49 protein-coding genes (1 of these 49 running past the window's edge) are annotated in these 57671 nt (G+C 53.0%); 23 read left to right on the forward strand and 26 right to left on the reverse strand.

The window, feature by feature from the left end; translation table 11 throughout:
* The first annotated feature begins 58 nt into the window (after positions 1 to 58).
* Positions 59 to 967, forward strand: coding sequence for an L-serine ammonia-lyase, iron-sulfur-dependent, subunit alpha (gene sdaAA, locus TH63_RS18980; RefSeq protein WP_048922341.1), 909 nt, complete (start codon positions 59 to 61; stop codon positions 965 to 967).
* A 170-nt stretch (positions 968 to 1137) separates the two neighbouring features.
* On the opposite strand, the gene TH63_RS18985 is transcribed toward sdaAA, so the two are convergent.
* Complete coding sequence (locus TH63_RS18985) at positions 1138 to 1644, reverse strand: hypothetical protein (RefSeq protein ID WP_048922342.1); 507 nt, start codon at positions 1642 to 1644, stop codon at positions 1138 to 1140.
* Between the two features lie 81 nt (positions 1645 to 1725).
* A complete protein-coding gene (locus TH63_RS18990; RefSeq protein WP_048922343.1) occupies positions 1726 to 2922 on the reverse strand; it encodes a cation:proton antiporter domain-containing protein in 1197 nt (398 codons plus the stop codon).
* A gap of 181 nt (positions 2923 to 3103) precedes the next feature.
* Between TH63_RS18990 and TH63_RS18995 the strand changes: the two genes are divergently transcribed.
* Complete coding sequence (locus TH63_RS18995; RefSeq protein ID WP_048922344.1) at positions 3104 to 3889, forward strand: hypothetical protein; 786 nt, start codon at positions 3104 to 3106, stop codon at positions 3887 to 3889.
* A 12-nt stretch (positions 3890 to 3901) separates the two neighbouring features.
* On the opposite strand, the gene TH63_RS19000 is transcribed toward TH63_RS18995, so the two are convergent.
* On the reverse strand, positions 3902 to 4900 hold the full coding sequence (locus TH63_RS19000) for a hypothetical protein (protein WP_048922345.1): 999 nt from the start codon (positions 4898 to 4900) through the stop codon (positions 3902 to 3904).
* A gap of 150 nt (positions 4901 to 5050) precedes the next feature.
* Between TH63_RS19000 and TH63_RS19005 the strand changes: the two genes are divergently transcribed.
* The 5 genes from TH63_RS19005 (at position 5051) to TH63_RS19025 (ending at position 8640) form a co-directional block, all read left to right on the forward strand.
* The gene (locus TH63_RS19005; protein WP_048922346.1) at positions 5051 to 5758 is read left to right on the forward strand and encodes an SIMPL domain-containing protein; all 708 of its coding nucleotides are present in this window, start codon (positions 5051 to 5053) and stop codon (positions 5756 to 5758) included.
* Between the two features lie 236 nt (positions 5759 to 5994).
* Positions 5995 to 7143: a ribonuclease D gene (locus TH63_RS19010; protein ID WP_048922347.1), complete on the forward strand. Its 1149-nt coding sequence runs from the start codon at positions 5995 to 5997 to the stop codon at positions 7141 to 7143.
* Between the two features lie 37 nt (positions 7144 to 7180).
* Complete coding sequence (locus tag TH63_RS19015) at positions 7181 to 7567, forward strand: DUF6960 family protein (RefSeq protein ID WP_048922348.1); 387 nt, start codon at positions 7181 to 7183, stop codon at positions 7565 to 7567.
* 216 nt (positions 7568 to 7783) lie between these two features.
* Positions 7784 to 8005 (forward strand): hypothetical protein, encoded by a 222-nt coding sequence (locus TH63_RS19020; protein ID WP_048922349.1) that lies wholly within the window; start codon positions 7784 to 7786, stop codon positions 8003 to 8005.
* Between the two features lie 176 nt (positions 8006 to 8181).
* Positions 8182 to 8640 (forward strand): hypothetical protein, encoded by a 459-nt coding sequence (locus TH63_RS19025; protein ID WP_156180732.1) that lies wholly within the window; start codon positions 8182 to 8184, stop codon positions 8638 to 8640.
* 35 nt (positions 8641 to 8675) lie between these two features.
* Here the strand turns inward: TH63_RS19025 and TH63_RS19030 are convergent, their stop codons facing one another.
* A complete protein-coding gene (locus TH63_RS19030) occupies positions 8676 to 9899 on the reverse strand; it encodes an NAD(P)-dependent oxidoreductase (protein ID WP_048922351.1) in 1224 nt (407 codons plus the stop codon).
* 207 nt (positions 9900 to 10106) lie between these two features.
* Between TH63_RS19030 and gcvP the strand changes: the two genes are divergently transcribed.
* The gene (gcvP, locus tag TH63_RS19035; protein ID WP_048922352.1) at positions 10107 to 13022 is read left to right on the forward strand and encodes an aminomethyl-transferring glycine dehydrogenase; all 2916 of its coding nucleotides are present in this window, start codon (positions 10107 to 10109) and stop codon (positions 13020 to 13022) included.
* A gap of 416 nt (positions 13023 to 13438) precedes the next feature.
* Here gcvP and TH63_RS19045 read toward each other — a convergent pair whose 3' ends face one another.
* The 5 genes from TH63_RS19045 to TH63_RS19065 form a co-directional block, all read right to left on the reverse strand.
* The gene (locus TH63_RS19045; protein WP_048922354.1) at positions 13439 to 15424 is read right to left on the reverse strand and encodes an OmpA family protein; all 1986 of its coding nucleotides are present in this window, start codon (positions 15422 to 15424) and stop codon (positions 13439 to 13441) included.
* Between the two features lie 19 nt (positions 15425 to 15443).
* Entirely contained in the window at positions 15444 to 16400 is a 957-nt protein-coding gene (locus tag TH63_RS19050; RefSeq protein ID WP_076606546.1) for a PorP/SprF family type IX secretion system membrane protein, read from the reverse strand.
* 38 nt (positions 16401 to 16438) lie between these two features.
* Entirely contained in the window at positions 16439 to 18619 is a 2181-nt protein-coding gene (locus TH63_RS19055) for an ice-binding family protein (protein ID WP_082161795.1), read from the reverse strand.
* Positions 18620 to 19094: 475 nt separating this feature from the next.
* Entirely contained in the window at positions 19095 to 19979 is an 885-nt protein-coding gene (lipA, locus tag TH63_RS19060; RefSeq protein WP_048922982.1) for a lipoyl synthase, read from the reverse strand.
* A 69-nt stretch (positions 19980 to 20048) separates the two neighbouring features.
* Positions 20049 to 20810 carry a hypothetical protein gene (locus TH63_RS19065; protein WP_048922983.1) on the reverse strand — a complete coding sequence of 254 codons (762 nt, stop codon included), beginning with the start codon at positions 20808 to 20810 and terminating at the stop codon, positions 20049 to 20051.
* Positions 20811 to 20882: 72 nt separating this feature from the next.
* On the opposite strand from TH63_RS19065, the gene TH63_RS19070 reads away from it, so the two are divergent.
* Complete coding sequence (locus tag TH63_RS19070; RefSeq protein ID WP_048922357.1) at positions 20883 to 21290, forward strand: OsmC family protein; 408 nt, start codon at positions 20883 to 20885, stop codon at positions 21288 to 21290.
* A 103-nt stretch (positions 21291 to 21393) separates the two neighbouring features.
* Here TH63_RS19070 and ytxJ read toward each other — a convergent pair whose 3' ends face one another.
* The 5 genes from ytxJ to TH63_RS19095 form a co-directional block, all read right to left on the reverse strand.
* Entirely contained in the window at positions 21394 to 21732 is a 339-nt protein-coding gene (gene ytxJ / locus TH63_RS19075) for a bacillithiol system redox-active protein YtxJ (RefSeq protein ID WP_048922358.1), read from the reverse strand.
* 30 nt (positions 21733 to 21762) lie between these two features.
* The gene (locus TH63_RS19080) at positions 21763 to 22098 is read right to left on the reverse strand and encodes a hypothetical protein (RefSeq protein ID WP_156180734.1); all 336 of its coding nucleotides are present in this window, start codon (positions 22096 to 22098) and stop codon (positions 21763 to 21765) included.
* Complete coding sequence (locus TH63_RS19085) at positions 22095 to 22385, reverse strand: hypothetical protein (protein WP_156180736.1); 291 nt, start codon at positions 22383 to 22385, stop codon at positions 22095 to 22097. Before TH63_RS19085 ends, TH63_RS19080 begins: the two co-directional genes overlap by 4 nt.
* A 112-nt stretch (positions 22386 to 22497) precedes the next feature.
* On the reverse strand, positions 22498 to 24477 hold the full coding sequence (locus TH63_RS19090; RefSeq protein ID WP_048922361.1) for an alpha-ketoacid dehydrogenase subunit alpha/beta: 1980 nt from the start codon (positions 24475 to 24477) through the stop codon (positions 22498 to 22500).
* A 411-nt stretch (positions 24478 to 24888) separates the two neighbouring features.
* Positions 24889 to 25398 carry a nuclear transport factor 2 family protein gene (locus TH63_RS19095; protein WP_197088598.1) on the reverse strand — a complete coding sequence of 170 codons (510 nt, stop codon included), beginning with the start codon at positions 25396 to 25398 and terminating at the stop codon, positions 24889 to 24891.
* A 247-nt stretch (positions 25399 to 25645) separates the two neighbouring features.
* Between TH63_RS19095 and TH63_RS19100 the strand changes: the two genes are divergently transcribed.
* From TH63_RS19100 to TH63_RS19120, 4 genes are all read left to right on the forward strand, one after another.
* Positions 25646 to 26929, forward strand: coding sequence for a M16 family metallopeptidase (locus TH63_RS19100; protein WP_048922363.1), 1284 nt, complete (start codon positions 25646 to 25648; stop codon positions 26927 to 26929).
* Between the two features lie 733 nt (positions 26930 to 27662).
* Positions 27663 to 28148: a 2-C-methyl-D-erythritol 2,4-cyclodiphosphate synthase gene (gene ispF, locus TH63_RS19110; protein ID WP_048922365.1), complete on the forward strand. Its 486-nt coding sequence runs from the start codon at positions 27663 to 27665 to the stop codon at positions 28146 to 28148.
* Between the two features lie 129 nt (positions 28149 to 28277).
* Entirely contained in the window at positions 28278 to 29939 is a 1662-nt protein-coding gene (locus TH63_RS19115) for a M28 family peptidase (protein WP_053093875.1), read from the forward strand.
* Between the two features lie 259 nt (positions 29940 to 30198).
* Entirely contained in the window at positions 30199 to 31584 is a 1386-nt protein-coding gene (locus tag TH63_RS19120; RefSeq protein ID WP_048922366.1) for a LutB/LldF family L-lactate oxidation iron-sulfur protein, read from the forward strand.
* A 118-nt stretch (positions 31585 to 31702) separates the two neighbouring features.
* On the opposite strand, the gene TH63_RS20435 is transcribed toward TH63_RS19120, so the two are convergent.
* The 3 genes from TH63_RS20435 to serA form a co-directional block, all read right to left on the reverse strand.
* Positions 31703 to 31933: a hypothetical protein gene (locus tag TH63_RS20435; RefSeq protein WP_156180738.1), complete on the reverse strand. Its 231-nt coding sequence runs from the start codon at positions 31931 to 31933 to the stop codon at positions 31703 to 31705.
* 125 nt (positions 31934 to 32058) lie between these two features.
* Entirely contained in the window at positions 32059 to 33129 is a 1071-nt protein-coding gene (locus TH63_RS19130) for an aminotransferase class V-fold PLP-dependent enzyme (RefSeq protein WP_048922368.1), read from the reverse strand.
* Positions 33130 to 33285: 156 nt separating this feature from the next.
* Positions 33286 to 35178 carry a phosphoglycerate dehydrogenase gene (serA, locus tag TH63_RS19135; protein WP_048922369.1) on the reverse strand — a complete coding sequence of 631 codons (1893 nt, stop codon included), beginning with the start codon at positions 35176 to 35178 and terminating at the stop codon, positions 33286 to 33288.
* A gap of 649 nt (positions 35179 to 35827) precedes the next feature.
* Between serA and TH63_RS19140 the strand changes: the two genes are divergently transcribed.
* From TH63_RS19140 to TH63_RS19875, 4 genes are all read left to right on the forward strand, one after another.
* Positions 35828 to 36292: an Lrp/AsnC ligand binding domain-containing protein gene (locus TH63_RS19140; protein ID WP_048922370.1), complete on the forward strand. Its 465-nt coding sequence runs from the start codon at positions 35828 to 35830 to the stop codon at positions 36290 to 36292.
* 89 nt (positions 36293 to 36381) lie between these two features.
* Positions 36382 to 37257 carry a glycerophosphodiester phosphodiesterase gene (locus TH63_RS19145; RefSeq protein WP_197088599.1) on the forward strand — a complete coding sequence of 292 codons (876 nt, stop codon included), beginning with the start codon at positions 36382 to 36384 and terminating at the stop codon, positions 37255 to 37257.
* A gap of 823 nt (positions 37258 to 38080) precedes the next feature.
* Positions 38081 to 38272, forward strand: a complete 192-nt coding sequence (locus TH63_RS19150) for a hypothetical protein (RefSeq protein ID WP_048922372.1) — start codon at positions 38081 to 38083, stop codon at positions 38270 to 38272.
* Positions 38273 to 38298: 26 nt separating this feature from the next.
* On the forward strand, positions 38299 to 38982 hold the full coding sequence (locus TH63_RS19875) for a PRC-barrel domain-containing protein (protein ID WP_076606547.1): 684 nt from the start codon (positions 38299 to 38301) through the stop codon (positions 38980 to 38982).
* A gap of 78 nt (positions 38983 to 39060) precedes the next feature.
* Here TH63_RS19875 and TH63_RS19160 read toward each other — a convergent pair whose 3' ends face one another.
* Positions 39061 to 40161: an MBL fold metallo-hydrolase gene (locus tag TH63_RS19160; protein ID WP_231583512.1), complete on the reverse strand. Its 1101-nt coding sequence runs from the start codon at positions 40159 to 40161 to the stop codon at positions 39061 to 39063.
* Between the two features lie 13 nt (positions 40162 to 40174).
* The gene (locus TH63_RS19165) at positions 40175 to 40420 is read right to left on the reverse strand and encodes a hypothetical protein (protein WP_048922373.1); all 246 of its coding nucleotides are present in this window, start codon (positions 40418 to 40420) and stop codon (positions 40175 to 40177) included.
* Positions 40421 to 40678: 258 nt separating this feature from the next.
* On the opposite strand from TH63_RS19165, the gene TH63_RS19170 reads away from it, so the two are divergent.
* Positions 40679 to 40939, forward strand: a complete 261-nt coding sequence (locus TH63_RS19170; RefSeq protein WP_048922374.1) for a hypothetical protein — start codon at positions 40679 to 40681, stop codon at positions 40937 to 40939.
* A 93-nt stretch (positions 40940 to 41032) separates the two neighbouring features.
* Here the strand turns inward: TH63_RS19170 and TH63_RS19175 are convergent, their stop codons facing one another.
* Complete coding sequence (locus TH63_RS19175; RefSeq protein ID WP_082161797.1) at positions 41033 to 44584, reverse strand: BamA/TamA family outer membrane protein; 3552 nt, start codon at positions 44582 to 44584, stop codon at positions 41033 to 41035.
* Positions 44585 to 44856: 272 nt separating this feature from the next.
* Between TH63_RS19175 and TH63_RS19180 the strand changes: the two genes are divergently transcribed.
* Entirely contained in the window at positions 44857 to 45408 is a 552-nt protein-coding gene (locus tag TH63_RS19180; RefSeq protein WP_076606701.1) for a hypothetical protein, read from the forward strand.
* A gap of 126 nt (positions 45409 to 45534) precedes the next feature.
* Here TH63_RS19180 and TH63_RS19185 read toward each other — a convergent pair whose 3' ends face one another.
* The 3 genes from TH63_RS19185 to TH63_RS19195 all read right to left on the reverse strand — a co-directional run bounded on the left by TH63_RS19185 (position 45535) and on the right by TH63_RS19195 (position 46932).
* The gene (locus tag TH63_RS19185) at positions 45535 to 46014 is read right to left on the reverse strand and encodes a very short patch repair endonuclease (protein ID WP_048922377.1); all 480 of its coding nucleotides are present in this window, start codon (positions 46012 to 46014) and stop codon (positions 45535 to 45537) included.
* 256 nt (positions 46015 to 46270) lie between these two features.
* On the reverse strand, positions 46271 to 46537 hold the full coding sequence (locus TH63_RS19190; RefSeq protein WP_048922378.1) for a hypothetical protein: 267 nt from the start codon (positions 46535 to 46537) through the stop codon (positions 46271 to 46273).
* Positions 46538 to 46659: 122 nt separating this feature from the next.
* The gene (locus TH63_RS19195; RefSeq protein ID WP_048922379.1) at positions 46660 to 46932 is read right to left on the reverse strand and encodes a hypothetical protein; all 273 of its coding nucleotides are present in this window, start codon (positions 46930 to 46932) and stop codon (positions 46660 to 46662) included.
* A gap of 198 nt (positions 46933 to 47130) precedes the next feature.
* On the opposite strand from TH63_RS19195, the gene TH63_RS19200 reads away from it, so the two are divergent.
* Positions 47131 to 48744, forward strand: coding sequence for a hypothetical protein (locus tag TH63_RS19200; RefSeq protein WP_053093852.1), 1614 nt, complete (start codon positions 47131 to 47133; stop codon positions 48742 to 48744).
* Positions 48745 to 48795: 51 nt separating this feature from the next.
* Here the strand turns inward: TH63_RS19200 and TH63_RS19205 are convergent, their stop codons facing one another.
* The gene (locus TH63_RS19205; RefSeq protein ID WP_048922380.1) at positions 48796 to 49389 is read right to left on the reverse strand and encodes a DsbA family oxidoreductase; all 594 of its coding nucleotides are present in this window, start codon (positions 49387 to 49389) and stop codon (positions 48796 to 48798) included.
* A 437-nt stretch (positions 49390 to 49826) separates the two neighbouring features.
* Between TH63_RS19205 and TH63_RS19210 the strand changes: the two genes are divergently transcribed.
* The 3 genes from TH63_RS19210 to lpdA all read left to right on the forward strand — a co-directional run bounded on the left by TH63_RS19210 (position 49827) and on the right by lpdA (position 55825).
* Entirely contained in the window at positions 49827 to 52586 is a 2760-nt protein-coding gene (locus TH63_RS19210) for a 2-oxoglutarate dehydrogenase E1 component (protein ID WP_048922381.1), read from the forward strand.
* A gap of 84 nt (positions 52587 to 52670) precedes the next feature.
* Positions 52671 to 54314, forward strand: coding sequence for a 2-oxoglutarate dehydrogenase complex dihydrolipoyllysine-residue succinyltransferase (gene odhB, locus TH63_RS19215; RefSeq protein WP_048922382.1), 1644 nt, complete (start codon positions 52671 to 52673; stop codon positions 54312 to 54314).
* A 104-nt stretch (positions 54315 to 54418) separates the two neighbouring features.
* The gene (lpdA, locus tag TH63_RS19220; protein ID WP_048922383.1) at positions 54419 to 55825 is read left to right on the forward strand and encodes a dihydrolipoyl dehydrogenase; all 1407 of its coding nucleotides are present in this window, start codon (positions 54419 to 54421) and stop codon (positions 55823 to 55825) included.
* A gap of 107 nt (positions 55826 to 55932) precedes the next feature.
* On the opposite strand, the gene TH63_RS19225 is transcribed toward lpdA, so the two are convergent.
* Together TH63_RS19225 and TH63_RS19230 are read right to left on the reverse strand one after the other, a co-directional pair.
* On the reverse strand, positions 55933 to 57417 hold the full coding sequence (locus TH63_RS19225; RefSeq protein WP_156180740.1) for an OmpP1/FadL family transporter: 1485 nt from the start codon (positions 57415 to 57417) through the stop codon (positions 55933 to 55935).
* Positions 57418 to 57438: 21 nt separating this feature from the next.
* Positions 57439 to 57671, reverse strand: the final stretch of a protein-coding gene (locus tag TH63_RS19230) for a hypothetical protein (RefSeq protein ID WP_048922385.1). It continues 844 nt past the right edge of the window; 233 of the gene's 1077 nt are visible here — the last part of the coding sequence; its start codon lies beyond the right edge, outside the window; it ends in the stop codon at positions 57439 to 57441.

The following is a 57671-nucleotide window of genomic DNA, read 5'->3' on the forward strand; positions in this document are numbered from 1 at the left end:
AGAAGAAGCGGGCAAGTACCTGTTTTTCTTTCCACCTTGATCTTTTGCCTTTACCCATATGTCACTACTATTTAACGATTTCGCGAGCTGGGAAAAACATTGCCAGGCTACCGGCGAACCGCTGTACCGGGCGGTGCTTGCCTATGAAATAGAGCAGAAGGGCCGCACCGAAGAGGAAATCTGGGACGGCCTGCAACGCGCCTATGACGTGATGCGTGATGCCGTGCAAACCGGCCTCACCCAGGACATGACCTCCCGCTCGGGCATGGTGAAGAACGGCGCCAAGAAAGTGGCCGCCGCGCCGGTCACGGTGTTGTCGCCGGAGTTCCAGATGCTCATTAGCCGGGCGCTGGGGGCCAAGGAAGTAAACTCCTGCATGGGCCGCGTGGTGGCAGCGCCTACCGCCGGGGCCTCAGGCATTCTGCCGGGCATCTTAACCACCATCCAGGACCTGCATAAATTAGACGACCACAAGATATTGGAAGGTTTGTTGGTGGCCGCGGGCATCGCCCTGATCATTGAAACCAACGCCTCGCTGGCCGGGGCTGTGGGCGGCTGCCAGGCCGAGACCGGCAGTGCCGCCGCCATGGGCGCCGGGGCCATTGTCTACTGCCTGGGCGGTAACGTGGAGCAGACCTTCGCCGCCGTGGCCATTACCATCCAGTGCATGCTGGGGTTGATCTGTGACCCCGTGGCCGGACTGGTAGAGGTGCCCTGTATTGTGCGTAATGCCAGCGCAGCGGCCATCGCGTTTTCCAGCGCCCAGATTGCCATTGCCGGCGTAAACCCGGTCATACCGGTAGACCAGTGCGTGATGGCGCTAGGCGAGGTAGGCCAGAGCATGGAAACCAAATACAAAGAAACCGCCCTGGGCGGACTTGCCAACACCCCCAGAGGCCGCGAGATTGAAAGGCTGGTACTGGTAGAGAACGTAGAAATTCTGCCGGATGAAGACGAGGTGGAGTGAGTGAGTGAGTGAGTGAGTGAGTGAGTGAGTGAGTTTCAGAAGTCCGTTTCGGGCCTGTTTTCAGGAAAACAGGCCCGAAACGGACTTCTGCTGTTAAAAGGGTTGATTAAAGGAGGCGTGCTGTTTTTGGGCCGTTTTCCCGAAAACGTGCTTAAAACAGACATGAGAGTTTACTTCTTGGTCACAATATTCAGGAACTGCGCGTTTTCATCCCAGCTTATCCTAATGGGGTGCGCCTTGTCTATCTGGATCACTTCCACCTTCTCTATTTTATGCAAGTGGGCGAGAAAACGGCTGTGGGTAATGGGCCTTTGGTTGACCAAGACCTGTAGATGGCGGTGTGCGGCGGGCACCTCAAAGTAATCGAAAACGTCTTCCAGTTTTAGCAGGGGCTTTTTGTTTTTGAGTTCAATAACCAGCACGCCGTAGCGGGCCTTTGGGCCCATAGCCGCCAGGATAGCGGAGTCCTGGTACGCTTTCACTACGGTAATGTCTTTAGGGTCTACCACCAATGAGGCGTAATCTGTTTCCTGGGCACCCAGGATCAACAAAGGGTTTCCGCCGGTAGAAACCACACGGGTCTGCTTCCGGAACGGCTTTGTCTCCAGCCCGGGTAAGGACTGGGCTCCCGCACTGGCGGAAAGGAGCAGAAAAACCAGGGCCAGTATTTTTTTCATACCGCTAAAGCTAAAGAATTCTTTACATAGTTATTGGACCGCCGCCATAAGGGATTATCTCAGGGCTTTTTCTGCATCTCCCTAATAGTTAGGGATCTCACTCACGTCATTCTTCGTGAGCAGTAGGCCCATCATCATGAGCAGGCTGGAGAGCAGCACCACAAAAAACAGCACGCTCTCATTCATACCCACAATGGCGTACTCAGCAGGAATGCTGTAGAAAAGCAGGATGGTGATGAGGCCGCGTGGGGCGATGAACAGCTCCGGGATAAGCGGTACCCGGGCAATGAACTGCAGGTAAACGTAGCGCACCAATAAAATAATGGTGAAGATGGTGAAGCCCAAAACCCAGACGTCTAATTCATATAACTCCTGCAGGTTAATGGAAAACCCGAACAGCAGGAAAAAGAACGTCCTGATCACAAAGGCACTCTCGCCGTTGATCTGTTTGAGCTGCACAATCTCAGACTGCAGCGACTGCAGGCTTATGTATTTGGCCAGCTTCCCTTTCAAAAAGAGCACTGCGTTGTTGAGCATCAGGCCAAAGATGAGCACCATGAGCAGCGAGGAAAGATGGAGTTTCTTGCCAATGGAATAGAGCAGCACTAGAATGGCAATGATCAGGAAGAACTTAATGTGGCTTTTGATCTTGTCCACGAAGAAGAGCAGCACCAGGCAGCAAACCACTGAGATCACAAAAATACTCACCAGGTCTACCGTCAGGCCCACAAATGAGCCCAGCCCCACGGTAGGGTTCTGGATAGCAAAGTTAAAGGCGATGATCCCGATGATGTCTGAGAAGGTGGCCTCGTAGACAATGAATTCCCGTTTCTCTGGCGTGAGGTTGGCCACGCTGGGGATGGCAATGGCGCTACTGATCACGGCTAGCGGAATAGCGTTGATGATGGCCGTGTAATAGGGCACGTTCAGCCAGAAGTTCACGAACCAGGCAATAAGCGCGGTGGTGATGAGTAAAGTAAGCGTGGCGGTAAGGAGGGTCTTCCGGATGAGGGGCAGTTTCTCCCGCTTCAGTTCCAGGTCCAGAGCCCCTTCCAGTACAATCAGAATCAACCCTATAATGCCAAACAGTTCCAGAATGTTGCGCAGGCCCGGCAGGGCTACGTTAAAATACCGGGCCGCCAGCTGCAGTAGAATACCCGTGGTGAGCAGGAAAATGACGGACGGTACTTTGGAGCGCTTGGCGGCAATGTCAAACACATAGGAAAAGACAATCAGGCTGCTGAGGATAATGAGGAAAGTGTAGGCGTCTAAAGTCATAGGCAAGCACGTCTGTTTCAGTGTAAGTACGGAAGTTCTGCCCACGGGGCTGGTAGCGGGCTGTTTTCAGATCCCAAAGGCCTGATCCTTAAAGAAAAGGAAATGCTTCCGGTAGGGGTAAAAAGATCCTAAATGGTCTATTTAATGTCCCTAAGTTATACAATCAACCTTTCTGCCCATCATGTTATTGCAAAAGATCCAGTCCATAGCCCTCCTAACTGCCCTTTCAGCCGGTTTATTGACCAGCTGCACCGTAGCTGAAATGTACCAGAGTGACACTCTCCTTCAGACAAACCGGGAGGTGCCCCTGGAAGGCCGCAAATTCATTCGCCTGAAGCAGGATTTTAAAATTGGAAGCTTTGCTGTGGACGGCGTGCACCGGGGTTGGACCAGGGTTTGGGAACAGGGCCTGGGGCCCCTAGCCTTTAAAAGCGCAAGGCAGCGGTTTGAATTCACCTTAGTAGACAGCACCGGCGCTTCTACCTATGTCAGTTGCCAGGCAGGGATCAATTCCAGTGAGGTGCAGCTAGGGAAAGTGGTTTCAGTGAGCCTGGGCGGCGATGACCGCGAAGTGTTTGTAAGCACCCTGCACGTGCCTAACAGCAGCGCCTGGCAGTTGATCACCAAAGACCCGGGCCACCCTTTGTCGTTCCAGAGCTTTCTGGGCGTTTTGCAGAACGGCGACAAGGAGATCATGGTAGAGCCCGTTTACCGGTACAAGAGCAAGCACCGCGTGGAGGCAGGCGAGATTCTAGGCTACGAGTTTAAATCTGGGCAAGAAGTCCTGGGCGCGGTTCAGGTGATTAACAAAGGCAAAGTTTGGGTAAACAAGGACCTTGACTTTCAGGAACAGCGTTTAATCAGCGCCGCCGCCGCGGCCTTACTGCTCTACCAAAAGCTGGAGAATACTATGCCGGCAGAGCCGAACGGCACCAAAATAAAACTGCCTCTCTCCCTGTTAAAGTAACAGTAGTAGCCTCTATTTCAGGGGGATTTCCGGAAACTCAATAAACTCTCCCTCGGGCGTGAAAAGCATGCTCATGGGCTCCTGCGGATCGCGCAGAATGTCTTCCTGGGTAATGCCCCACTTGGCCCAGACGGTGGCCAGCAATTTGGCGTAGGAACTGTTCTGCCAAGGGTTGAAGATCACGTTGGTCACGTCATCAATGAGCGTGTCCATGACCAGGTGGTTGTCTTCTGGTTTGGGGTGCCTAATGAGGTAATCTGGGATCACGTTGAGTAGATAGGCCGCATAGAACACCCGCGCACTGAACTCAGCGGCCTGGATGGGCTGCAGTTGCCGGGGCTCTACCTGTTCCCATACGCGGCGCATGGCCTGTTTGATCATGCCATTGTCCAGCAGGCAGCACACCAACAAGGCGTTATCCAGCCGCAGGCTGAACATCATGGTAGACAGCTCATCCCTGAACTCAAACCTGGACGGTTCGGCAGAGACGTCTACGTTTACTATAAACAAAGAGCAAGGTAGGAAATCTGGGAACACCATGGGCACCCGTATGGATTGCAGCACCCTAAAGAAGGCCTGGAACTTCATGAGCATTTTGGGTTGCTCGCTCACGGCGTACTCTGGCTGCACCAGCGGGTTCTGTTCCTTGATCAGTTCGGTGATCAGCGTGCCGTAGAACATTTTCCCCAGCCACTGGAACAGCAGTTTCTCATCTAGCGCCCGTAGTCCGGCCACTCCCCCGGCCAGGGCCTGCTGCACCTTTTCCTCCAGTGGCTGCAAATGGCTGGTCTGGCAACGGCGGCAACACGGGATCTGTAGTTCCTGGTAAGTGGTCACGCTTTGGTCCAGTAGCCGCAGCGGCTCCTGGGTCAGCCCATATTCTTCCATGAGCCAGGCCGGGAACACCGGGGTCTGCTGGTCTTCGGTGATCAGGGTGCCACACAAGAAACAGATTCGGTTGCCAAAGCGCATGCCCTCAAAAGGATCAAAAATGGTCAGGTGCTGCTGCATAGGAGTAAGGGGTAAAGCCTGATGAACGGCAAAGATACATAGCAAATAAGTGAGGCGCACCCCAATCCTGGGGTGGGGCGCGTTATGTAGGTAATTCTTTAAACCCGGCACAGTACTTGTGAGAAGCACTGTAACTATAAACTACCACCTATGAAAAAAACATCTGCCTCCGTTTTCGTCCTTCTAATGTTACTGCTGCCCCTTATGGGCCTGGCCCAGCAAAGTGCTATGCCCCCTTTAGTGAGTACCTCTGGCTTGGGCGAAGTGCGCGTGCAGCCAGACCAGGTGGTCTTCAGAGTGGGCGTGGAGCTCCGGGAGAAGACCCTGGAAGAAACCCGCAAGCAAGCCGACCAACGCACGGCCGCCCTCATCAGCTATCTAAAGAAGAGCGGTATAGAAGATAAGCACGTGCAGACGGCCTACCTGTCTATTCAGCCAGTGTATAGCGGGGAATACGGCCAGACCACGCCGCAGTTTTACCAGGCCACCCGCACTATCTCGGTTACGCTCAAGAAGATAGACAATTTTGATGAGCTCATGACCGGCCTCTACAAAGCGGGCGCCAACCGGGTAGACGGCATCAGTTATGAAACCTCGCAACTACGCAAGTACCAGGACGAAGCCCGTAAGAAAGCAGTGCAGGATGCCCGGCAGAAAGCCGTGTTGCTGGCCTCTGAGTTAGGCGCCAAAGTAGGCCGTCCGTACCAGATCAACGAGGGCGGCAATGGCGGCCCGCAACCCATGTACTATGCCAAAACGGCCATGCGTGAAATGTCCATGGATGCCGGCGGCCCCACCCTCGCCCTGGGCGAAATCATTGTCTCTTCTGTGGTAGAGGTGAGTTTTCTGCTGGAGTAAGCCCTTCTTGGTTACCTGAAATGATTCTTGGCAAGAGGTAAAATTCCAAAAGAGCGCTTGCTTTTGCGGGGTTGCCCCAGTTGGTATCTTCCAGGAAAGGAGGTTTATTTTTGGGCCTGCATTTTTAATATTGCCGTTTTAAGCCTGTTTTTGCTGAAACAGGCCTAAAACGGCAACGCCAAACCTAAATTACCCGTCAAGGAATTATTCTGTTTTTTTGGGTACATTTGAAAATTATGAAGGAACCCGCATTTTTTCTGGAGGGGACACCTGTTTACCTGGTGCAAACCATTGAGGCATTGCAAGCGGCAGCGGCTCACTTAAGCCAGCGGCCAGAACTTGCCCTAGACCTGGAGTTTGACCAGCACCACTATACGTATGGCTTTACGCTCTGCCTGATTCAGATTTCAGACGCAGACGCCTGCTTTATCATAGATCCTTTTCCTCTGGATGACCTGCAGCCCCTGTGGGATGTGTTGGAGAACCCGGCCATTGTCAAGATCTTCCACCATGCCAACAATGACCTCATGCTCCTGAGCATGCTGGGCTGCCAGGTGCGCACGCTGGTAGACACCGCCGTGGCGGCCAAGGTGCTGAACCATTCCAAGGCCGCCCTGGGAACCTTGCTGGAAGAGGAACTGGGGCTGCAGCTGGACAAGTCACAGCAGATGAGTAACTGGAACCAGCGGCCGCTAACCCAGCGCCAGCTGGAGTATGCCGCCCAGGATGTGCTGTACCTGCACCGGCTCAAAAATGCCATGGTGGCCAAGATTGAGGACCTGGGCCGTAAACACTGGCTAGCCGAGGAAGACCAGTTGCTGGAGTCTATCACGTACGTAGAGTTGGAAGACCCGCACCTGAGAATCAAGTTCCCGCAGCGGCTCACGTTTCTGCAGCAATTCATTCTCAAGCCCATCTATGATTTCAGGGACCAGCTGGCCCAGAAATGGAACCTGCCGGCCGGGCAAATCATCAATACCCACGCCTTAATGCAACTGCTCAGCAACCCAGAGCAGGATATCAATGCCTGGCTTTACCACACCAGAGGTATTCATGGGCGGCTGCAACATGACCGCTTTGAGGAGCAGATTCAGCGTATTGTGGCCGGGTCCTTAAAAGAAGCCCAGAAACGCAAGATCCCTAACCGGTTGCCGCCTAACCCGTACCCGGCCCGGCTCAAGACCCCTGAGACCGAAGCCCGCCGCGAGTTGCTGTGCACCGTGCAGCGGGCCCTAGTGGAAAAATACGGCGCCCATACCACGCCCATTCTCCTGGACCAAAGCACCATTACCCACTACAGCCAGACGGGTGAGCTGCTCATCAGTAAGAAATACGCGCGGGAGGTAGTGCAGGAAACGGCCCAGGAACTGAACATCAATTTGTAAGGGCAGCCGCCGCGCTGCCGTTTTTGCTTACCCTTTTATGCCTAAGAAGAGTCTTGAGTTTGGATTGTACTCCTGGTTTCCGGGGTACGGCTATTCCAATATTCACCCGGCCAACCGCCGGGAATTTGAGTTGCTGGAGCCGCACAACAAAGTGTTTGAGAAAGTGGGCGAGATGAACGGATGGCTGCTGCTGCGGTACTCAGATGAGGAATTCAAGGTGCGGCCAGACCATTTCGTACCCATTGACTGGTTGCCCTTTACCTTCGGGGAGTGGGTGCGGCCCGCCAACCAACCTACCGGCCCCGTGGCCGAGATCACCGATATCTATTGGAGCGTGCCCGAAGACGCCCCGTTCTTTGCCCTGCGCATAGGCAAGCAGAAGCTGGACGGTGTCTATCGCCAGGCCCAGCTTCGGCCCGCCTAAGCGCCTCCTCTCCTAGCAGCAACTGGGTTCTCCTTATTACAAGTTTTCAACCGGAGTGATCCAGCAAAGATTTGGAGAAGGTGTTTTCGTTTTATATATTGATCCTTGATTTAATAGCGGTTAAGGGTAAAAACCAGGCGTGAAGAAATTAAATTTACGGCCATGGTTTTCTTTTTTGCGTATACATCTCCCAACTAAAACCAACTTATAAGCACTATGAAAAAAGTAACCAGCGTAATGGCCGCAGCTGCCTTGGCATTAACCTTTGGCTTTGCTTCCTGCGAGTCAAAAACTGCTCAGAATGTAGAAAACACGGCAGAATCTGCTGCGGATGAGGTAGAGGCAGAAGCTGATTCAGCCTTTACTCCTACAGATACTATCACTGTGAAAGAAGAGCCGGTAAAAGACGGCGTAGCCGATAAAGTAGAGAACCAATAAGGCACCCTACGGTTTAAGAAAGCCCTTCTGGTGGAGTCATTTCTGCCAGAAGGGCTTTTTCTTTTTATATAGGTTTTAAGAATTAATTAAATTAATTTTTAGCATAGTTATATTAATTGTCAACAAGTTGTTATATTTGTCTCCCTCGTATGATAATTCTTTGATAGACCCTGCTTGTGAGAATCGCTTGTCAAACCTTGCCGTATGCAAATATCTATGTAGACACCAACCTGCAGGTGATACACGTGGAGTGGAGTGGACTAGTGCCAAGCTATATCTTCAGGCAAACGGTTACTACCGCACTAGAGCACATTCAACTGCGTGAGCTATACGGGTGTATCTATGACCTTACCAACCTAAAAAGCATTCAGCAACAGGACCAGGAGTGGCTGATGCATGATGTCTTGCCGCTTCTCTCCAACTCTACCTTGCGCCGGATTGCGTGCTTGGAGTCTCCTAACCAGATGGGCCAGTTAGACATGATAGACCTGGTGTACTGCGCTGGTCCTACCATCAACTTTAAGTTCCAGTATTTTGAAGACGTGGCCTCGGCCCTGGACTGGTTAGGCAAAGGCCAGAAGGCCGCCTCTAAATACAAAGTGGCCCAGGAACGCAGCATTATGCCTTTCGCCTAAAAGGCTACTACCAAATCTCCCTTTTCTTTTCTGTTTTAATTCTCCTTCGGGAAAGCGTAGTCCTCCAGGTACTGGTACTTGGGGCACAGTTTCCCGTTCTGGGCAATGGTGGCGTTACGCAAAACCCCTTCCTTGTCCTCATTGAACAAGTGAGGCAGCACCTTGTCAATCAACTGCCGGCTAAAATCACGTGACGCGTTTCTGGGCAGTTCGCAGGGCAGGTTGTCTACGGCCATCACGGTGATGTTTTTCTCTGAGCTATAGGCCGGTTCCAGTTCACCCGTCTCGGGGTTGTAGTCATAGGCGGGGTCTGCGATGGTAGACACGCGCTGGGTGCAGGGAATGGAACCGTCCACGTCGCAGGTGATATCGGCTATAGTATTGATCTTGAAATCGGGCTGGCGCATTTCTTCCTTGGTGAACAGAAGCGGGGCGGCCGGGTTCCAGTAGGCGCAGGCCATCAACAAATCGGTTACCTTAGCAAATTTGGAGAAGGTGGACTGGTACAGGTGCGGGTTCTGGTAAAAGTCCCTGGAGTCCCAGACCGCAACGTCGGGGCGGGCGTGGTAATCTGAGGAGCGCAGCTGCGTGAACACCGGCTCTGTGAATTCTTTGTACAGATAGTCAAACACGGGTACCTGCTTAATGCCCATTCTTTGCAGCACCTCTATCGCGCCTTGGGCCACCCGGCCGCCGCCGGTCACGGCAATCTTGATGCTGGGCAGGTTCTTCACCTTGAAAAACTCCTCCAGCATGTCTTCCATGTCCAGGCACTCATGGGCGGGCTTCAGGTGGAAGAGGTTCCATTTGCGGCCGTAGGTGAGCAGCCCGTTATAGGCGCCCACAATGCCGGCCCATCGGCCGAAGGCCACTTCCCGCTCGCCTTCTTTATTGGTGATGGTCTCATAGTCTATGAGCGTGATCTTTTTTTCCAGAATGGCTTGCAGCAGCTTTTGGTTATGCGGCTGCTTTTTGATAGTATGGGAGAAAAAGAAGTACGTCTTGTTGGGGATGAGCTGGGCAATGGGCACTTCCTTCACGCCAAACAGCACGTCACAGGTGCTCAGGTCTTCTTTGAGCGGAATGCCTAGGTCTGTGTATTCCTGGTCACTGAAGCAGCGCACCGGGCTGGGTTGCACCACCAGCTGGGCCTGCGGGAAGGTCTGCAGAATCTCCAGGCATTTCTTGGGCGTGAAGGGTACTCGTTTGTCTACCGGTACCTTGCCTTCACGCAATACGCCAATCTTTAGTCTTTTCATAGGGTGATCAAAAAGAAGCCGTGCGTAGCGTTTTAGGGCTACTTTCTTGAAAACAAGGCAGAAACGCCGCGGCGGGTTGCCTTGTGCGCAATTTAAGGGCTATGGCTGTAATAAGTGAATTTTAACCTGTACTTTTGTTAAATCAAATGGGCCAAACGTTTGTTACCTAACCAAACAGCCTTACATCTACCTAACTTACAGCTATAAATGATATTCAAAACCAAGCCTGCCGATATCTTTAAAGAGCGCCATAACGGCCCTGTGAAAGAACAGGTGCAGGAAATGCTGCAAACCATTGGAGCCTCATCCCTGGACCAACTTATTGACGAGACCGTACCCCCCGCCATTAGGTTAAAGAAGCCGTTGAACCTGCCCGCCCCGCTCACCGAGCGTGACTTCCTGCGCAAGTTCGGGCAGATTGCCAAGCAGAACAAACTCTACAAGTCGTACATCGGGCTGGGCTACCATGACACCATTTTGCCGCCGGTGATCCAGCGCAATATTCTGGAGAACCCGGGTTGGTACACCGCCTACACGCCCTACCAGGCCGAGATTGCCCAAGGCCGTTTGGAGGCCTTGATCAATTACCAGACCGTGATCATTGACCTAACCGGCATGGCCATTGCCAACGCGTCTCTGCTGGATGAGGCTACGGCTGCCGCCGAGGCCATGAACCTGCAGCATGCCCTGCGCAAAGGCAACCGCAAAAACGCCAACCGCTACTTTGTCTCTGACCAGGTATTGCCGCAGACCATTGACGTATTGATCACCCGCGCCACGCCGCTGGGCATTGAACTGGTGCTAGGTGATCACCGCGAAGCCAACCTGCAGGATGAAACCCTGTTTGGCGCGCTGGTACAGTACCCCGGTGCCGACGGCGAGGTATTTGACTACACTGACTTTATCTCCCAGGCCCACGAGCAAAACCTGCTGGTAGCCGTGGCCGCCGACCTTTTGAGCTTAACGCTATTGAAATCCCCGGGTGAAATGGGAGCCGATGTAGTAGTTGGTTCTTCGCAGCGCTTTGGTATTCCTATGGGCTATGGCGGACCGCACGCCGGTTATTTTGCTACCAAAGACGAGTACAAGCGCTCTATCCCGGGCCGTATCATTGGTCTTTCTCAGGACGCGTTCGGGCAGAAAGCCTACCGCATGGCCCTGCAGACCCGTGAGCAGCACATCAGAAGAGAGAAAGCAACCTCTAACATCTGTACCGCGCAGGTATTGCTGGCCGTTATGGCCGGTATGTACGCCGTCTACCACGGCCCGCGCCGCCTGAAATACATTGGCCTCAACATCCATAGTTTGACGCAGATTCTGGAAAAAGAGCTCCAAAACCTGGGCTTTGATCAACTGAATGAAAACTACTTTGATACCCTGCAACTGCAGGTAGAAAGCGCTGAGCTGCAGCAAGCCATCCGCACCGAGGCCGAGGCCGCCCAGATGAACTTCCGCTATTACATTGAGAACAAAATTGGTATCTCCCTGCACCAGAACACCGACCTGGACGAGGTGAAGGATATATTGGCCGTTTTTGCGAAAGTGGCCGGAAAACAATCGTCTGCCCTGAACCTGGACGCTATTCCGGAGGAAACCGATATCACCTGGCCAGAAAGCCTGATCCGTACTTCGCCGTATTTGCAGCATGAGGTGTTCAACAAGTACCACTCTGAGAGCGAAATTCTGCGCTACATGAAGTACCTGGAGAACAAAGATTTCTCCTTAACGCATGGCATGATTCCGTTGGGCTCCTGCACCATGAAACTGAACGCCACCGCCGAGATGATTCCGGTGACCTGGCCAGAGATTGGACAGTTGCACCCCTTCGCCCCGGCAGACCAGACCAAAGGCTACACCCAAATCTTCAACGACCTGGAAGCGTGGTTGTGCGAGGTGACCGGTTTTGCGGCCATGAGCTTGCAGCCTAACTCAGGTGCCCAGGGCGAATACGCTGGTCTGATGGTGATCAGAGCCTACCATGAGGCCCGCGGCGACCATCACCGTACCATCTCTTTAATCCCGTCTTCGGCGCACGGCACCAACCCTGCCTCTGCCGTAATGGCCGGTATGAAAGTGGTGATTGTGAAGTGCGATGAGCGCGGTAACATTGACGTAGCTGATCTTAGAGCGAAAGCCGAAGAGCACAAAGACGACCTTTCTTGCCTGATGGTGACTTATCCGTCTACCCACGGCGTGTACGAAGAAAGCATTATTGAGATCTGCGAGATCATTCACCAGAACGGTGGCCGCGTGTACATGGACGGTGCCAACATGAACGCCCAGGTAGGCTTGACCTCCCCGGCTAACATTGGCGCTGATGTGTGTCACCTGAACCTGCACAAGACCTTCTGCATTCCGCACGGCGGCGGTGGACCAGGTGTAGGCCCTATTGGCGTGGTAGCGGACCTGGCTCCGTACCTGCCAGGCCACGCGGTGGTAGACTTGGGTAGACCAGAGGCCATCCATGCGGTGTCGGCGGCCCCTTGGGGAAGCGCCAGCATCCTGCCTATCTCCTATGCCTACATTGCGATGATGGGCGGCGAAGGGCTGACCGAGGCCACTAAAATGGCTATCCTGAACGCCAACTACATCAAGGCGCGCCTGGAAGAGCATTATCCGGTATTGTACGTTGGTTCCAAAGGCCGTTGCGCCCACGAGATGATCTTAGACTGCCGCGCCTTCAAGAAAGCCGGCGTAGAGGTAGAAGACATTGCCAAGCGTCTGATGGACTACGGTTTCCATGCGCCTACCGTGTCTTTCCCGGTAGCGGGCACGCTCATGGTGGAGCCCACCGAGAGTGAGAGCAAAGACGAGCTGGACCGTTTCTGCGAGGCCATGATTTCTATCAGAGAGGAGATCAGAGAGGTAGAGGAAGGCAAAGCCGACCAGAAAAACAACCTGCTTAAAAACGCGCCGCACCCGGCCCATGTGGTCTTGATTGAGGACTGGACGTTGCCTTACACCCGTGAGCGCGCCGTGTACCCTAACCAGAATACCCGTACCGCCAAGTTCTGGCCAACCGTGAGCCGCATAGACAGCGCCTACGGCGACCGTAACCTAATTTGCAGCTGTGCGCCTATTGAGGCCTACAATGAGCAAGGCGAGGAAATGAAAGCCGTATAATCTGTAACTTAATACTTGTAGCAAAGCGCCTGCGGAAACCCTGCAGGCGCTTTTGTTTTGAGCCTGTTTTCCGGAAAATAGGCCCAAAACAGGCAATGGCGCATGGTTAACTGTTCAGGATTGTCTGCCTAATGGTAGGTCGTTACTATTTACCTAAAGACCTCTATGCCGGCTTCAATATTTATCATATCCAGTGAGTTTGAGGCTGGCGCCTCATTGAAGTTGTAAACTTCAGCCCATTTTAGGTCCAAGTTGAAAACTTGAACCAGAGAAAATTGAGAGGTAACGGACCTGCCTATAAACCGAGAGGTTATGGCCCGCCGGTAACGTTTTAAGCACGTTTTCCAGAAAACGGCCCTAAAACAGAAGCGCCACCCCATTGGGGTGGCGCTTCTGTTTTTACGAATGGAATAAGATTACTTGATCTTAAACTCGGTCCTTCTGTTCTGCTGGTGTTGGTCTTCGGTGCATTCCACGCCATCGGCGCAGCCGTTGACCAGGACCGTCTCCCCATAGCCTTTCCAGGTGAGGCGGTTGCGGGAAATGCCCTGGGTGACCAGGTACTCCACGGCAGATTGCGCGCGGCGCTCAGAAAGCACTTGGTTATAGCCTAAACCTTCGCGGCTGTCTGTGTGGGAGCCCAACTCGATCTTGATGCTGGGGTTGTCTTTGAGCATCTGTACCAGTTTATCCAGCTCCTTGGCGGCGTCTGGCCTGATGTCCCATTTGTCAAGGTCATAGTAGATGTTGTCCATGGCGATGGCCTGGTTTTTCTGGCTCTTGTCAAAGATGAGCGTCACGCGGGTGGTGTCCGCTAGTTTCACGGTGTCAATCTTCACCAGCGCAGACTGCGTCAGGAAACCATATTTATCGCCTACCAGGTTATAGGTGGTACCTTTCTGCACGCCAAACTTATACTCGCCGTTGCGGTCTGAGAAGGCCACGGTAGAGTCCTGGGTGTTCTGCGGCGTCAGTTTCAGGCGTACATCGGTGAGGGGTTGGTTGATGCTGCGTTTGCCTTTCACCTGTACCCGCTCCAGAGTGGTCACGAACAAAACGGCGTTGCTCAGCAGTTTAAAGGAATAGATGTCATCGGTGCCGTTGTTGCTGTCGCGGTTAGAGGAAAGGTAACCGGACTGGGCATTGGTAGCGCCGCGCATGAACACCATGCCAAAATCGTCTTTAGGCGAATTCACTGGCGCGTACAGGTTCTCCGGTTTGCTCCAGGTGGCTCGGCTGCCTCTGGTCTTGAACACATCCAGGCCCCCAAAGCCGGGGTGGGAGTCTGAGGAGAAGTACAGGTTGCCGTTCTGGTCAAAGCCCGGGAACATCTCTTTGCCCACGGTGTTGACCATGTTGCCTGCGTTCATAGGCTTTCCCCAGGAGCCGTCTGGCTGCAGTTCGGCATAATAGATATCAGTGTCGCCGTAGCCGCCGGGTTGGTCTGAGACAAAGTACAGCACCTGTCCGTCAGGGGAAAGGGCCGGGTGTCCCACACTGTATTCCTCTACCTTGTTATAGGCAAAGGGCTTCACGTCTGACCAGGAAGATCCATCGCGGCGCGCTGAGAAGATCTCCAGGCGGTTCACATAGTCACTGGAAAGGGCTTTCTTTACCCAACTGGTAGGGTCTACGTTAATGTCTTTCTGCTTTTTCTCCACCATGTGGGTGCGGGTGAAATACATGGTGGTGTTGGCGCTGTCCAGCACGGCGGGGCCGTCATGGTAGATAGAGTTCAGGGTAGAGCCGGCAATCACCGGCATCTGCCAGGTGCTGTCTGCGTTGCGCTGGGCGTAGAACATCTGCAGATACGGGCGGCCGGTCCAGCCGTAAGTGCCAGCGTCAATGTCTTTGTTGCTGCTCACGTTGCCACCCCGGTCTGAGGTGAACAAGATTCCCTGGTCATACACGGTAGGGCTGAAATCGGCGTTGCCGGAATTGATAGCAGTTTCATTCACCACAATAGCGGAGGCGGGTTCTTCCAGCAGCTTGAGCGCGGCGTCAGAGGCCTGGGCCTTGGCATTGGCTTTGGCGGCCTCGGCGGGCACCTTCATGGCGTAATTCTGGTACTGGGTCTTGGCCTCAAAGTACTTGCCGTTGCTTCTCAGGGCCTCAGCGAAGTAGTACATATTGATAGGGTCTGCCTCGGGCATGGCCACCACTTTGGCGTACCATTCCTCGGCCTCCTTGGTGCGGCCGGTCAGGCGGTAGGCATCTGCCAGTCGCTGGGCGCCTTTCAGGTCCGGGGTCTTCTCAGAAAATACCTCCTGGTATTCTTCAATAGCCAGGGAGTAGTCATAGTTCTCGTACAGTCGGTCCGCTTTGCGGGTGGTCTGGCAGCCGCCTAAGGCTAAGCTACCGGCAAGAAATGTAAGTAAAAGCGATTTGTATATAGTAGACATAAGCTGCGTCAGGTTAAAATTAGAAATACCGCGGGGTAACCATTTTGGTAGGTTCCTTCTTCAGGAAGCTATAGCCAACAGATATTTCATGGGTGCTCAGGTCATTCAGGTTGCCGTGCAGCGTAAAGTCATAGGCATAGCCCAAGCGCATGCGCTTGGTCACAAACAGCTCGGCCATGGCCACTAACGCATCTTTGGAGCTCAGGCCTTTGGCCTCAAAGTCATTCTTGAAGATGTTCATGGCCGTACGGTAGCTGGCGCCCAGCCAGATGCGCTCGCCAAACAGGAAGAAAGCGTTGAAGTCTACGTTGGTAGGGCCGTCAAAATTCTCCTTGAGCATAATGCTGGGTTTCACCTTGATGTTATGGCTGATGTCTGCCACGTACCCAATGTTGAAGAAGTAATGGCGCTCCGGGTCATAGTTGATGTCTTTGTCAATGCCCAATAAATCGGTCACGGAAACGCCCGCGTAGAAACGCTCTGTGTGGTAGAAGATACCGGCCTTCAAGCTGGGGCTCCAGGTGGTTTCCTTCTGGGCAGCTATTACTGCGGGGTCCATTTGGTCATTGCCGGTGATCAGCTTGGAGCCGTCAACGGCAAAGTGGGAAATGCCCGCGGCCAAGCCGAAGGAAAGGATGCCCGTCTCGCTTACCGGTAACTTCACGGCGGCGTCTACCTCAAGGTTCTTGCGGTTCTGCGCGAAAATCTCATCGCGGGTGGCATGGAAGCCAAGGCCTATGCGTTCGTTTTTGGTAAGCCCGTCAATACTGAAGGTCTGGGTGTTGGGAGCGCCTTTAAGGCCGGTCCACTGCGTGCGGTGGAAGGCGTTCAAGGTAAGGGTTTCCTTGCTGCCGGCGTAGGCCGGGTTGATCACCAGTTGGTTGAAAATATACTGGGAAAACTGTGACCGGTGTTGTGCCCAACTGCTGGCCGTGGAGGCCAGCAGGGTGAGCATTACTATTATAATTCGTTTCATTTCTACTGGGAATTAATGTTTTGGAAAATGGCAGACGCTTAGCGTACTACCTGCACCGGACCTCTGAATACCTGGTCTTTGCCGTCACAGCCTCTCACGCGCAACACGTAGAAGTAGGTGGCTTCCTCTAGGCCGGTGGCCATCCAGTTATTCCTGTAATTTTTGGTCTTGAAGATCTCGTTGCCCCAACGGTTGTAGACGGTCAGGTCATTGTCCGGGAAGTTCAACAGGTTCCGGATGACGAAGCTGTCATTGATGCCGTCGCCGTTCGGGCTGAACACCGTAGGGATCACAATTTCAGTACCTGCGTCTGCGGCTCTTACCTCTACAGAGGCGGCTGCGCTTGGGCAGGTAGACCCGGTGGCGTTGCTGGCGGTCACGGTTAAGGTGCCTACCGCATTGGCGTTGGTAGCTTTCAGGGTTACAGACGTACCGGTCATGGTAGTGCTGTTGTCTGTGAAGGTGAAGCCGGCCGGGGCCGTCCAGGTGTAGGTAACACCGGCAGTTGGGTTAGAGATGCTGTAGGTTAAGCCTGTGCATGGCCCGCTGTTGTCTACAATGACCGGAGTAGCTGGTGCCGCGCCCGGAGTCACGTCTGGGGTTGAAGCAGTGGCCGTTCCGCAAGGATTGGAAGCCACTACCGTTACTTTACCTAGGCCAGTGCCTGCTTTCACTTGCACGGTGGTGCCGGTGGCAGCACTGATTCTTTCCCAGCCGGTGCCGGTTACGGTCCAGGTATAGGTAACGCCTGCCTCTGGTTGGGCTATGCTGTACTGGTAGGTAGCTCCGGCACAAAGTGCGGTGGCGGGGCTGGTGATAACCGGGGTGGCCGGGGCCGCTCTCACGATCAACTCAATAGGGAAGGCCTGGCTGTTCTGGCAGTTTCCGGTGGTTACCGCCACCACGGTTAAGGCATAGGTGCCTGGGGCCGTATTGGCACCTGCTCTAATAGTAAAGCCAGTGAGCGACTGTGATTCAATGGTCAAGCCGCTGTTCATCGGTACTACTATGGCCAGGTTGGTAACCCCCGCTGATACATTGCTTACCGTGTAGGTAACGCTACCGCCGGTGCATACTTCCTGGGCACCTACCACGTTTGGACGCGCTGGGCGCACGCAGATGGTAGCCTGGTCAGTGCCGCCGCCGTTGCCAATCACGGCAATGTTGGTGATCTCGCCAATAGCGGTGGTTTTGGCGGTAAGGCGTAAGGTGGCCGTTTGGTTGGCCGGTAAGGTGCCAATGGTCCAGATGCCGGTGTTGGCGTCATAGGTGCCACGGTCGGCGTCTGCCGGTGGAACAAAGGTCAGGCCCGCTGGAAGTTTGTCTTCCACAGTGACATTGGTCGCGTCAGCAGCCCCGGAATTGGTTACTCTAATGGTGTAGATGACATTGTCGCCAATAACGAAGGTAGAGCCGTTGGCGGTTTTGGTGATGCTGAGGTTGGCCGTGCCGGTTCCGCCGCCACCTCCTCCTCCACCACTTGAGCCGATAGGTTCTGGTAAGGAGATGTTATTGTTATTGAGAGTGATATCACCGGAGGTGGAAAGCACGCGGCCTACCAGGGTGGTGCAAAGGCTCAACAGGGCATTGTTCTGAGCGATGATATTGCCACTTAAGGTAGAGGGAGTTCCAATAAGGCCTCCGGTGCCTATGGTCACGTTACCGGTTACTCTAAAGAAGACGTTATTGGGGTTGGCGTTGATCACGTTAATGGCAGAGCCTGCGTCAATGACCAGATCTCCGTTCACCTGAATAATGAAAACGGAGCCGGGGTTGCTCTGGCCGTCAAACTTCAGGCGGCCGCTAATGCGGGCATTGCCGTCAAAACGGTACACGCCTCTGGTAAGGGTGGTGCCGCGTACGGCAGCCTCACTGGGGATAAAGCCGGCGCCTAAGGTTTGGCCGGTAAGGTTCTGGGTGGGGGTGAACTGGGCTAATTCATTGTAGACCCGCACAACATCAGATTTGGCGGTGGCTGCTGCCACAGTGCCGCGCTCAGTGTCTCCTAAGACTATGCCGGTAGGGAAACCGGTCACTAAAAGCCCTGGCGATGTGCCCAGGTCTCCGTAGATAATACTGCTGCCGGTGCTGTTAACCGCATTACTTCCCAGTACCGCAAACTCGCCGGCCATTCCTAAAGAAGGGGCGGTTAATGTCTGCGCATAGGTAGTGGAGGAAATAGCAAACAAAGCTGCTATTACGAGTAAAAGTTTATTCATGTGAGGTGAAAAAGGAGGGTGTGATGACTGTAATCTTAAATATTCCTATATATGAATGAATCCTGTGCATGTACTTGCCTTTCTTATAAAGGTTTTGCCTTGTTAGAAAGATGCAAAATAAGAGGCGGGTGGGAGGGCGTGAATTCTTACGAGGGAAAGAGAATTACAGGGTGGACTTATGGACTTTTGATCATAATAAATGGGTTTGCATGCTAGTGAATCATTGCATGACTGTGCAAGGTAGGTGGAAATGAGAAAGCAAACCAATTTATTATTCGTTTATAAGTATCATAGTGGCTCTGGAGTGCTGTTTGTAATTTTATTCTTTTTGTGCAAAAATTTGGTTCTACGTAAAATCATGAAAAGTTAATATATAGTACAAATACGATGGAAATAGTTCAAAAAAGTAGGCATAGAAAAGCCCCTCTGGTAGGAGGGGCTTTTCTATGCCTACTTTTTTGAAAAGAGCTAAAATCTATACGTGCACGTGGCGCTCAGCGTGGTAAGAGGACCGCACCAAGGGACCAGACTCCACGTACTTGAGGCCGCGGCGCAAACCTTCTTCTTTGTAGTGGGCGAACAGGTCCGGGTGAATGAACTCGGCTACCTCCAGGTGCATTTTGGTGGGTTGCAGGTACTGGCCCAGCGTCAGGATGTCCAGGCCGACGGCTGCTAAGTCATCCATGGCTTCATACACTTGCTCCTGCGTTTCTCCCAGCCCTAGCATGATGCCGGTCTTGGTGCGCTTGCCGTATTCTTTGATGCGTCTGAGTTGCTCCATGCTACGGTCATACTTCGCCTGGGGCCTTACCTGGCGGTACAGGTTTTTTACGGTCTCAATGTTATGCGATACCACTTCCTGGCCCGCGGAGATCATCACCTCCAGGGCTTCCCAGTTCGCTTTCACGTCTGGGATAAGGGTTTCAATGGTGGTCTCCGGCGAAAGCTGCTTGATAAGGGCAATGGTCTCATGCCAAACGGCAGCGCCGCGGTCCTTGAGCTCGTCACGGTTCACCGAGGTGATGACCGCATGTTTCACGCCCATGAGTTGAATGGCTTCCGCTACGCGGCGGGGTTCGTCCAGGTCATATTCAGTGGGGCGGCCCGTGGCCACGGCGCAGAAAGAGCACGATCGGGTACAAACGTTGCCCAGAATCATGAACGTGGCCGTGCCGGCTCCCCAGCACTCCCCCATGTTCGGGCAATTTCCGCTTTCGCAGATGGTGTGTAGTTTATAGGTGTCTACCAGTTGTCTGACTTTGGCGTATTCTTTGCCCACCGGCAGTTTTACGCGCAGCCAATCTGGCTTACGGGGTTTAGTTTGAGCTTCAGCGGGTTGTATAACCGGCAGTGCAATCAATTGATCCATGTCGCAAAGGTACTAAGTGAGGAGCGGATAGACAAAAAACAGCCGGACAGGAGGGATCGTTCAACGGCGGCGACCATAATACAGGGTCAGGTAAACGGAAAGGAAAGTGTTGTTATTAGACGCCTGCGGAATAATGTCCAGCTTGCCAGCGAAGGCCTCATAGAGTAGGCCCACCTCAATACCGGTTACGCTTTCCATGTAGCGGCCGTACTCAAAGCTGACGCCCGCCTTGGCGTTGGCGCCTACCCTGAAATGCGGTTCGGCAAGGCCGGTGAACACCCCAGAACTGCCTAATATGTGCGTGTCTGGCTGGGTATGGACTCTGGGGTCATATTGCTCCGTGCGGATGTCTGAGGGGCCAATGGGCTGCCGGTTCACGTCATAGGGCGTGTAGTCATACTGAATGTAATAGGGCGCCAGAATACCAATGGAAGGGCCCGCGGCCACTACGCCGTTCACCTGCACGCCAGACTCGGCGGCTTTTCTAAAGAAAGTGTATTCACGGCCGTACTGCGGGCGCAGCACAAACAGGTAATTGCTTTTGCCTTTAATGTAGGTGCCGCCGGTATAGGGGTTTTGGTAGCGTATTTCTTTGGGGTGCTTTACCTCTACGCCCTCCAGGGCCCAGAACTGGTACCATTTGCCGCCCATGTGGTACACCTGTTTGATCATAGCCCCACCTAAGAGGCCGCCGTTTGAGTTGAAGTTAAGGCCGTAGGTGAATTCTCTGGAATAGCCTTCCTCTTCTTCTGCGGTCTGCGCCATGGCCAGGCCCACAGGAAGAAAGCTCACCAGCACCAGCACAAGTAGGAATCTGCGCACAGGATAGAAGGCTAAGTTTCGTTTAAAAGTAAGTAACTTTACAGGCACCTGCAAATCTTAAAAAGTACGACAATGAGTTCAATGACGCTAACATATTCTGGCCAGCTCAGAACCCAGGGAACCCACGTGGCCTCTGGTAATACGGTAATCACAGATGCGCCTCTTGACAATAACGGCCGGGGGGAAGCCTACTCGCCAACAGATCTGGTGTGCAGCGCCCTGGGCAGCTGTATGATGACCATTATGGGCATTGTGGCCGAACGCAACGCCATTGACCTGACTGGCATGCATATGGCCATCACCAAAAAAATGGCCGCAGACCCACGGCGCATCGCTGAGATTGTGCTGGAGGTGCAAATGCCCGCCAGAATTTTTTCAGACAAAGAAAAGGCCCTGCTGGAAAATGCCGCCCGTACCTGCCCGGTGGCCCTGAGCCTGCACCCAGACACTACCCAAACCGTTACATTTCTGTACGCGTAACGCTGATATAGAACGTAATAAACAGACTATTAGATATAGTAAAATCCCGTTTTAGGCACGTTTTCAGAAAACAAGGCCTAAAACGGGATTTCTTCTTTCTACCCTAAACAGAGCGCTTCTTTACCTCCTGCAGGTTAATGCTCAAATGGGACCCGTGGTAGTGGCACTGACCGTCTTTGATGAGCAACAGCTGCGGCGACTCATGGCGTACTTCAAATACCTGGGCTATTTCATTGGAGATGGGCCGGTTGGCAATAAGGTCCAGGTAATAGGGTTTCACTTGGCCCAGGTCTGCGTCTGCCCACTGGCGCTCCAGGCGGCTTTTGGCCGTGGCGCTAATGGAACAGTGGGTGCTGTGCTTGAAGATGACCACCGGTTGCTCCTTAGACTCTTCTTTTATCTGGGTGAGTTGATCTATACTGGTTAAATGATGCCACTGCATAGTAATCTGGGTAAAAGTAAGCTGGTAAATTTAGTTTCCTCTGGCCCTGGCCGGCGCGCCTTTTTTGGAGAACCACTTGGTTTTTACCATGGCGGTGCCATCTTCATTGATGGGCATTTCCTCCTTTTTCTTGGTCTTCTTCATCTTGCGGCCCGTCTCACCATTGCGGAAGTTGTACGCATGAACGTTAAGATGTGATTCATCATAATCTGAAGTAACCTTTTTGGCGTCTTTAAGGCTGTTTTTGACTTCCTTTTTCTGCTGGCTGCGGGTAAGGTAGCCTGTTTGGGCGGCAGCGGGGGAAGAGGCCAGGATTAACACAGCCAGAATAACGGTGAGGGAAAGCGATAGTAAAGCGTGTTTCATTTTAGTCCTACTCGTTCTAGTAAACTTCTTTTCCGTTTGGGGACCGGTATAAAGGTTTTCTTTTTGGTAAGCAGTCCCTTTTTATTGAAATCCATGTCACGACCTCCCAGGTCGCGGCCTTCGTTGGCCTGGTCCTCAGGAGTAGGTTCGCTTTTCTTGCCTAACCCTAAGAGGGAGAACTTCTTCTTCCCGGACACATCTGGGCAGGCAATTCTGGAGGAGTTACATCCTTCCAGAGCAAGGCTCACCACCAGAACCCACAACACCAAAGCAAACCTTTTCTTCATGATTGGTAAATCAACTAACTGTATACGAGGACTAAACAATATTGGCTGCTGGTTTCTGTTTTGGGCCTGTTTTGTTGAAAACAGGCCCAAAACAGAAAGGCTGGCCGTTTTACTAAAAGCTTAAAAGCGCTTCTACTTTCTCGCGCAGGCGTTTCACGGGCAGGAACTCCTGCTCCAACGGAGGGGCGAACGGAATGGCGGTGTCCAGGCTGCCTACCCGTATCACCGGGCCATCCAGCTGCGTGAAGCAGTTCTCAGAGATCCAGGCGGCAATCTCGGCGCCAATGCCGCCGGTGAGCGTGTCTTCATGCAGCACAATCACGCGGCCGGTTTTGTGCACGGTCTGGCGCACGGCCTCCTTGTCCCATGGCAGCAGGGTGCGCAGGTCCAGCACATCGGCGCTCACGTCTGGCATGGTCTGCAGGAGCTGCTTGGCCCAGTGCACGCCCATGCCGTAGGTGATGATGGAGAAGTCGGTGCCTTCCTGCACCAGGCGGGCACGCCCGATTTCCAGGGTGTAGTAATCGTCCGGAACAGGCTCGGCAATGGAGCGGTACAGCAGCTTATGCTCAAAGAACATGACTGGGTTAGGGTCTTCAATGGAGGCGTTTAGCAGGCCCTTGGCGTCATAGGGCGTTGACGGGTACACAATCTTGAGGCCGGGCGTGTGGAAAAACCAGGCCTCGTTGCTCTGCGAGTGGAACGGACCTGCCGCGGCGCCTGCGCCGGTAGGCATGCGCACCACCACATCGGCGTTCTGGCCCCAGCGGTAATGGCTCTTGGCCAGGTTATTCACGATCTGGTTAAAGCCGGCGGTCACAAAGTCAGCGAACTGCATCTCTACCACCGCTTTCTTTTTCTTGATGGACATGCCCAGGCCAATGCCCAGGATGGCGCTCTCGCACAGTGGTGTATTACGGATGCGTTCCTTCCCAAACTTCTCCACGAAGCCCTCGGTCACCTTGAACACCCCGCCGTACTCGGCTATGTCCTGGCCCATGATCACCAGCTCTGGGTAGCGCTCCAGGCTCTGGCGCAGGGCGTCTGAGATGGCGTCTACGTAGCGGCGTTCGGTGCGGCTGGTGTCTTTGGGTTTGATCTCCGTCTGGATGAACGGCTGGTACATGTCGGCAATCTCTTCCTTCACGTCTGGGGTAGGCATGGGCGTGTTGTGGGCAATCTCCAGCCCGCGCTCAATCTCCTCCTTGAACTCCTCCCTAATGGCGGCCATGGACTTTGGCGTAAGCACCTTCTCGTCCAGCAGGTATTTCTCAAAGTTCTCTACCGGGTCTTTCTTGCTCCAGCGCTCAAACAGCTCCTGCGGCACGTACTTGGTGCCCGAGGCTTCCTCATGGCCGCGCATCCTGAACGTCATGGCCTCAATGAGCATGGGGCGCGGGTTCTTTCTGATGCTGTAGGCCGCCTGGCGCACGGTGTCATAGACTTCCAGCACGTTGTTGCCGTCTATCTGCAGGGCATCAATGCCGTAGGCGGGGCCTTTGTCTATGAAGTACTGGCACTTGAACTGCTCGTTGCTGGGCGTGGAAAGGCCGTAGCCGTTGTTTTCTATAATGAAGATAACGGGCAGGCCCCACACGGCGGCTACGTTCAACGCCTCATGAAAATCGCCTTCGCTGGCGCCGCCGTCACCGCTGTACACCAGGGTTACTTTCTCGCGCTTATCCAGCATCTCGGCCAGGGCAATACCATCGGCCACAGCTAGCTGCGGGCCCAGGTGGGAAATCATGCCCACAATGTGGTGTTCGTTGGTGCCGAAGTGGAAGGACCGGTCTCTGCCTTTGGTAAAACCGGTGCGCTTGCCCTGGAACTGCGCGAAAAGACGGTCCAGGGGAATCTGGCGGCAGGTGAACACGCCCAGGTTGCGGTGCAGGGGAAGGATGTATTCGTCCTCGTCCAGGGCCAGGGTGGAGCCCACCGAGATGGCTTCCTGGCCGATGCCCGAGAACCACTTGCTTACTTTGCCCTGACGCAGCAGAATGAGCATTTTTTCCTCAATCATGCGGGGCTTGAGAATGCCGCGGTACAGGTGCAGCAGGTCGTCGTCGGTGTATTCTTTGCGGTTAAATTTCATGGTCTTCGCGGTTGGGGCGAGTCGTAAATTTAGCGCAATAGCCCATGTGTAGGAAGGATTGCCCCGGTTATTTTTACTTTTCGCGTTTTAGGCCTGTTTTACCCAAATCAGGTGAAAAACGAACCGAAACCGCCCTTTGGTCTGCCTTGCCCCGTCAGTTACCTTATTTTAAAGCGGGGAAAGCGTGAAAATTACCTTCTTCGGTACAAGCCCCAGGCATAAGCGTGGCGCAAGAAGCTGGTGGAAAGTAGGTATAGAGACGGACTGTAAAAAGGGGAAAGAATAAGAAGTAGAAGATGGGTCAACGTGTAGAAAAAACTGTTCCCAAAGCAAAGACCCTTTTACGTAAATAGCCCCGCTCCCTCTCCATGGAAAGGCAACGGGGCTATTGTTTTAGCAGGTTGGTCTTCTTTATTTCACGGCCTTGACAATGGCTTCGGTCTGTTCATTGGAAGGCGTCATGTTAAAGCTGAGCACGTTTATTTTCCAGGAATCGCCTACTTTGGTTAAGTGGCTCACCAGTCGCCACGGAATGTTGGGGGTGTAGACATTCATCTTGAATTGCTCTACCACGGTGGCCGAGGTGCCATCTCTGTCTATTACTATTTTGCGGATTTCTATTTTATGGTCTTTGAGGTTAATAGTAGAGTCTACGAACATCTGGTTGATCTGCTCTACATACTGCTTCTTGTCAAACAACTCCTTGGGGTCGGTGCCGGCAAACAAACCGTCTTCGGCCAGCAGACTAGTCATCGCTGAGGCATTCTTGCTTACCAATGAGGCATGGAACTTGTCCATCAGTTCTGTGACACTGGCTTCAGAGGTTGTAGCATCCACGGGGGCTTGCTCTGTGGTTTGCTTGTTGCAGCCTGTTGCGGCCAGCGCCATGACCACTATCATACTTAGAAAGAAGTTTTTCATAAAAGCCATTATTTAAGGATTTAAATTATTTTTAATAGGAGTATTTATATTAATGATAACGGTTGATATTCCTGGAAGTTCACTTGTGGGAAGCAGCTTGCTGGGGAGCCTGGGTAAGCTGAAGAATTGGGGAAAGCTGCGGGCGGAGGGAAGCTCTTATTTCTACCGGCAACTTTACTTTTCAAACTGGGTTTGCGTACATTCGTACACTGTCTCTGCCTATCAACAAGAGGTGGTGCCTTAGATTATGATCCAATTCCAAGAATTTACCTTAGAGAATGGCCTGCGCTGTATTGTGCACGAAGACCCTACCACACCGCTGGCGGTGCTCAACGTGCTCTATAATGTAGGCTCCCGCGATGAGGCCGAAACCCACACTGGGTTTGCGCACTTGTTTGAGCACCTTATGTTCAGCGGTTCGGTGAACATTCCTAGCTATGATGAGCCCCTGCAGCAGGCCGGTGGCGAGAACAACGCCTTCACCTCTCCAGATATCACCAACTACTACCTCACTGTGCCGGCCCAAAACATAGAGACCGGCTTCTGGCTGGAGTCTGACCGCATGCTTAACCTGGCATTCAGTGAGAACGGCCTGGAAGTGCAGCGCAAGGTGGTGGTAGAGGAATTCAAGCAGAACTACCTTAACCAGCCGTACGGCGATGTGTGGCTCAAACTTCGGCCGTTGGCCTACCAGAACCACCCGTACAAGTGGGCCACCATTGGCAAAGAAATCAGCCATATTGAGAATGCCGTGATGGATGACGTGCGGGCCTTCTTCAAGAAGCACTACTCCCCGGCCAACGCCATTCTGGTAGTGGCCGGCAACATCACCTTTGCCCGCGCCAAAGAGTTAACCGAAAAGTGGTTCGGTCCGATACCGGGTGGTGTCCGCTATGAGCGCCAGTTGCCCGTAGAGCCGCGCCAGACGCAGGCCCGTCTTTTAGAGGTGGAAGCCGAGGTGCCCCTCACCGCCCTTTACAAAACCTACCACATGCCCGCCCGCACCAGTCCCGACTATTATGCCGCTGACCTGCTGAGCGACGTGCTGGGCCGCGGCGATTCGTCCAGGCTGTACAATGAGCTGGTGAAAGAGCAGAAGCTGTTCAACTCCATCTCGGCGTTTGTGACCGGTTCCATGGAGCCTGGGCTGCTGATCATCCAGGGCAAACTGAACGTGGGCGTAGATCCGCAGGCCGCCAACGCCGCCGTAGAAGCCATTGTGGCCAAGGTACGCCAGGAACATATCTCAGACGAGGAACTGCAAAAGGTGAAAAACCAGGCCGAGACCTCTATTGTCTTCTCAGAGATTGAGCTCCTGAACCGCGCCATGAACCTGGCTGTGGGCAAACTGATGGGCAACCCTAACCACGTGAACGAGGAAGGCGCATTGGTACAGGCCGTCACCTCCTTAGACATCTACAACCAGGCGCAGGAAATCCTCAGGTCAGACAACTGCTCCACGTTGATTTACCGGGCCGTTCCCGGCAAAGAAACCCAGGAGGAACTGGAAGAAGTGCAGGACGAAATCTAAGTTCTGTTTAGGGGTCGTTTTCCGGAAAACGGCCCCTAAACAGAAAGTAACTTTGGGAGAAATACTTAGGTGGTACTTTTTAACTTCCAAAAACCTACCGCCCTTGTTGGTGTTCTAACCAACAAGCGAAGACACAGCTCAATTGGTAAAGACAGAAAAAAGAACACCATAACTATCGCGTAAGGATAGAGAAGGAAAGGTGGCTTAATTGGGGGCTTTCTTGTATAAGAACCCTACATGCTTGTTGGTTAGAACACCAACAAGGGCGGAAATGTGTTGGCGACTTAAAAGTTATGGAAGTAGAGAATCTGTATATTGGGAATTTGCAATTCACTCTGCTGTAATTCTCTGAAAAAACTAGAGCGTGGAATTTTAATTTTGAAGGCATAGCAACACTTCAAGTTGAATGCCTTTGGAGGATATTGAGGGAAGGCAAAATCAGATTTACTTCAAATGACCATGGCCAAAATTATGGTCATGTTGACGCATTAGATTTAACAGTAGAAATCCCAAAACTTATTGGTAGTGCTAGTCTTCTTCAAATAAATAGACACATATTAACAGGTGACTTAAATCTGATTTTTCGGAACAACTTCAAAATTGAGATTATAAATGATTCAAGCGGATTTGAAAATTGGAACCTCATCCTTGAGTCTACCAGGTATTTTGGGATAGTTCCGTTTTAAGGGTTATATCTAAAATCCAACATCTACATACTAACCTCTAACCATACATGAGCTTTCATATAAGAACCGGCTTCGGCTATGATGTGCACCAATTGCAGGAAGGGCTTGATTTCTGGCTGGGCGGTATCAAGGTGCCGCACACGCACGGGGCCCTGGGCCATTCAGACGCTGATGTTCTGACCCACGTGATCTGTGATGCCCTGCTGGGGGCCGCCAACCTGAGAGACATCGGGTTTCATTTCTCAGACAAAGACCCGCAGTACAAGGGCATTGACAGCAAGTTACTGCTGCGCGATGTGATGAAACTGATCCGGGAGAAGGGTTATGAAGTAGGCAACATTGACTCTACCATCTGCCTGCAGGAACCCAAGGTGAACCCGCACATACCGGCCATGAAAAGCTGCCTGGCCCAAGTGATGGAGATTTCGGAGGATGATCTTTCCATCAAGGCCACCACTACGGAGCAACTGGGTTTTGTGGGCAAGAAAGAAGGCGTGGCCGCGTATGCCACCGTGTTAATCTACCGGAAGTAACCCGCTCAAAAAGCAAAAGCCGTTTTGGCGCTGTTTTTGTGAAAATAGCCCCAAAACGGCTTTTGCTTGCGCATTCGCCAAATTTTGGTTAGCATTAAGGTCTTATTCCAGAACAACAAACAACTTTACATGAAAAAGCATTTGTACACGTTGGGCATGGCCGCCGCTTTTCTGTCGGCGTGCTCTTCGTCTCAAACCCCTTCTGCCTCGGGCAGCGCGGGTACTTCCACATCGGCCATGGCCAAAGTCGCGGCCGCTGCTGGGACCATGCTCGCTGATCCAACTAAATATGCCAATACCATTACGGCGGCAGACTTAGAGAAATACCTGCGGGTGTTGGCCTCAGATTCTTTGGAGGGCCGGGAAACCGGTGAGCGCGGGCAGAAAATGGCCGCTGACTACATCTCCAAGCACTTTAAGGCTAATGGCCTGGCAGGTCCGGTGAAAACCGGCGTCAACCCGTATTACCAAACCTTTGACCTTGAGAAAAGCAGTTGGGGTGATGGTCACGTGACCGTGGGCACCAAAAAGTTTACCATGGGCAAAGACTTCTTCGTGTCTGGCGCATCGCCGTACCAGCAAGAGGAAGCCGTGCAGGTGGTATTTGGCGGCTATGGCATTGATGACCCAAAGTACTCAGACTACACCAACTTAGATGTTGCCGGCAAAGCCGTAGTAGTGCTGTCAGGGGAACCCAAAAACGCTGCGGGTCAATACCTCATCAGTGGCACCGATAAAATGAGCACCTGGTCACAGGACATCCGTACCAAAGCGGCGGCGGCCACCAAGAAAGGCGCCAAAAGCGTGTTGGTGATCATGGGGTCTACTGAGGACGAGTTCAAGCAATTGACGTCGCGCTACGCGGGTATGTTAGCCCGTCCGTCTATTGGGTTTGGCGCTACGCCTACCCAGCCACGGGCAGCCAGTTTCTTCATCTCTCCGGCCATGGCGGCCGCTTTGCTGAACACCAAGGCAGATCAATTGCCTAAGTATAGCGCCTCCGTGGCCAAAGCCGGCAAAGCCGTAGCGTCACCGTACAAAGTGGCCACTAACGTGAAAATAATGACGGCGCGTAACAAACAGGCGCTCCCTACTGAGAACGTGCTAGGCTACATTGAAGGCACCGACCTGAAAGACCAATTGCTGGTGGTAAGCTCGCACTATGACCATGAAGGCATCAAGAACGGCGTGGTCTATAACGGCGCCAATGATGACGGTTCTGGTACCATGGCCGTGATGGAACTGGCTCAGGCCTTCGCCGAGGCCAAGAAAAACGGACATGGCCCGCGCCGCAGCATCCTGTTCCTGACCGTTACCGGCGAAGAGAAAGGCCTGCTGGGTTCTGAGTACTACACAGACCATCCTGTGTTCCCGCTGGAAAACACCGTAGCCGACCTTAACATTGACATGATTGGTCGTAATGACAAGCAGCATGAAGGTACCTTTGACTACATCTACGTGATTGGGTCAGACAAGCTTTCCTCTGAACTGCATGCTATTTCTGAGAACGCCAATAAGACCTACACCAACCTGGATCTGGACTACACCTTCAATGACCCCAATGATCCTAACCGGTTCTATTACCGTTCAGACCACTATAACTTCGCGAAGCACAACATTCCTATTGCCTTCTATTTCAATGGCGTGCACGAAGATTACCACCAGCCCACCGATGATGTGGACAAGATCAACTTCCAGGCCGCCGAGAAAGTAGCCCGCCTGGTGTTCTACACTGCCTGGGACCTGGCTAACCGCACTGAGCGCATCAAGGTAGACAGCAACAAAAAATAAGCGAAGCTTATTTTTTAGAGTCCTGAGTCAATAGTTCTGAGTAATTCATCTTTCAACTCAGAACTCTGAACTGCAACAAAAAAGGAGAGGCCCGGCCTCTCCTTTTTTGTTGCGAATGTATTTTCTTGCGTAGAAGGTCGTTAATATTGTAATTGGTTTCTGTTTTAAGGGTGTTTTACAGAAAACAGGCCTAAAACAGAAGATCACCCATGCGGTGTGGGTATAGGCTTACACCATAAAAGAACCAGAAGAGAAGACATTGGGTACTAAACTAAAACAGTTTCTGCAGGACTCAGAGACCAAGGCATTTGACCTGGAGCACCGGCGGAAAATACGCTTCAACATAGGCAAGTACAATGCGGCCGTGCAGAACGGCATGATGGCCTACCAGCACCATGAACTGGCGCGGGAGCGGGCCTCGTTCCTCAAAACCCAGACCATCAATAACCTGGACAAGTACCTGGTGGAGTTTGAGAACAACTTCACCAAGCGGGGCGGCAAGGTCATCTGGGCCCAGAACGCCGAGGAAGCCCTGCGCGAGATTGGCGCCATCATGAAGCGCAAGCGGGCCAAATCGGTGGTGAAGTCAAAGTCCATGAGTACCGAGGAAATTCACCTTAATGATTTTCTGGAGAAGAACGGCATTGAGACCGTAGAGACTGACCTGGGTGAATACATTGTGCAGTTGGCGGGCCAGCGCCCTTACCACATTGTGACCCCGGCCATGCACATGTCCAAGAAAGACATTTCTGAGCTGTTCACCGCCAAACTGGGCATTCCACTCACCGATGACGCCCAGCAACTGGTGCTCACCGCCCGTAACCTGTTGCGCGAGAAATACACCCAGGCTGAGGTTGGCATCAGCGGCGCCAATTTCCTGATAGCCGACATTGGCGGCATAGCCGTGACGGAAAACGAAGGAAACGCGCGGCTGTCCACCACGTTCCCTAAAACGCACATTGCCGTGGTAGGCATTGAGAAGCTTATCCCGTCTATGGTGGACCTGGACCTGTTCTGGCCTTTGCTCAGCACCAGCGGTACCGGGCAGAACGTGACCATTTATAACACCATCTTAACCGGCCCGCGGCAGCCCACTGAGAAAGACGGCCCCGAGGAAATGTATGTGATTCTGCTGGACAACGGCCGCACCAACCTGCTGGCTCAACCCGAGCAACGCGAGGCCCTGAACTGCATCCGCTGCGGCGCTTGCCTGAACGTGTGCCCTGTGTACAAGAACATTGGCGGTCATACCTATGAAACCACCTATAGCGGCCCCATCGGGTCGGTGATCACACCGCACCTGGCCGGGTTTGAGGAGAACAAGCACCTGAGCTTTGCCAGTTCTTTGTGTGGCGCCTGCACCAGCGTGTGCCCGGTAAAGATAAACCTGCATAACCTGCTGCTCTTGAACCGCAAGCAGAGTGTAGACGAAGGCCTGGTAGACAAAAACGAGAAGCTGGCCTTTAAATTCTGGGCGAAGGGCATGCAGAACCGCCGGCTCCTGAACATAGTGCCGGCCTCCCTGAAGAACTATGTGTTCCGCCATGTCCAGAAAGACAGTTGGAGCGTTCGGCGGGAGCCCTTAGAGGCTGCCCCTAAATCTTTTAATGAGATGTGGCGCAAAGAGCGGCCCAAAAAGTCATAGTCAAACAAAAAGGCCTCCTGAAATCAGGAGGCCTTTTTGTTTGACTTACTAGAAAGCCAAGATTTGGGTTGTTTGTCTGTCTGCCCTTATAGGGGAAGTAAGCGGGGAATAAAAGGTCTTATCCTCTGGAAAGAGGTTTCTTGTTTCTGCTGCTCAGCAAGCTCTTCAAGGAGAAGGTCTGCTTGTTTCTCTTGATTTTTCTGTACCTGGCTTTAGAGCTGCTTTTCTTGTTCTTCTTGAAGAAGGGCAGTTCTGAGGTTGATGAGGTTACATCTACTGCAGCCATGGCTACCGGAGAAAAAGAGAAGGCAAAGGCACACAGTAATAAAGAAAGTAATAGTTTTTTCATGAGCGTTACTGCGGTTATGTTATAGTTTGGATTTGTAATACCCAATAGTAAGTATTAAGATTTAACAATTCAAATTTATTTTTGAATTATTAAATCCCGGTAAAAGAGCGAATAGGGGAATAATTCTATAAAATTCCCAGCTCATTAACCAATATGTCAATTTTCTCTTGATATATTGCAGGAAAATTGGCAATCCTAATTTGTTTGTCTTTAAAGGCGCCATAGCCAGATCCTACCACTAACCCCTTCGCCTTCAGGGCGGTAATCACTTCAGAGGCGGGTTTGTCCAGCACGTTGGCCACCACCACCGTGGGCGAACGATGCGCGGGTTCAGACACAAAAGGGGCGAAGTGTTCGCTCTCTTCCAGGAAACTGTAGAGTTGCTGCGCTTTGGCTTCGGTTTCTTTTCTGATGACGTCAATTCCCTTGGCCAGCATGTCTTCCACCACGTGCGTGAGCAGGTAAATGCCCAGCACATTGGGGGTGCAGGGCGTCTGGAACTGCTGGTACTGGTCCTGTAAAGCAGCAATGCTGTAATGGCCGCCGGTGTATTGCCTGCCTTCCAGCGTAGCGGCCTTCTGCCGACACCGCTCATTTACCAGCCACACGCCCAAACCTGCCGGCAAGCCGAAGCCTTTCTGTACCGAAAAGAACGCCATGTCTATTTTAGAGAAGTCAATGGCCGCATACGGGGCCCCGGACACCATATCCACAGAAAGTAAGGGCTCCGGGAACGCCTGCCGCAAGGTGTGGAGGTCAGTTACGGGCATGCACACGCCGGAACTGGTTTCGTTCTGGGTGACGGCCAGCAGCTCGGTGCCCGCGGGTACCTGCAGGTCCTGGGCGTAGAAGCCCTGCCCGAACGGCACCTCGGCTACCTGCGCGTTGCGCCCCAGCCATTTGGCGTGGTCCAGGTACTTTTTGGAGAAGGAGCCGTTGACCAGGTGAAACGTGTTTTGGGCGGTGAGGCTCTGCAGGCTCCGTTCCCAGATCTCCGTGGCCGAGCCCGTAAAGTAAATGGCGTAATCATCGGGTAACCCAAACAGCGCCCGCAACGCCACATCTGCTCGCTGGTACAGATCTTTGAACGCCTGGCTGCGGTGCGATTGCGAAAAGATCTGTTTGTCTAAAGCCGTCTGCAGATGGCCTGCCACGGTAGGGTAAAGCTGAGCCGGGCCGGGGGTAAAGTAAACCATGGTTGTAATGTGCTAATTTTTTAATGTGCTGATTGGTATGACGTAGCGCGTATCAAGTATCATGACTTGGATGGCGTGTTTCTGTTTCAGGGCTCCTTTTCTGAAAGGAGCCCTGAAACAGAAGATCTTGCTACGTGATACGAGTTACTTGATACTTTAATACAGTGCCCGGGACTTAATGGTGTCTGGAATGTGTTTCAGCTTCTTGATCACGGAGCGGTCATACTGGGTGTCTACGTCGGTGATCACGTAGCCAATGGTCTCGTTGGTTTTCAGGTACTGGCCTAGAATGTTGATGTTATTCTCAGCCAGCACGTTGTTGATTTTGGCCAGAATGCCCGGCACGTTCCGGTGAATGTGGATAAGCCGGTGCGCATTACCCAAAGCCGGCAATTGCAGGTTAGGGAAGTTGACGCTGTTGTAAGAGCCGCCGGTGTTCACGTAGTCAATCATCTTGGAGGGCACATACTGGGCAATGTTCTCCTGGGCCTCCTCGGTGCTGCCACCCACGTGCGGAGACAAAAGGGTATTGGGTAATCCTCGGAGCGCCGACTCAAACTTCTCCTGGTTATTCTTGGGCTCATGCGGGAAAACGTCTACCGCGCAGCCCCGTATCTTGCCACTCTTGATATTCTGGGCCAGCGCCTCAATATCCACCACGTGGCCGCGGGCCAGGTTCAGGAACAGGACGCCCGGCTTCATCAGCTCAAATTCCTTAGTGCCGATGATGTTTTTGTTGGAGGCGCGGCCATCTACGTGCAGGGTCACAATATCTGCCAGGGCCAGCAGTTCTGCCAGGGAGTGGCACACTTTGGCGTTGCCCAGAGCCAGCTTGTCCACCACGTCATAGAAATAGACGTCCATGCCCAGGCTCTCTGCCAGCACAGAAAGCTGCGAGCCTATGTTGCCGTAGCCAATGATGCCCAGTTTCTTGCCGCGTATCTCATTAGAGCCTTTGGCAGATTTGTCCCAGTCGCCGGCGTGCATGCGGTTGCTTTTCTCCACCAGCCCCCGGGAAAGCATGATGATCTCGCCAATGGCCATTTCTACCACGCTGCGGGTGTTGCTGTAGGGGGCGTTGAAGACCACAATGCCGCGCTCGGTGCATTTGGCCAGGTCTATCTGGTTGGTGCCAATGCAGAAGGCGCCCACCGCCATTAGCCTGGGTGCATGTTCCAGGGCCTTGGCGGTGACGTGGGTTTTAGACCTGATGCACAGGATGGAAACATCCTGCAGTTTTTCGCAGAGTTCTTCCTCTTCCAGGGCGCCGGCCATAAATTCTACTTGGTAGCCTTCCTCTTTGAACATGTTCACGGCCTGCTCATGAATGCCTTCCAGCACCAGCACCTTAATGCGGTTCTTGGGGTAGGATAGGGAGCTGGGCAGCTTGTTCACGTACAGGAACTCGTCCAGGCTGGGCGTTACGTGGTCGGCTTTGTCTACCACGCTGTCGCGGCTCACGTTCTCGGTGAAGGCGTAGAACTTATCGGCTATGCCGGCTTCCTTTATTTCATAATCAGTGTAGCCGTCGCCAATCACGTAGACCTCGCCGGGCAGGTTCAGGGCTTTGATCTGCTTTGCCTTGCCCTGGTTCTGGGTGAGCGGATTGGTACGGTCAAACCCGGTGATGTTGCCTTCCTCATCATACGTGAAAGTATTGGCGAAGACGTTTTCGGGCTTCACGCCCAGTTCGCGCACAATGGGCACAATGAACTCTTTAAAGCCGTTGGAGATAATGTAGATATCGTCTTTGAAGGCCTCAAAGAAAGCCCGGTTGGTCTTAAAGGATTCTGAGATCTGGCTTTTGAGATGTTCTATTAAAGAAGTGAGATGGCTTTTGTTGGCGTTAAGCAGGGCCAGGCGTTGGTCCAGGGACTCTACCAGCGGAATCTCGCCTTCCATGCCCAGGTCTGTGATGCGCTGAATCTCTGCCAGGGTTTTTTGCCGGCGTACGGGGTCTGGAATGCAGATGGCGCAAAGCTCGTCAAGGGCTTCTACCTTGGTGAACGTACTGTCAAAATCAATGATGAAATGCTTGTGCGTACTCATGGAAGAAAAGGTTAACATGGGGTGGCCGCAAATGCCTGCCACAGAACTGGGTGACCGTAAGTGCTTCTCGTTTACGATTGATGCCCCAATATCGGGTAGTATCTGCGGAAATGAAAAGCGTTTTTGCATTGTTTTTAAGAAAACGGCACAGAAACGCTTTTTCTGTTGAGAAAATGCTCGGTAGATAGGAGGCTATATAGAATAAGAATTACTGGTCTCTTGCCTTGCCGTGGCCAAAGCTGCAAGCCAATACCCTTCTGCTTTTGGCGTTTTCCCTTCTGGCGTGTAAGCGCAACTTCAGAATTTTTTTATTAAACCTTTACGTGGCTTACAGGTCATAGGTAAGATTCATGACCAAACGTACATTAGTATGAATTTTTGCAGGTTCCTGCCGGTCTTTTAATACATTTATGGTAAAAGAGACGCACTTTTTGGCAAAACGAGCCAAAAAAAGAGGTGTTTCGGCCTGAAACCTGTTAAGTTGAAATATAGATTTTGAAAATGTGATAACGAATTGCTTGTTTTTTTATTAACTATATATTTTATATTTAAATAAATTGACAAATTCGTAAAAATATTTTTTGTATCTTTACACATCTTTAATAAGAGGTAATCTTTGTTGTTGAATTGCTAAAAGTTGATCTATAGAATGGCCCAAATTTCAGAAATTGATAATCTTGATAGAAAAATTCTTTCCATGCTCATGCAAGATGCTACCAGAGCCTATACAGACATAGCGAAAGAACTACAAGTTTCTGGGGGTACCGTACACGTGCGTATGAAGAAACTGGAGGATTTAGGCGTGATCAAAGGGTCACACCTGTTCATAAATCCTAATGCAGTGGGGTATGATATCTGCGCCTTTATTGGCATCTACCTGGAGAAAGGCTCCGCCTACCAGACGGCGGTCACTAAAATGCGTCAGGTACCAGAGATAGTGGAGATGCACTACACCACCGGTCAATGGAGCATGTTTGCCAAAATCATCTGCCGTGACACCCTGCACCTGCGCGAAGTCCTGAACGAGAAGATTCAGGCCATTGAAGGGGTGGAACGCACCGAAACCTTTATTTCTCTGGAAGAGAGCATTACCCGCCAGGTTAGTATTCTGTAATTGGCGGGCCGGTGCCTTGCAACCGTTGGGTGAATTCAAAAACTGTAGTATCTTTCATGGCTGAAGCCCCTATTTGGACCAGCCTTGTTATGCGCGAAAGCTTACGTTGGATGCACCCTTGGTGGCGGCAGGCGGCCCTGCCGTTCCTGCTCCTCATTCTATCTGCATGCGGTTCTTCCGGCACCCCAGATAAAGTAATTCTCTATAAAAAGCAGGCCCGCCAGGTAAAGGTCATCGCCCATAGGGGCGCCTCTGGGCTGGCTCCGGAGAACACGCTGGCCGCCGTGAAAAAGGCCCTGGAAACCTCCGCCGATTTTATTGAGATAGACATTCACCTGAGCAAAGACGGGGAGGTGGTGGTGATCCATGACGCCACCGTTGACCGCACCACCACCGGTGCCGGACGCGTCTCTGACCTTACCCTAAAGGAACTGAAAGCCCTGGACGCCGGCATCAAGCACGACTCTTCCTTTGCCGGAGAGCGCATCCCTACCCTGGGGCAGGTGCTGCGGGCCGTAAAAGGCAAAAAGAAACTGCTCATAGAGCTTAAGAAAGGCGAAGAAGATTACTACGAAGGTCTGGAGGAAAAGACCCTCCAGCTCATACGGGACAACCGCGCCGAAGAATGGTGCGTGCTCCAGTCTTTCTATGACCCCATTCTGGAACGCATCTGGAAAGCCGACTTCGTTATCCCCACCCACAAACTCATCATCGGGAAGATCCCGTTCCTGCCCATCTTCATTGACCACGAACTCAAGTTCGGGGGCTTTGACCGTTACTCAGAAGTGGCCGCCATCAACGTGCACCGCTATTTCGCCTCCAAGTCCTTCATCAAGTCCCTCCATAACCAAGGCTTCAAGACCTTCATCTGGACCGAAGACAAGCCCAAGAATATCCAACGGCTCTTCCAGATGGGCGCCGACGGCGTCATGACCAACCACCCAGAACTGATTGAACGGCAATAGTCTGTTTTTGGCCTGTTTTCCTGAAAAGGGGCTGGAAACGGAATTGCTCTGGAGGAGTTTGTCATCCCGGGCCTTCAAAGGGGGACGGAATGCGTGGTTGGCTTTCTAATATGGCGCGGATTTACTTCCGTGCCTTTGGGGCTTTGGAGATTTACCCACCAAACGTGCCCTCCCGTGTAACCCCCCCCCTTCGCCCCCCCTCAAGGGGGGAGTCTGCGTTTAGTAAGCGGTGCTGGAGTTAGTAAGCAGGAATGCGTTTTGAGCCTGTTTTGCTGAAAACGTGCTCAAAACAAAGCCAACCATGCTGTTCGGGATTTGCAATCCCGAATAAGTGTAAAGCGGATTTGCAATCCGCCTGGGACTGAGATCGGGAACGGCGCCTCCGCCGGGGATTGCAAATCCCCCTTTCGGAACTTCCGGATTGCAAATCCGGAAGAGCTAATGGCTTATCGCGTCCATTCCCTCCCTTCCAGTCTTTACTCCGAGCGCCTCGCTTGTGGCCCTGCAACAGCTTTACTCAGAGTGATAATCAATAGTAGGCCGCAAGGGCAGTGCGAGGGGGAAAGACGGGGCCCCGCGGCCGTGAGCGCTCGGAGGGAACAAATGAAACAATACAGCATAAGGACTCAGGCGACAACCGCCACTACGCCAGCAATAGCGGAACGTCTGTGCCCAGATAAAAGGACCATTCCCTAAAGCAACAGCCAATAACCATTTCCTTCCTTCCTTGGCAAGGGTAAAACCCTGACTATAAACCTCTCTTGAAAAGCTTCGTACGCTAGAAGGCAGCTTGGCTGTACCTATGACCTAAACAACTAAAACTATGACTGAAATCAACATTGAACCCAAAAAGCGCTCCGGTTGGGGATGGATTGTGGTACTGCTTATCTTATTAGTGATAGGATGGCTTCTGTATAAATATATGTTTGAAGTGCAAGAGGGTAACCCAGAAACAACCGGGACCCCTACCACCGGTATGGTGCTGCCCGTAGCCCCCGTATTCTTTACTACCTGAATTTTCTAACCTCCTAATCTAAAACTATGGCAAACGATTCAATGGCAAGGCTTACGGCTCTGCATGATCTTAAAGACTTTAAAGTTGCCGATGACAACCTTGATGTAAGAGGTTGGGAAGTAATTGGCTCAGACGGACAGCGCATAGGCAAAGTAGATGACCTGATTGTGGACCGCGAACTCATGAAAGTACGCTACCTGGATATTGACGTAGACAAAAACCGGGTGCTGCCAGACACAGATGCCCGTCATATCTTACTACCTATTGGTGCCGCCCAGTTAGATGATGACAGCGACCAGGTATTTGTGGCCATGGACCAGACGGCACTGTCCCGGTTTCCGTTTTATAGGGGAGGCACGGTAGATCCTGAGTATGAATACCGGGTCATGCATGCCATTACCAGCCCCAATGAAAACTATATCTCGTCATCGGCGGCGCCCATGGCAGCCCCCAGCGCAGATTTCTACAGCCGCGAGCATTTTGATGAAAACCGGTTCTACCGTAACAGAAGCCGGCGCGATGCCCAGTCACGGCCGCATGACACCCAGACCACCCACTACCAGACCACAGGCGCAAGCCAAGGCGTAGGCGGCAGCCCCCCCATACAGGAAGATATTGCCACCATTGAGCGCTTGCGCCAGATGCTGGAGCAAGGCACTATTACGCAGGAAGAATTCTCGGCCCTCAAGCGGAAAGCCATTGGCATTTAACAGAGGTATCTGACTGAAAAAAGAGAGGGGCCTGCTATCAAAAGCAGGCCCCTCTCTTTTTAGGTATATTCTATGGATTTACGGGTAGTTGTTGGTAACCGTGTCACTGTAGTCCTGGCTGGGCAGCGGACGCTCTTTGCCAATCACCACAGAAGCCGAACGGTTAGAAGAACTGCCGGCGTAACCGGGCCAGGTTCTTTTCACGCGGGCATTGGTGCTGGCTTTGCTGCGCTTCTTGGTCAAGGCATAGGTAGCCAGACCCGCTAACGCCACCAGGCCAGCCGTGGCTAGAACCTTAGGAACGGTGTTGTTCATGGTAGGCGGCAAATGCACAATGCCGTTGCGGTCTGTGATAGCGGGCTCAGGCACGTAACGTCCTTTGCTAGGGATAGCCAGCTGGTCAAATAAGCGCGCCAACTCCTCCAGGCCTTGTTTCAGGCCATTGCCTCTCATAGGCAGGCCGTGGCCGGTGGCCGCCACCAAAGGCTCAAGCTCGGCTAGTTTGCGCACCGAGGCGCGGGCGGCGTTCCAGTCTGGGGTGAAATAGGCGGGTGGGCCGCAGACTTCTTGTTTCTGGGTGAGCACGGCCAGCGCAGACTCCGGTTTACGGGTTACAAAGGCATCACCGGCAATCAAGACCCGGTCATGCTCCCTGAAGAAAGACACGTGGCCCGGCGCATGGCCCGGGGTTTCCAGCCACTTCCATTCAGGCAGGAAGGGCACGGTGCCGTCTGAAGGCAACAGTTCCAGCCTGCCTCTAAAGGTGATGGGTTTTTTGGGGTACATAAAAGACAGGTAGGCCATGCCGCCGCCGCCCACGCTAGAATCTGGGGGCGGATAATTGGAGCGGCCCGTGAGGTACGGGAGTTCCAGGGGGTGGGCAAAGACCGGCACCTGCCAGATGTCTGCCAGCGTTTGCAGGGCGCCTACGTGGTCAAAGTGCCCGTGCGTTAAGAGGATAGCCTTAGGAGGATTGTCTTTGCCAAACCGCTCTTCGGCGGCCCTGCGTATTCTATCGGCGGAGCCGTACAGCCCCGCGTCTATCAACACCCAGGACCCGTCTGGGTTCTCCACAAAGTACAGGTTCACAAAGACGATCTCCATGCCCATGACACCTGGTGCCACTGCAAAGCAGGCTTCCTGCTTTTGCTTAAGGACATTGCTTAGTTGCTCTTGCATCTTTGGCCGGTGCTTAGCTGTCTTGACGACCAAAAATACTCATTTCATTATCTATGTCATGGCGGGTGTTCTGATCATGGTCGGTAGACTTGCCGCCTTTGCCGCCCTGACTGTTGCCGGGTTGCTGGCCTCCCTGCTGCGCACTGGCGTTTCCTTTGGCGCCGGCCCCTGGCTCCTGGGAGGTTTGCTTGAGATCTTTGGCAGAGTCTTTGTCTTTGGGCAATTCTTCGTTCTTGTTAAACTTATTATTCTGTTCCATGTTCTATATTAGTTAAGAGATATAAAAACTGGTTAAAATCTGGCAGAGCCGGTTTTTGGTTGTACGAGCAGAGAAGCAAGAGGGTGCCGTTGCCCATATTAATTTGTGAGGCACCATTGGAAAATTCAAATACGTTGCGTAAACTAGTCTTAACTTTCCCCGTGTGGCCTACCTGAACTTGGCGAGGTTTTTGCAAATACAGAAGAGGTGACTGTGGGGCCGCCGGAATTTTTCTCACCTGTTTTTAGTTATGATGACATGGTAAATTTGATCTATCCACCCAGCTATATGAATGTGTATGCCAAGTGCATTGACGCAACCCTGCCTAATTTTGAACCAGAAGAATGGATTAAGGAAGGGCATGTATATACGGTGAAACACTTTACAGAACCGCTTAACCAGGAAGAAGGAATGGCCGTGACCATTATTGATGAGGAGGGCGAAGAGATTCACCCGTCTCCATCGCACTGGAGCTTTTCTTCTAACCGGTTTGAGCTGTTCTCTATCTTTCTCAACTAATCTGTTTTAGGGCTGTTTCCCAGAAAACGGCTTAAAAAGAGAGGGCTGGCCATTTGGCCAGCCCTCTCTTTTTGTTTCTACCACAGGGAGTTTTTAGAACTGGAACCCAGCCCGTATGAGCAGCAGGTTATCTTCCACTGATTTGGCGTAGCCCACCGAGATCACAATCTGGTTCAGCGGCGAGAGCCAAAGGCCGCCGCCGTAGCCTTTGTGCCACTTGTTGGAATCTTCGTCTTCAACCCACACCCGGCCTATGTCATGAAACCCGAACACGCCCAGAGACGCCGGAAACAGATAGGTGGTAAAGCTGAACAGCCGCAGGCGGGCCTCCGTGTTGTTGTAGGCCATGGTCTGCCCGCTGAACCTATTGCGCCGGTACCCGCGCAAAGTGGTGGGGCCGTCCAGGTTCTGGGCTTGGAAAAACTCAAAATCATCTCCAAATGTGTGGCCGGCGCCAAAGCGGGTAGCCAACGTGAGCTTGAAGGGAATTCTTACGGTTTTATACAATGAGAACTCTGAGTTTACCCGCGCCACGTCATTTGACTGTTGATTGGTGCCTTTGAGCATATCTGCGCCTACGCGCCAGAAGACCCCTTTGGCCGGTAAGGCTGGCAGGTCACGGGAATCCAGGATATACTCCAGATGTGCTCCGGCGTAGGCCTTGGGCTCATAATAGCCCGCCAGGCGGTCTGAGGTTTGTACAAGCGTTGGCAGAAGCCTGCCCGGAGTGCGCTCAATGTTCACTGTCTGGTAAACCGGTCCCGCAAAAAAGGAATCATACTCGCCCAGCTTTCTGCCCACCAACACATTGGTGTAGAACTGCGCTGATCGGAAGCGATAATAGTCAATGTCAATGTCTGGGTTATAGGCACTCTCATTGCTCAATCCGAAGAAATTCTCTGAATAGCCGGGGCTCTTCCAGTTCACGTCCAGCTTCAAATCAAGGCCCATGCGCAACTGCGGGAAATGGGCGGCATAGTCTACCAGGAAAGACTGGGTGTTAAAGGCGTAACTGCCTACCAGCCGCTGCTGCATGCCGTACGGGTTTTTGTGGAACCCCTGCGTTCTTAAAAGCACGCCCGCGCCTAGCAGGAAGCCGTCATCTCGGTTATACTCAAAAGACCCCAGGGGCCCCAGGTAATTGTATTTGAAAGCCTTGCGGTCATAGGTGGGCGTAGGGCGCAGGCGCGTAAAATTACGGGCCTCTGGGCCTAGTTGCAGCTGGTTGTCCTCCGGTGTGTCATACACATAGGTAAAGCGGCGTAGGCCTCCCACGGCAGAGCTGTCTGTGATTAAGTCTTTGCCATCGCCGCCAATAATCCGGAGCCGGATGCCGTCAGTGGCTTTGCCTTGTACCGTGAACTCATCTTCGCCGCCCAGGCCGTACAGCCTTATCTCGCGGGTGTCTTCCGGTAAGAAACGGCGGCGGTAGAGTTGCTGCTGCTGGTTGCCGTTTTTCTTGTACATGGTCACCAGGGTGGCGCCGCCCGGTTCACGCTGCACCTCAAATCGTTCGGGCTTATCAGTACCTACCACGTCTACTTTCTGGGCCAGGAACTCATAGTAATCCTCGGCGTCCCGCTTGAGGTAAGCACGGCGGGCTTTGAGGGTATTGGCCAGACGCTCCCCAGAGATAGCCTGTATTTCCGGAGGCAATTGACGTACGGCCTTTTCAATAGCTTCATCGGTTAAACCGGCTCTCACAGAATCTGCCATGGCCATCCATTGGGCGCGGTCCAGAGAGGTAAGGAAGTAACGGTCAAAGTAGCGGTTGTTGAAGTTGAAGCCTTTGATGTCGCGCAGGCTTTCGTCAAACCCCTGCACCTTGGGTAGAATCCAGCGCCGGCTGGCAATGTTGGGGATAACGCCTTGGTTCACGAAGAAGGCCTGGTCACGGTCTCTGGGAATGGCCTTGTAAAGTTTTCCCTTGCCTTCTTTCTCATACTCGCCCCAGCGCCACTGGTCATCATGGCGGTCCCAGTCGGCAATGAAGAAGTCCAGGAGGCGGGACCGCAGCACGCTGAGCTGGTCTACCTGGTCATCCTGGTCTTCCTGCAGGTTCTCCAGTACCTTCTCTGAACTCACCACGTTCTTGGAGTTGCCAAAGCTGGCCAGGTCAGACATATCCTCATCGGCGCGCTCCTCAAAAAGGCCAATGGTATTGGCAAACCCTTTGAGATAGCGGCCAAAACGAGGGTCGTCTGGAATGATAAAGTATTGGGGATTGGTATGGTAAATGCCGGCGGCATCAGAAAGAGTAGGTACCACCAGGGCACCGTAGGGGTGTGACGCGGAGATCTGGTCTTTTACCACATCGGCGGCAATGGTTTCGCGCAGAATGCGGGGCAGGGCATCATCTGGGTATTTCTCCACTGATCGAAGCACGTACTGGCGGCCGGTACTGTCTTCCAGCCGCAGCGACACCGTCTGGAACCCGCCACCGCGCTGTACCACTTTAAGGCCGCCGTTCTGGGTGCCGATATCAAACACCGGCAGTTTTACCGGGGTCTGCCATTCTTGCCGGTAGTTGGCGCCTAGCAACCATTCCCTAAACCCGCTGGCTTTGTAGACCTGGCTGGCGGGCAAAGAGGCGGTTTGGCCGGCAAAGCTCAGGTTCATGTTTTTCACGCGCTCCGTTACCTGGGCCAGTGTGGGCTTGCGCGAAAGCAAGGCGCGGTAGGCTACCTGGCCCTGGGCACTTTGCGCGTCAGGCGCGGTCCAGATTTCCAGCCAGGTTTCGCCGTTAGGGAAGTAGAGGATTTTGGCAAAACCGGCCGTTGCCTGGGAGAAAAGGGCAGGGGCCTCTTTAGGCGGTTTCACCTTAGAAAAGCCCAGGCCTGTGGTTACGTAATGGGTGCTGTCTTTCAGACGGTGGCTGATGGCGGCGCCATTGCCTTCGGCGTGAATGATGCCCGGGTGCTGGGAGTACATATGTGCCAACTGCCGAAGCATGAGGCGGTGCTCCAGGTTCTTCATTTCCGGTGACACGCTCATGACCACCAGCAGGTTTTTCTCTTCATTGCTGCGTAGAATGTCATCCAGCGCGGCCAGAGTGGCGGTACCGCCGGTGGTGGGGCAACCCCGTTGCTCTTCTTCCTCGTCTATGCGGCGGTTCGGGATCAGCCACTGGGTGTCCAGCAAGAGCAGGTGCACGTCATCGGTGAGGGAAACTTCGGCGGGGCCGGGGCAATGGTTTTCCGGGAGAAACAGTTTCTCGTTTTTCAGGTACTGGGAAATGTAGCGCTCCTGGTTTCTGACCTCGGGTACCACGCGGCCCTTGGCGTCATGCTCGCCGGGCATGAGAATGATCTTGCCGGGGTAGCCTTGCAGGTAGTTGAGTTGGGTCTGTAGTTGGGCTTCCAGTTCTTTTCGGTTGGGGGCAGAAACGCCGGGAAGGGCGGCGGGCTGAAACGGATTGCCAATAAAAACCACGGCGCTTTTCTCCCCGGCCTGCCGAAGCTGCGCCTGCAGCAGGGGCAGCGGAGCAGCCGTGTTCTGGCCTGGGGCCCACCGGCCGGCCAATAGTACTGTGTAAGAAGGGGTAGCCGCAGGCAATGCCGGAAGTTGTGCCCGGCCAGAAACCGGGATAAGCGCACAAGAGCAGAAGATAAGCAGGATTACCCAGAGGGGTAAAAATTGTTTCATAGTGTAGGTGGTATGTAATTTCCTTTTCCGTTTTAGGCCTGTTTTTTAGAAAATGGGCTTAAAACAGAAGATTTGGCAGCCAGCGTAAGCGTTAACCCCAATACGTTTGCGGCTGTTTACGCATTTTTAGCTGCTTTGGGTTAGCCAATTGCCCGGCAAGGCCAAAGTATAGACCATTTACCATATTTATTTTTAAGGAAAACAAGAATAACTCCGCCCGCGCGGGAATAGAACCTGGCGTTTGGTTGTTCTGTACCCAGAAAAAAGAACCTATGCCTGCCTTAGATAAAGAGTTGAAAAAAGCCCTTCTGTCCCTGCCCCCGGCCCGCAAAGACAAGCTGCTGCTCCAACTGTTGCTACCTAACCAACTGCTGCAGGAACAGCTCCGGTTTGAGTTGCTGGAAGGCCCCGAGGCCCTGGAATTCAGGCGCGATGAACTGCGGGGACGGGTGCGCGCCAGCGCGAAGGGCTTTTACTACAACGCCTCAGAGTTGCTTGTTTCTCTCCGGCAGCTGTGCCCGCTCTTCAGTGCTCATGCCAAAGTAACCCAAGATGTGTACGGGGAAATCAGTCTGCTGCTTTTGCTGGTGAAAGAGGTGCTACAGCATCAGAAGGAAATGGTGCAGGTTCTTTCCGGGGCCAATGAAGCGCTGAGCCTTTTCCTGGCCAAGCGCACCGAGGAGGTGGTGCAGAAGCTACAGAAATTGCATGAAGACCTGCACGTGGAGTTTGCCGACGAGGTGAACGAGGTGCTGCCCCGGTTGCATGCCTCCTCGGCGGGGTACGCGGCCCGTAAGCTGGGGGTGCCGGTGCGGTGGGAGTAAAGTAAGGAGCTGAGAACTGGCCTACCCCGTTTTGGGTGCATTCTGTTAAAGCCGTTTTAGGGCTGATTTGTCAAAATCGGGCCTAAAACGGTTTTGTGGTTTTAAGGCATAGAAACCAATTGCAATCTACGCCGCCTCCAGCCAATAACTCTCCGGCACCCCCGCGTGCAGCGCCTTAACGGTTAGCAAACACCCTTCCAAATCTTGTTGCAATTGGCAGGCCCAGATCACCAGTACCTGCCAGCCTGCGGCCTTCAACTTCTCGCGGTGCTGGCGGTCTCGTTGCTGGTTGCGCGTGAATTTCTCGGTCCAGAATTCTACGTTGGTTTTAGGCAGGGCCGGTTGGCAATGGGGGCAGCGGTGCCAGAAGCAGCCGTGCACAAAAATAGCCAGGCGCCGGCCGGGGTAACAGACATCGGGCTTGCCCGGCAACTGTTTCCAGTGAAGCCGGTAGCCCCGCAACCCGTTCTGCCAAAGGGCCCGACGGAGCAGTAGTTCTGGTTGGGTATGCTTGCCTTTGTTGCCGCGCATGTAGCGGCTCACCCGCTCCTGGGCAGTGAGCGGGGCAGATGGGGCAACGGCGTATTTCTTCTTGTGTTTTGGCATAGAGCGGGTGTGCCTTACCAACGCAGAGAAGGGCAAGAGAGTGCCGCCAGGCTTTTCCCCTTTTACAAAAAAAAAATAACTGTTTTGAGGCTGTTTTCAGGAAAACGGCCCCAAAACGGAATGTATGGCTAAGGGAGGTAGACAAGGGGAAAGAGATACTTTTCCTGGCAGAAGCAGGAGAGCCGGATGGGTGTAAATAGCAACGCCCCGCTCTCTACTTGAAAGAACGGGGCGTTGCTGTTATTGATAGGTATTGCTACTCTTTCACTTCCTCAGCGTCCGTGAACTGCCCGGCGCTATAGCTTACCAGTACAATGGCGCCAATGGCTACCGCCGCCACAGACAGCACCATTTGGATGGGTGTCATTTTCTCACGGGCCTTCAGCAAGAGCTTGCCGGCATCTGCCAATAGATCTGGCAGCACATCATGGTTGCCCTGGTAAACATTCATGATAGATTCTACCGTTTTAGCGAAATCCTTGGGCTGTACAAGGTGGGCGGACGTGTTTTCTGCTTGTTCCATAGTATTAAGTGTCTCTAGCGTTTCTAATTATTGAAAGAAAAATAAAAGTCCCGGCCCACTTAGAAAGCAGACCGGGACTTTTATACGCAAATGCAGGCGCCAGGATTATTCTTTTTTCCGGCTTAGGCAATCTGGCCGCCGGCGCCGCGCACGGCCTCGTTAATTTTCTGGATGATTTTGTCTGGGCTGAACATCATGCTGGCCGGAAAAGCAACCTGTACGTTGTTGATTTGCAGCGTCTGGGACGCCTCATCATAGGCATAGTCTGCGGTCACGCCTTGTTTTGACACCCGGCCATTGGTACCCTCTAACTCAATACCGGCGGCGCTTAATTTTCCGCGCAGGTTACTGTAAAGATCTGGGGTGATGCCGTTGTAGATAGCACTGTTTGCCATAAGGAAGAAATTAAGGGATTTAATGGAACATGTTTAAACGCAGAGGCCAACGCAAAGTTAACCTGACCACGCGCAGGTTAAAGGTAATTGTTTTGGGCCTGTTTTCCGTAAAAGAGGGAAGAAACAAGCGCGCAAAACATATTTGAACCTTTGGCGCCCTTTTATGGTAAAGCTGAACTCTATTTATAAAACGCTTACATGAAGAGAAGGATATGGCTGGCGCTGGTGGGAGGGGTATTCCTTTATGGGTTGGTGTATTCTTTTTTACCAGACCACCCGGCTCAGGAAAAGGCACTCCCCTCGGTTTTTATGGGCAGTAGCAGTGTCTTGACCCAACTGCCAGACAGCGTGCTGGTACCTGCCGGCGCCCATTACCAGCGTAGCGCCTTTGGCGAGTTTTTCCTGGGGGAGCATTACCGTGACGTGTGGGCCGTGCCCGTCAAGACCAAGGTCTTCCGGATGAAGGAAACCGAAGGCGGGCTTTCCATTGAGAAGCTGGGCGGTGGCATGCAAACCACCAGCCTTACGTTAACAGACTCCTCGGGCCGGCGTTTTGCCCTGCGCTCCCTGGACAAAGACCCCATAACCGTGCTGCCTCCTTTCTGGCGGAAAACCTTTGTAGGTAGTTTCGTGCGGGACCAGATATCGGCTACCAACCCGTATGCGGCCCTGGTGGTGGCCCCGCTGGCCCAGGCGGCTGGTGTTTTCCATCCCACTCCGCGCCTGGTGTACGTGCAGCCCTCAGACAAGAACTTTAAGCAATACTCAGACCTTTTCGGGAACAAGCTTTTTCTCATGGAAGAGAAGTTCACCTCCAAAGCCTCGCTTACCAAGGAGTTTGGCGCGGCCACAGACCTGGTGAGCACCCAGGAGATGCTCACGCGGCACTACCAATCCAGCCGCCACCGCATTGACCAGTGGGCCTACGCCAAAGCCCGCCTGCTAGATTTGCTGCTCAGCGACTGGGACCGCCATGAAGGCCAGTGGGACTGGGCGGTGTACCAACAGGGCAATGAAACCTGGTACAAGCCCGTGCCCAAAGACCGTGACCAGGCCCTCTGCCGCTATGATGACGGGGTCATTCCGTGGGTGGCTACCCGCAAGTTTGCCGCCCGTAAGTTTGAGTCTTTTCATCCTACTTATAAAGATGTGTTCGGGCTTACCATCAACGCCGCCTTTCTGGATGCCCGGGCCTTGCCCGAAGTCTCCCTGGTAGACTTCAAACGCCTGGCCCGCGAAATGCAGACTTCCCTTTCAGATTCTGTTTTGAGAAGGGCCGTGAAGCAGTTCCCTGGGCCGGTGTATCAATTGGTGGGTGAGGAAACCTATGCCCATCTGCGGTCCAGGTTGCGCCGGCTACCCCAGGCTGCCGAGGAATACTATAAGATCCTGGCCAAGGAAGTAGCGGTGGTGGGGTCAGATGAGCCGGAGCGGTTTGTGGTGCAGCGCCTGAGCCAGGGAAGAACCGTGGTAGAGGTGTTCAGGTTGGGCGAAGGAAACCTGAACCGGGCCAAAGTCTATAGCCGCACGCTGTTCGCCAGTGAAACCGAAACCATTAACCTGTACGGCCTCAAAGGCGATGATATCTTTGATCTGAAGGGTGTGGCCGCCAAAGGCAGCTACGTGAATATCTACGGTGGCGGCGGCGCCGATGAGGTGGTAGATAAATCTAAGGTGGAAGGCTGGCGCAAGAAAACCGTGGTCATAGATGAAGAAAGGGGAGTGCTGGTGCAGGAAGGCCCGTCCACTGAAAGTAAACTGGCCACCAAGCCGCCCTCTTCCCCAGAATTCATCCGGATCCGGAACCGGTAAGGATATATGTTTTGGGCCTGTTTTCCGCAAAACAGGCCCAAAACATATTATCTATTCAGTGGTCTGTAACACCCGCACCAGGTCTTCGGCCCGCAACATTCCCCGGGCTATTCGGTTGCCAATGATCATGGTGGGCACTGCCTGTATCTGCATTTCCTGGGTAGCTTCTCTTAAGGCTTTTTCATGCGCCTCTTTGTAGCGCCTGGAGGTTACCGCCTCCTCAAACGCCTTCGTGTCTAAACCAATTTCACCTGCTAGTTTTGTCAAAACCCCTATATCTCCAATGTCCTGGCTTTCCTGGAAGAAGGCGGTAAACATGCGGTGGGTGTACGCGGCGCCTTGGCCTTGTTCCTGGGCATACTGAAACCCCTCAAACGCCAGGTGGGTGTAGGGCTGCGGCGAAACGGTAGGCAGGGTGATGTCAATTCCCAGCTCTTTCGCCATGGGGTACACCGAATCTCGCCAGGTGGTTTTAAGGTAATCATCTTCGGGCTTTAAGGTAGGTGTGGGGTACGCCCGCAACTCAAACGGTTTCCAGTCAATTTCAATTTCCTGCCCCAGGAGTTGCTGCGCCTTCACTATCTCCTGCTCAGCTAGAAAGCAGTAAGGGCAAACGTAATCTGAGTACACGGTTATTTTAGGCACGGCTTCTTCTTTTGGTTTGCTTCTTTTACTGGTTTCCTTTGGGTAAAGATATCTATGGCTAAATAGTCATACCCTGTCTGAAATAGAGAACACAGCTTCACCGTTCCCCTTAGTAATGATTCTTACTGATCAGGCTGCTGAAGAATTTGGCTTAAAAACTGGGATATATTTATGACAAAAAGCAGGTAAAGAAGGAGAAAGAGAGGAATAAGACAGCCTTAGTAAAAAGATTTGCTGCTCCTGGATTTATCTCTAATATTGCCTTTGGCTAAATTTCAACTTAAAAGTAACGTCATGCTTTATAAACCGTTAAACCAAAGGTTATGCAAAAGCAGTTTAAGTTGAAAGATTTATATTTGCTTATGCGGTTTTATGATTAAACCGTTTGGTTGAGATTATTTAACTTACCCCGATTTTAGAAAGTACTATCAATTTTTATGGATAAATACTCATATATAGCCAACGCCCACGGAACGTACATAGACGAGCTGTACAAGCAGTACCAGCAAGATCCGTCGTCTGTAGACTTTGGCTGGCAGAAATTCTTTGAAGGATTTGACTTCTCCCAAACGTACCCCGGTGAAAACGGTGAAACCGGCGTGGCAGCCAAGCCTAGCGCTCCAGCCGGGGCCGGGGCTTCGGTCATAGAAGTAGAAAAAGAGATACAGGTTCGTAATCTTATTTACGCCTACCGCTCCCGCGGCCACCTGCGCTCCAACACCAACCCGGTACGTCCGCGCAAAGACCGGAAGGCATTGTTAGACCTCCCTGACTTCGGGCTTTCTGAGGCAGATCTGGATACCAAATTCCAAAGCGGCGCCGAGCTTGGCTTAGGTAATGCCACCCTGCGTGATATTCTGGCTACCCTTAAAAAGGTGTATGAAAGAACCATTGGGTTTGAGTACCGCTACATCCGGGACCCCAAAGTATTGGATTGGTTCAAAGAGAAGATAGAGAAAGAGTCTGTCAACTTTAAGCCTTCTATTGATACGAAGAAACGCATTCTCTCCAAGCTGAATGAAGCGGTGGTCTTTGAGAACTTCCTGCACACTAAATTCTTAGGGCAGAAACGTTTCTCTCTGGAAGGGGGCGAAACCACTATCCCGGCCCTGGACGCTATCATAGACAAAGGCTCTGAACTAGGCGTGCAGGAAGTTGTGATTGGCATGGCCCACCGCGGCCGCCTGAACGTGCTGGCCAACATCATGGGCAAAACCTATGAGCAGATCTTCTCAGAGTTTGAGGGAACCGCCGTTCCAGACTTAACTATGGGCGACGGGGATGTGAAATACCACATGGGCTTCTCCAGTGAAGTAGACACCCCGTCTGGCCATAAAGTGAACCTGAAACTGGCGCCTAACCCTTCGCATTTAGAGGCGGTGAACCCGGTGGTGGAAGGTTTCGTGCGGGCCAAACTGGACACTATGTATGGTCGTGACACCAACAAGATTCTGCCTATCCTTATCCATGGTGATGCCGCGGTGGCAGGCCAGGGTATTGGCTATGAGGTTACCCAGATGGCCAAGTTGGAAGGCTACGGCACCGGCGGTACCATCCACTTCGTGATCAACAACCAGGTAGGCTTCACCACCGACTTTGAAGACGCTCGCTCCTCTATCTATTGCACAGACCTGGCCAAGATCATTGACGCCCCGGTTATTCACGTGAACGGTGATGACCCAGAGGCGGTGGTTTTTGCCGTGCGCTTGGCAACGGAGTACCGTCAGAAATTCCATAATGATGTGTTCATTGACATGGTGTGCTACCGCCGCCATGGGCACAATGAGGCAGATGAGCCAAAATTCACGCAGCCGCAACTGTACAACCTCATTTCTAAGCACGCTAACCCCCGCGAAATCTACACCCAGATGCTGGTAAGCCGCGGGGAGTTGGAAGCTAAGGTAGCCGAGGAAATGGACAAGGAGTTCCGGCAGATGCTGCAGGACCGCCTGGACATGGTTAAGCAGAAGCCTTTGCCTTACAACTACCAGGTGCTGGAGAAAGAATGGCAGGAACTGCGCCGCTCTACCCCAGAAGACTTCAACCAGTCCCCGGAAACGGGTATTCCGGTAGGAGCTATTGAGGCAGTAGGCAAAGCGCTTACTACCCTTCCAGACAACTTTAAGCCACTCAAGCAGATTGAGAAACTGGTCAAAGAGCGCCAGGATATGTTCTTCACCAATAAGGTCTTGAACTGGGCTGCGGCTGAGTTGCTGGCCTATGGTTCTATCTTACAGGAAGGCAAAATTGTACGCATGAGCGGACAAGATGTGCAGCGCGGAACGTTCTCGCACCGCCACGCCGTCTTGCGGGATGCCAACACCAATGCCCCCTACACCAACCTGGACCACATTCAGGAGAATCAGCATGAGCTGCAGATCTATAACTCCTTGCTGTCTGAGTATGGCGTGTTAGGGTATGAGTTTGGTTACGCCATGGCCAACCCCAATGCCCTGGTGGTGTGGGAAGCCCAGTTCGGTGACTTCGCCAACGGCGCCCAGGTCATGATTGACCAGTTCATCTCTTCCACAGAGTCTAAGTGGCAGCGTATGAACGGCGTGGTGATGTTACTGCCGCACGGCTATGAAGGCCAGGGACCGGAGCACTCCAATGCCCGCCCAGAACGCTTCCTGCAGCTGTCTGCCGAGTATAACATGTACGTGACCCAGTGTACCACACCGGCAAACTTCTTCCACATGCTGCGCCGCCAGTTGGCCACGCCGTTCCGGAAGCCGTGTATCCATATGTCTCCTAAGTCTATGCTGCGCCACCCAAGTGTGATGTCGCCGGTAGAAGACTTCACCAAAGGGTCTTTCCAGGAAGTGATTGGAGACGGCTTCGCCGATGCCAAAGCCGTGACCAAAGTATTACTGTGCTCCGGGAAAGTATACTATGACCTGTTGGAGGAACAGCAGAAAACCAACCGTCATGATGTGGCCATTATCCGTATGGAGCAGCTGCATCCGTTCCCAGAGGTGCAGTTGGTACATGAACTGGACAAATACCCTAACGCGCAGATTTACTGGGTACAGGAAGAGCCTTACAACATGGGCGCCTGGACCTATATCCTGAGCGTGATGCGCCACCGTGTGGTAGATGTGGTTTCCCGTAAGCCAAGCTCCTCACCGGCTACGGGTTACAACAAAATCCACCAGAAAGAGCAGCGCAGCATCATTGAAAGAGCGTTCAGCATTTAAGTAAGATAAAGGGTCTGTTTTAGGGCTGTTTTTCTAAAAACAGCCTTAAAACAGACTTCAATAGCCATCTTAAGAAAAAGAGATATGTCATTAGAAGTAAAAGTGCCGGTAGTAGGCGAATCCATCACAGAGGTTACCATAGCCAAATGGCTGAAGCAAGACGGCGACCAGGTAGCCATGGATGAAGTCATCTGCGAACTGGAGTCTGATAAAGCTACGTTTGAGCTGCCCGCCGAGGCGGCCGGTATCCTTAGAATCAAAGCCCAGGAAGGCGACACTATTCCGGTAGGCGCCGTGATCTGTTCTATTGAAGGCGGAGGAGAAGGCGTTTCTGCCCCTCAGCCTACTTCGGTGGCTACCCAGGAATCTATCACCGAGACTAAAACGGTAACCGATCCGCAGAGCACCGTGGCCGCTGAGAACACCCCAAGCCAGGGCATCCCGAACCAACCCCAAACACAGCCTCAGGGCGGTGCCGGAACAGGCCAAACCCTGGACGTGAAAATCCCGACCGTAGGCGAATCCATCACAGAAGTAACCATTGCCAAGTGGCTGAAAGCCGATGGTGATCAGGTAGCCATGGACGAAGTACTGTGTGAGTTGGAGTCTGACAAGGCCACGTTTGAGTTACCCGCTGAAGCTGCCGGTATCCTGCGTATTGTCGCCCAGGAAGGCGAGACCGTAGAGATTGGCGCCACTATCTGCCGCATTGAGGTAGGTGCCGGTTCCGGTGCTTCTGCTCCTGCACCGCAGGCTGCCGCTCCTTCTGCCCAACCGGCTCAGGCCGCTTCGGCTCCTGCAAGTGGGGCTTCTACCTATGCCAGCGGCACCCCGTCGCCGGCGGCTGGCAAGATCCTATCTGAGAAAGGTATTGCCGCTTCTGACGTTCCTGGTTCTGGCCGTGATGGCCGTATCACCAAAGAAGATGCCCAGAACGCGCAGGCCCGTCCGGCTGCACCAGCCGCGCAACCGGCTTCCGCTGAGCCTGCTACTAAGGAAGCTGCTTCCGCCCCGGCCGCTACCGGTGACCGCAACAGCCGCCGTGAGAAAATGAGCTCCTTGCGTAAAACCGTTGCCCGCAGACTGGTATCTGTGAAAAACGAGACAGCCATGCTGACTACCTTCAATGAGGTAGATATGAAACCGATCATGGACATCAGGGCCAAATACAAAGAGACGTTCAAAGAGAAGCACGAGGTAGGTTTGGGCTTCATGTCGTTCTTCATCAAAGCTTGTACCGTAGCCCTGAAAGAGTGGCCGGCGGTCAACGCCCAGATTGACGGCACCGACATGGTCTTCAACGATTTCTGCGATATTTCCATTGCCGTATCAGCACCTAAAGGCCTGGTGGTACCGGTAATCCGGAATGCTGAGAGCCTGAGCCTGGACGGCATTGAGAAAGAAGTGGTTCGTCTGGCCAAGCGGGCCCGCGAAAATAAACTGGGCATTGACGAGATGACCGGCGGTACGTTCACCATCACCAACGGTGGTGTGTTCGGGTCTATGATGTCCACGCCTATCATCAACGCGCCGCAGTCGGCTATCCTGGGTATGCACAACATTGTGAACCGTCCGGTAGCCATCAACAACCAGGTGGAAATCAGACCCATGATGTACCTGGCCCTGTCGTATGACCACCGTATCATTGACGGTCGTGAGTCGGTGAGCTTCCTGGTAAGAGTGAAAGAATTGCTGGAAGATCCAATGAGATTGCTTCTTGGGGTTTAATTCCGTTTTAAGCACATTTTCCAGAAAATAGGTCAAAAACGAAAGGCTCCGTGCTGCTGATGTAGAGTTAGTACGGAGCCTTTCTTCACATAAAAAGAAAGAACATGAAATACGATGTAACGGTCATTGGTTCAGGTCCCGGGGGCTACGTAGCGGCCATCCGCTGCGCGCAGTTGGGTCTGAAAACAGCCATCATTGAGAAATATTCGGTATTGGGCGGTACCTGTCTGAACGTGGGCTGTATTCCGTCTAAGGCGTTGCTGGACTCTTCGGAGCACTTCCACAATGCAGCGCATACGTTCAAAGAGCACGGCATTGAGCTGGAGAACCTGCAGGTGAACCTGGAGCAGATGATTACCCGCAAAAGTGGCGTGATCAAGTCTAACAATGACGGTATTGCGTACCTCATGAAGAAGAACAAGATAGACGTGTATAACGGTCTGGGTTCTTTCGTGAACAAGAACACCATCAAGATTTCTGGTGGTGAAGGCGGCGCTGAGCAGCAGATTGAGACAGATAAAACCATCATCGCGACGGGCTCTAAGCCCGTGAACCTGCCGTTTTTGCCTGTTGATAAAAACCGCATTATTACCTCTACCGAGGCCTTGACGTTGAAAGAGGTTCCCAAGCACATGATCGTGATTGGCGGCGGCGTGATTGGTCTGGAGCTGGGGTCGGTGTATGCCCGCTTAGGATCTAAAGTATCAGTGGTGGAATATACAGATGCCATCATCCCTACCATGGACCGTGCTTTGGGCAAAGAGTTGCAGCGGGTGCTTAAGAAAACGCTGGGCTTTGAGTTCTTCCTGGGCCACAAGGTAACCGGCGCGCAGGTAGAAGGCGAGGTGGTGAAAGTGACCGCTGAGACCCCTAAAGGCCAGACCATCACGTTTGAGGGCGACTACTGCCTGGTGTCTGTCGGCCGTAAGCCGTACACCGAAGGTCTTGGCCTGGAGAACGCCGGCGTGCAAATGGGCGAGCGCGGCATGATTGCCGTGAATGACCACCTGGAAACCAACGTGCCCGGCATTTTTGCCATTGGCGATGTGGTGCGTGGCGCCATGCTGGCCCACAAAGCCGAGGAGGAAGGAGTGCTGGTAGCCGAATACATGGCCGGCCAGAAACCGCATATCAACTACAACCTGATTCCGGGCGTGGTATACACCTGGCCAGAAGTAGCGGGCGTAGGTTTTACAGAGGAGCAATTGAAGCAGGAAGGCCGCGCCTACAAAACCGGTTCGTTCCCGTTCAAAGCTTCGGGCCGCGCCAAAGCGTCTATGGACACCGATGGGTTTGTGAAAGTCTTAGCCGATGCCAAAACCGATGAGATCCTGGGCGTGCACATGATTGGGCCGCGCGTCGCGGATTTAATTGCTGAGGCCGTAGTGGCCATGGAGTTCCGGGCGTCTGCTGAGGACATTGCCCGCATGAGCCATGCGCACCCTACCTATACCGAAGCCATGAAAGAAGCCTGTCTGGCCGCCACGGAAAACCGGGCGCTGCACATCTAATCTTTTCATACTTTCTAGAAACAAGAAGGCCTCTCCTGATCCAGGAGAGGCCTTCTTGTTAATGGCGTTTTGGGCCTGTTTTTAGAAAAACAGGCCCAAAACAGAAATTAAAAGTTCCAGCCGAAGGTGGCCACGAAGTTGGTGTTCTTGTGTTTGTTTTCCACGGTAGGGGTAAGCACCTGATAGAACTCAGAGTTCTGGTCATTGAATTCTGAGTTGACATAAGGCGTGTAGACGCTTTTATACGTGCTGTACACCAGGGCTGCGTCTATAAAGTAGTTGTTCTGTCTGAGCCCTATCCCGCCGGTCAGGAACGTCTTTTTCTGGTCTACGCCACTGTCTTTGAACGGGTCGCCATACAGCGCATAGCCGGCCCGTACCCTAAATACATCCAAGCGGGCTTCGGCGCCCAGGCGGTAGTTCATGGCTGAGTTGTAAAGGCTCTTGATGTTCTGGTTCGCATCCTGGAAAGATTCATCAGAATTCAGGTTAGCGTTGCTGTAGTCCACATACTCCACATCGGCGGTCAGGAAACCATTCTTGCCAATAAAGAAGGCAGCGCCCCCGCTGGCTTTGAACGGTGTAGTTAAGTTGTACTCAAACTCACCCGGGTCTGTGGCAAAATACTGGTTAAGGGAGGCGTTGGCAACTGGGGCTTGGCTGAAGTTCACGGCCAGGCTGGTGGTAAACCGGTCGGTCATAGTATACCAAGTAGGGGTTTGCACCGCAATACCCAGGCGCAGTACATCACTTGGCCGGTAAATAGCGCCAAAGCGTAAGTTCACCCCGTTGCCTTCGGTCTCCAGCTCATCTCTAAGGGTAAGGTTGTTGATATCAGTGGCCGGGGAGGTTTCTGAATAGGTCCTGGTCTGTTTGAACCTAAAGGTGCTCAGCCCAAGAGAAGCCCCTAGGAAGATCTTGTCCCGGAAACTGGCGCCATAGGCAAAATCCCACTGGTTCTGGGAACCGGTAGACTGAATGTTCTCCTGAAAAGGATTAGTGGCGACCAGGTTAGGCGAAATGTAGTAGCCATCATCTTCCTGGTCAATCAGGTAGGTTTCATAGGCCAGTTCCTGCAGGGAGTTGGCTGGAAGACCGGCGGCATTGGCCCGCTGCGCGGCATACTCGCCAAACTTCATGTTCTCTCTGGGGCCAGTGGCCTGGTAGAGGGAGCGCACGTTAAAGTTATTGGTGCGGGTAAAGCCTACGCCAAAAGAACCAGAGCGCCAGTCGCCTTCCTCGTCATCCGCTTTGCGGTTAGAAAATACCGCTGAGAAGCCCGGAATGTTGAGGTTGTTACGGCTATTCATGGCCTGAGAGCCATACACAGTGCTGTTTACCTCGTTAAAGCTGAGCCCGCCAGAAACAGTCACCTCTGAGCGCCGGAAAAGCCCCAGCCCGGCCGGGTTGGTGGAAAGGTTTCCGGCATCACCGCCTAGGGCTATGTTGGCGCCGGCCAGCCCCAGGGTGCGGGCGGTACCTCCAAAATCTGTGCGGGAATATCTAAGGGCATCTACCTCGTTCTGAGCAAAGCCCTTCCCGGCACTGCCTAGCAAGGCCAGGCAGGCCAAAAGAAAGCTATATCGTTTCATGTAGTCTTGAAAAAATGGGGGTTAATTTCTGCCTCTGCGGCCACTGCCTGAGCTTGAACCGGAACTGGAGCCTGAGCTGCTTTCAGAAGTAGACGACCTGGACGGTTCATAAGACCTGCTGGGGGCTGGCTCATAGGAACGGCTCCGTGATTCTGAGCTCTGCGTAGGCGTATATTCCGTTCTCTGGCGTCTTACCGGCGGTGCCGTCTCAGAATTGCTGCTTCTGGTTCTGGTAGGCGTTGGAGAGGTAGTCT

Origin of the sequence: Rufibacter radiotolerans (assembly GCF_001078055.1) — a bacterium.
In the GTDB taxonomy this organism is placed as follows: Bacteria; Bacteroidota; Bacteroidia; order Cytophagales; family Hymenobacteraceae; genus Nibribacter; species Nibribacter radiotolerans.

What these genes read in the sequence shown, in the direction of transcription:
- sdaAA (WP_048922341.1), top strand. Translation starts at nt 59, where the DNA reads ATGTCACTACTATTTAACGATTTCGCGAGCTGGGAAAAACATTGCCAG.
- TH63_RS18985 (WP_048922342.1), bottom strand. Translation starts at nt 1,644, where the DNA reads ATGAAAAAAATACTGGCCCTGGTTTTTCTGCTCCTTTCCGCCAGTGCG.
- TH63_RS18990 (WP_048922343.1), bottom strand. Translation starts at nt 2,922, where the DNA reads ATGACTTTAGACGCCTACACTTTCCTCATTATCCTCAGCAGCCTGATT.
- TH63_RS18995 (WP_048922344.1), top strand. Translation starts at nt 3,104, where the DNA reads ATGTTATTGCAAAAGATCCAGTCCATAGCCCTCCTAACTGCCCTTTCA.
- TH63_RS19000 (WP_048922345.1), bottom strand. Translation starts at nt 4,900, where the DNA reads ATGCAGCAGCACCTGACCATTTTTGATCCTTTTGAGGGCATGCGCTTT.
- TH63_RS19005 (WP_048922346.1), top strand. Translation starts at nt 5,051, where the DNA reads ATGAAAAAAACATCTGCCTCCGTTTTCGTCCTTCTAATGTTACTGCTG.
- TH63_RS19010 (WP_048922347.1), top strand. Translation starts at nt 5,995, where the DNA reads ATGAAGGAACCCGCATTTTTTCTGGAGGGGACACCTGTTTACCTGGTG.
- TH63_RS19015 (WP_048922348.1), top strand. Translation starts at nt 7,181, where the DNA reads ATGCCTAAGAAGAGTCTTGAGTTTGGATTGTACTCCTGGTTTCCGGGG.
- TH63_RS19020 (WP_048922349.1), top strand. Translation starts at nt 7,784, where the DNA reads ATGAAAAAAGTAACCAGCGTAATGGCCGCAGCTGCCTTGGCATTAACC.
- TH63_RS19030 (WP_048922351.1), bottom strand. Translation starts at nt 9,899, where the DNA reads ATGAAAAGACTAAAGATTGGCGTATTGCGTGAAGGCAAGGTACCGGTA.
- gcvP (WP_048922352.1), top strand. Translation starts at nt 10,107, where the DNA reads ATGATATTCAAAACCAAGCCTGCCGATATCTTTAAAGAGCGCCATAAC.
- TH63_RS19045 (WP_048922354.1), bottom strand. Translation starts at nt 15,424, where the DNA reads ATGTCTACTATATACAAATCGCTTTTACTTACATTTCTTGCCGGTAGC.
- TH63_RS19050 (WP_076606546.1), bottom strand. Translation starts at nt 16,400, where the DNA reads ATGAAACGAATTATAATAGTAATGCTCACCCTGCTGGCCTCCACGGCC.
- TH63_RS19055 (WP_082161795.1), bottom strand. Translation starts at nt 18,619, where the DNA reads ATGAATAAACTTTTACTCGTAATAGCAGCTTTGTTTGCTATTTCCTCC.
- TH63_RS19070 (WP_048922357.1), top strand. Translation starts at nt 20,883, where the DNA reads ATGAGTTCAATGACGCTAACATATTCTGGCCAGCTCAGAACCCAGGGA.
- ytxJ (WP_048922358.1), bottom strand. Translation starts at nt 21,732, where the DNA reads ATGCAGTGGCATCATTTAACCAGTATAGATCAACTCACCCAGATAAAA.
- TH63_RS19080 (WP_156180734.1), bottom strand. Translation starts at nt 22,098, where the DNA reads ATGAAACACGCTTTACTATCGCTTTCCCTCACCGTTATTCTGGCTGTG.
- TH63_RS19085 (WP_156180736.1), bottom strand. Translation starts at nt 22,385, where the DNA reads ATGAAGAAAAGGTTTGCTTTGGTGTTGTGGGTTCTGGTGGTGAGCCTT.
- TH63_RS19090 (WP_048922361.1), bottom strand. Translation starts at nt 24,477, where the DNA reads ATGAAATTTAACCGCAAAGAATACACCGACGACGACCTGCTGCACCTG.
- TH63_RS19095 (WP_197088598.1), bottom strand. Translation starts at nt 25,398, where the DNA reads ATGAAAAACTTCTTTCTAAGTATGATAGTGGTCATGGCGCTGGCCGCA.
- TH63_RS19100 (WP_048922363.1), top strand. Translation starts at nt 25,646, where the DNA reads ATGATCCAATTCCAAGAATTTACCTTAGAGAATGGCCTGCGCTGTATT.
- ispF (WP_048922365.1), top strand. Translation starts at nt 27,663, where the DNA reads ATGAGCTTTCATATAAGAACCGGCTTCGGCTATGATGTGCACCAATTG.
- TH63_RS19115 (WP_053093875.1), top strand. Translation starts at nt 28,278, where the DNA reads ATGAAAAAGCATTTGTACACGTTGGGCATGGCCGCCGCTTTTCTGTCG.
- TH63_RS20435 (WP_156180738.1), bottom strand. Translation starts at nt 31,933, where the DNA reads ATGAAAAAACTATTACTTTCTTTATTACTGTGTGCCTTTGCCTTCTCT.
- TH63_RS19130 (WP_048922368.1), bottom strand. Translation starts at nt 33,129, where the DNA reads ATGGTTTACTTTACCCCCGGCCCGGCTCAGCTTTACCCTACCGTGGCA.
- serA (WP_048922369.1), bottom strand. Translation starts at nt 35,178, where the DNA reads ATGAGTACGCACAAGCATTTCATCATTGATTTTGACAGTACGTTCACC.
- TH63_RS19140 (WP_048922370.1), top strand. Translation starts at nt 35,828, where the DNA reads ATGGCCCAAATTTCAGAAATTGATAATCTTGATAGAAAAATTCTTTCC.
- TH63_RS19145 (WP_197088599.1), top strand. Translation starts at nt 36,382, where the DNA reads ATGCGCGAAAGCTTACGTTGGATGCACCCTTGGTGGCGGCAGGCGGCC.
- TH63_RS19150 (WP_048922372.1), top strand. Translation starts at nt 38,081, where the DNA reads ATGACTGAAATCAACATTGAACCCAAAAAGCGCTCCGGTTGGGGATGG.
- TH63_RS19875 (WP_076606547.1), top strand. Translation starts at nt 38,299, where the DNA reads ATGGCAAACGATTCAATGGCAAGGCTTACGGCTCTGCATGATCTTAAA.
- TH63_RS19160 (WP_231583512.1), bottom strand. Translation starts at nt 40,161, where the DNA reads ATGCAAGAGCAACTAAGCAATGTCCTTAAGCAAAAGCAGGAAGCCTGC.
- TH63_RS19165 (WP_048922373.1), bottom strand. Translation starts at nt 40,420, where the DNA reads ATGGAACAGAATAATAAGTTTAACAAGAACGAAGAATTGCCCAAAGAC.
- TH63_RS19170 (WP_048922374.1), top strand. Translation starts at nt 40,679, where the DNA reads ATGGTAAATTTGATCTATCCACCCAGCTATATGAATGTGTATGCCAAG.
- TH63_RS19175 (WP_082161797.1), bottom strand. Translation starts at nt 44,584, where the DNA reads ATGAAACAATTTTTACCCCTCTGGGTAATCCTGCTTATCTTCTGCTCT.
- TH63_RS19180 (WP_076606701.1), top strand. Translation starts at nt 44,857, where the DNA reads ATGCCTGCCTTAGATAAAGAGTTGAAAAAAGCCCTTCTGTCCCTGCCC.
- TH63_RS19185 (WP_048922377.1), bottom strand. Translation starts at nt 46,014, where the DNA reads ATGCCAAAACACAAGAAGAAATACGCCGTTGCCCCATCTGCCCCGCTC.
- TH63_RS19190 (WP_048922378.1), bottom strand. Translation starts at nt 46,537, where the DNA reads ATGGAACAAGCAGAAAACACGTCCGCCCACCTTGTACAGCCCAAGGAT.
- TH63_RS19195 (WP_048922379.1), bottom strand. Translation starts at nt 46,932, where the DNA reads ATGGCAAACAGTGCTATCTACAACGGCATCACCCCAGATCTTTACAGT.
- TH63_RS19200 (WP_053093852.1), top strand. Translation starts at nt 47,131, where the DNA reads ATGAAGAGAAGGATATGGCTGGCGCTGGTGGGAGGGGTATTCCTTTAT.
- TH63_RS19210 (WP_048922381.1), top strand. Translation starts at nt 49,827, where the DNA reads ATGGATAAATACTCATATATAGCCAACGCCCACGGAACGTACATAGAC.
- odhB (WP_048922382.1), top strand. Translation starts at nt 52,671, where the DNA reads ATGTCATTAGAAGTAAAAGTGCCGGTAGTAGGCGAATCCATCACAGAG.
- lpdA (WP_048922383.1), top strand. Translation starts at nt 54,419, where the DNA reads ATGAAATACGATGTAACGGTCATTGGTTCAGGTCCCGGGGGCTACGTA.
- TH63_RS19225 (WP_156180740.1), bottom strand. Translation starts at nt 57,417, where the DNA reads ATGAAACGATATAGCTTTCTTTTGGCCTGCCTGGCCTTGCTAGGCAGT.